The following is a 46,307-nucleotide window of genomic DNA, read 5'->3' on the forward strand; positions in this document are numbered from 1 at the left end:
GCCAGGTCTGCATCTCGCCGACGCGCTTTCTGGTGCACAACAGCATCCGCGAAGAATTCGCGGCGGCGCTCGTCAAGCACGCTGAAGGCCTCAAGCTCGGCGACGGGCTGGCCGAAGGCACCACCCTGGGGCCGCTCGCCAATGCGCGCCGTCTGACCGCAATGAGCAAGGTGCTCGACGACGCGCGCAAGACCGGCGCCAAGGTCGAGACGGGCGGCGAACGCGTGGGCTCGGAAGGCAACTTCTTCGCGCCGACTGTTCTGACCAACGTGTCGCTCGAAGCGGACGTGTTCAACAACGAGCCGTTCGGCCCGATCGCCGCGATCCGCGGTTTCGACACGCTCGAAGAAGCAATCGCTGAGGCGAATCGCCTGCCGTATGGTCTCGCGGGTTATGCGTTCACGAAGTCGTTCCGCAACGTGCACCTGCTGTCGCAACAGATGGAAGTCGGCATGTTGTGGATCAACCAGCCGGCTACGCCTTCGCCGGAAATGCCGTTTGGCGGCGTGAAGGATTCGGGCTATGGGTCGGAAGGCGGTCCGGAAGCGATGGAAGGCTATCTGGTCACCAAGGCCGTATCGATCATGGCTGTGTAGCCGGAGCCAGCCGACACCGCGACGGACCGCAACGGCCGAAGAGGATGCGCGCGCGTGACTTCCTCGCCACCTTTTCGGTCGGTGCGGGCCAGCAAAGACCAATTCGTGGCACCGAAAGCGTTCGATCAGAAACCGTTCTGCAATGCGAAGCAAACGCTACGGTTGGTCTCATCGTCCTCCGGGACGCATCCATGTCTTTTGGCTTGAGATTGATATCCGGGCTTCGCATCTGGTTTCGTGGGTGACCAGACGGCTCTTGTGGTTTGAACGAATTCGGCAACTGCACGGATGTCGGCGTCGGTATAGGGTGCCGTCCCTTTCCAGTATCGCTGCATCCCGACCAGCGGCTTATCCGCATTCGGGTCGTCCTCGCAGAGCGATGAAACGAGATAAAGCAGCGACTTGTTGTAGACCAGTGGCACCTCCCAATACGAACTCTCGGTCTTGTTATCGAGCCCGAAGACCCGGAGCCCACTGACGCGCTCGCGCAGTATCGATAGCCCCGCATTCATCCGGTCGAATGTGATGGCCGCCGCCAGCATGATCACCTCGACCCTCGCCGTTGAGGACGCCGGGAGTCGTGCATCGAGTGCTTCAATGAAGCGCTGCACGTAGATAGCACCCGCACTGTGACCAATCAGGGTGACCCGGAGCCGCGGATTCTTGTCCCACGCGTCGCACACGTGGTTCAGAAACGCGGTGCCGCCAGCGTCGGCGTCATTCGAGAACGAGTCGTCGATGAACTGCTTCATCTCCGCCCAGAGTTTCGTGCCAAGGCGCTCGGCCAGCCCCGCCGCGATGAAGAGCTCTTCGACAACCGTCGTATATAAGCCGTGATCGTGGCCCGAATTAAGGCGTTGAATGATTCTTCCAAGAGGATTTTGCGGCCCACGGAGACGTTTTGGGGAAAACAGCCGGCGCTTTCCAGGAACTGACTTCTCGGCATCTACCAACCATTGCGCGAACTGATCCAGATCGCTGCTCGAACAGGCGAGCTGCGCACCAGCGCGCTTCGCCCACGCTTTGTCGTAGAGTTTGGTGAAAGACGCCAATTTCTTGAGGGTCATTGGCGCCACCTTACGGATTTTGGCTGGTGGTCGCTGACCCTTGAGCGATTGATCAGTGTCGAGCGCAGCGAAGATCTTGAGGGCCACCGTATTCACTGCGTAATTAGCGGCGTTCACGAAGCCTGGATTGTCGCGATAGGGCGCGAGAATCCCTTCCACTGTAGTAATGAGGTCGGACTTCCAGATGAAGACGAACGGGTAGGCGCCGCTGTCGGTGTAGCCCTGGATCAACTTGTTGGCAATGCTGAGGCCGTCCGCTTCCGATATCAGCCCGCCGTGGAAAAACACGCACAGGTGTCCCGACAGGGCGCTTTTGTTGAAATTATCGAACGCGTTGCTGAGGTCGAGGGCGGTGGTCCCGTTGAACTTGCCGTCTTTCAGATCGATGTCGTGAAGCGGATCGATCGGAAGTGACGTGGATGCTATCTGCATGACGTTTCCTCCCTTCACGGCCAGTACGGACTTGCCTGCTGCCCCGGCACTCGCGACAGGTTTCCTGCCTCACGTCCGACCGACTCGGCAAACAGCGCGACCCGCTGATCGGTAGCGCGCACGCCGGTGTCGTCAGTCAGGGATCTTGGGCTCGACCAACTTCGCCAACTGGACCAGCGACTCCTGCCAGCCGAGGTAGCACATCTCCACAGGAATGACCTCGGGCACGCCCTCCTGCACAATGGTGAGTTCGGTTCCGCAGGACACCGGCCGCAATGAAATGGTGGCGTGCATCTGGCCGGGCAGGTTCGGGTTGTCGAATCGGTCCGAGTAACGGATCTTCTCGAACGGCACCAGTTCGACGTACTCGCCGCCGAACGAGTGGCTATTACCGGTGCCGAAGTTACGGAAAGACATCTTGTAAGTGCCGCCAACGTGGGCATCCATGTGGTGGACCTGACAGGTGAACCCGTAGGGAGGAAGCCACTTCGCTATCGCATCGGGCTCGAGGAAGGCTCGATAGATGCGTTCGGGAGTCGCGTGCAAGACGCGGTGGAGATGGATTGTTCCGGTAGTCATGATGTGCTCGCCTTTCACTGGAGAAGTTGAACATACCTCTACGACGATTCGGTGACGCGGGTATCGACATAGGTTGAGATCAGGAAAAACCCGTAGACGCCGATAAGTTTCACATGCTGCTGACACTATCTTGGCTCACGGCGGTGACTGATTCGCTACGGTCTTCGCCTTCGTTTCACTATCTCGCGGCCCTGGCTTCTATGGGCCTGCCTGTTCTGGATATGCGGGACTCGCTGCATCGGCACGGATTTCGCCCACGCGCGATCCGCGCCGACTGTGATCGACATCGCAACCCGCCCAGGCGTCACGCAGCGCTTTCTCTACATTGCGCCTGATAGTCCGAAGGCCGCTGTCATTCTCTACGCGGGCGGGCATGGCGGGTTGCAGCTTGACCTTTATGGAACGTTTGACTGGGGACAAGGCAACTTTCTGGTGCGCACCCGTCAGATTTTTGGCAGCAACGGCCTGGCGGTGGCGGTGATCGATGCGCCGAGTGATCGTCAGTCGGCTCCGTTTCTGATCGGATTCCGGCTGAGCGCCGAGCATGCGGCAGACGGCAAGGCGGTGATTGCCTGGATGCGCGAACATGCCGAGGTACCGGTCTGGCTGGTCGGGACAAGCCGAGGCACGCAATCCGTCGCTGCCATTGCCATTGCGCTTGCCAACGGAGGAGGCCTGACCTCCACCATTCTCCGGGACGACAGGCGAGGGAGTCCGGTAACCAGCATGAATCTTTCCACATTGAAAATCCCCGTGCTGGTCGTGCATCACAGGGACGATGCCTGCCGTTATTGTCCGGTCTCCGAAACTTCTGGGCTGATGGAAAAATTAACGGGTTCCTCCTACGACGGTCTGATGATCGTATCCGGAGGAAACGCGAAGGGTGACCCATGTGAGGCTTTTAGTTACCACGGATTCAACGGCGTCGAAGGTGAAGTGGTCCACGCGATCGCGGAGTGGATCGCAGCGCATTGACACATCGATACTGATGTATGCGGTGGGCAATGGGTGCTACCCACCCCTGATTTGCGCGACTATTTCATCCAACGTGCCGCCGCCGTGCAGCAACGCATCCTTTGCGAGTGCCATTCCTCAGAGGCTGCCTGCGTCACCTATCCGGCAGGCAGCGAATCACCCAGCCAGCACCGCCATCATCTGTGCATTGAAGCCATTGACCAGGTCGTGTTCACCGGGACCCGGGTTGCCGCGGAACAGCTTGGCGCCTTCAACCAGAACCTCATCCACATCTGTTCCGAGGACGGCGATCGTTTCGTCGATGAAGGCGTCAAGCGGCATCGCCTGTTCGGCCTCGCGGCTGTTCATGAGGTCCGTTCGCACCCAGGGCGGGGCGATCTCGAGTACGCGAACCTTTGTGTCCCGTAGCATGAAGCGTTGCGACAGGATGTACGAATGCAGCGCCGCTTTGGTCGACGAATACACTGCCGTCGCGGCCAACGGAACGAAAGCCAGGACTGAGCTGGTATAGGCGACGACAGCGTCGTTCCTGGTCTTGAGGTGATCGATCAGCGCCGACGTCATACGGATCGGTCCCATGAGGTTGGTCGTGATCGTGGACACCATCAGCGCGTCGTCGATGTGCCCGCCCGCCTGGTCAGGCTGCATGATCCCTGCGTTGTTGATCAGCACGTTGAGATCGGGATAGTCCGCGATCAGTTGCGCCGCTACCTTCTCGATGCTGGCCGGGTCGGCAATGTCGAGCTCGATTGCCGCCATACCGGGATTCGCCGCCACCACCTCGTCGAGATGGCTGCGCCGGCGGCCGCTGATGATGACCTTGTTGCCGCGCTTATGAAGCGCCTCGGCTAGCCCGCGGCCAATGCCCGAACCGCCGCCCGTGATGAAGATCGTGTTTCCGGTGAGTTTCATGATCGTTTTCCTGTTGATTTGCTGTAGATGGGGTTGGCTTGGTCAGACAGGGAACCGGTCGCCGAACATCGGCAGGCCGCTCGCGGATTCGGCTTTGGTCGCTTCGTCCTGAAGGACGTCCCAGTGCTCGACCAGCTTGCCGTCTTCAAAGCGGACGATGTCGGCCGCAATCCACGGAGCGGGCCTGCCGATCCCGGAGAAGCGGCCATGTGCGATGACATAGTCACCGTCGGCCACAATCAGCTGGTTCTCATAGCGCGCGGTGTCAGGCAGCGTGCGAACCAGGTCGAACAGGCCGTTACGTCCCGGTGCGATATGGGCGCTATGCTGGATGTAGCGGTCGGACCAGAAGCGCTCGGCTGCAACGTAGTCGCGCTTGTTGAACAGCGTCTCGAATGCTTCCAGCACGAGCGCCTTGTTCTGTTCTGGGGTTGTCTTCGTCATGTTGGGACCCTCTTTAAAGATTCAGGTGACGACGCGGTCAGGCGTCGGATAACCGTTGTGCCTCCTGCTGCCTGACCGTTCAGGTAAAGAAGGCTATACTTATGACAATGGTGAATGACATTGTCATTGAGGCGAATTGTGGGCGCCCGCCTGGTTAATGTCAATGGTGATCGACATTGTATTTTTTGATGGGTTTGATTGGGTCGTTGTCGGCCGAAGGGAGGGGGAGTGGGTGTTTCCAGACAGCAGGCGGTTGAAAACCGGCGCGCGATCGTGGCAGCCGCGGAGACGCTGTTTCGCGAGCGCGGCGTCGATGCGGTCGGGCTCGCCGAGCTGATGAAGGCGGCGGGCTTTACGCAGGGCGGTTTCTACAACCACTTCAAATCGAAGGACGCGCTGGTCGCCGCGGTGATGGAAAAGGCGATGGAAGATGGAGGAGAAGGTTTTGCCGCCATAATCGAAAACGCCAAGTCAGCTGGCGCTGACCCGGTCAAGCAAAACATTCAGTGGTACCTGTCCCCCGAGCATCGCGCGAACATCGATACGGGTTGCCCCTGGTCGGGTTTTGTAGGCGACGCCCGCCGGTTCGACGACGTCGCACGCGGCTCTTACGCAGAGGGTCTCGCGGTGAACCTGGAACGATTCGCCAAGGTCATCGAAGAGACCGAGGGGATCAGCGAAGGCGGCCGCAGCAAGGCGATCACGTTGTTCAGCCAGATGGTCGGTACGCTGCTGCTTTCGCGTGCCGTTGCAGACGTTGACCCGGCGCTCGCAGATGAAATTCTTGACGAGGGCCGCCAGCATCTCCTCACCGCCGTGGACACGCAACCTGCAATTCAATCGCCCGGACGCGAGCGCCGACGGAAGCCGGCACGTGAATGAACGCAATGCCGTGAGCGCTGAGTACGTTGCCGATCACGCGCCGGAAAGCAACGCTCCCGCGCCAGGGACGATCGGCTCGAGCTTGAGCCGATCCAGCATACCCCGTACGGTGCATACCGCGGTCGAGACGGTGCGGATGCCCAGCATGTCTTCGATGCGCTGAATCGCCGGCAATGAAGGCATCTGAACGCATGCGGACGCCACCACGACGTCCGCGCCTTCCGTGTTCAGGCCGCGAACGTCGTCGATCAGTTGCATTGGGTCGCGCAGACCGACCTCAAGATTGTCGGGAATCTCAAAGCAGATCGAATCGATGACCTCAATGCCTTCGTTTTCGATGTAAGCGACAACGAGGTCAGTCAAGGGCCGCATGTACGGCGCCATCAACGAAATCCGGCGAGCGCCCATGATCTTCAGACCTTCTACCAACGCCCCCGCGGAGGTCATGACGGGCGCAAGACACTGATTGGCACGCGCAACCTCCAACAGTTCGCGTTCGGTTTCCCGATGATACCCGGGCCCCATCGCCATGATCGCGACGAGGCATGCCGTGCTCATGACATCAACACGAGCGTCGGCGAGTTCCGCCGCGCAGCGCAAGCCTTCCTTGTTCATCGCAACCAATTCCTCCTTCGTGACCTTGTGCATTCTCATGCGACTCGAATGGAAAGTGAACCGCTCGGGGCGGATCGCTTCACGGGCGCGCAACATGGCGGGAATTTCAGTTTCCATGGTCGTATTCGAGCTTGGAACGATCTGTCCAATACGAAAACTTTGAGACATTTTTCTCTCCAAAATAGAGTTAGGTATCCAAAATGCTGGGATGAATCAGTCCGGCATCCCAGCGCCACGCGTCTCGGGCAAGAACCACGGCAGCACGATACCAAGCAGATACACGGAGCCGAGTGCCAACGCAGCCTGCGACACACCGCCGAACGACTTGATCATGCTGCCCGCAATGATTGGAAACACCCACGCGATCAGGCGCGCCGCATTAAACACGAAGCTGATCGCAGTGGAACGCACGCTGCTAGAAAAGAGTTCACAGGGGTAGATGGCCATCCAGACATAGGCACAGCCGAGGGTGAAGAAGCCATTGATCGGCGCCACGACCATCATCGCTTCGACGCTTGTCGTCAGCTTGTACGTGACGAACGTTGTTACCAGCGCACCGACAAAAGTGAGTGACAGGAACGCGCGCCGACCGATAGCATCCACCACGAAGCCGGCGATCATGTAGGCCGCAATCGCGCCAATGGTGTACGCGATCGATATCTTCGAGCCCCACGACAAGGCGTCGGGGATACCTTCGGCTTTAGCGAGCGACACGGTGTAAGTCGGCAGCCAGCTGGAAATGGCCCACCAGCCGACGGTCGTGACGATCGACAGCACGAGCAGAAGCAACGTGCGGCGCAGCGCTTCGGGTTCACTGAACAGTTGCGTGAGCGTGAAGGGGCGCTTTTCGGATGCAGGCGCGTCGCCCGCAACCGGCTGCGTGTTCGTCGTGCTCGTCGCGCTCCAGCGTTTCTCGCGCACCGCGCGTTGCCATTTCTCCGACTCGCTGACCCCGCGGCGGATGTACAGCACAAAGAATGCCGGGACCGCGCCAAGCACGAACATCACCCGCCAGGTTTCGGCACCGAGTGGATGCGTCGACGAAAGCGCGTACCACACGACCGCAGCGATCAGCGTGCCCCAGCCGAAGCCCGATTGCAGGAAGCCCGCCCCTTTCGCACGGGCCCGCTCTGGCCAGGTTTCCGACAGCAGCGCGACACCCGTGCTCCATTCGCTGCCCATGGCGAGGCCAGTCAGGAAACGCAGCCCGCACAACACCCAGAAGGTTTGCGAGAACGCGGTCAAACCGGAAAACACCGCATAGAGGAATACGGACCAGAGCATCATCCGCTTGCGTCCGACATAGTCCGCGAGAATCCCGCCGATCAGACCGCCCGCCCCCCAGCCAAGCAACGTGATGCTGATGACCAGACCCGCGTACGTCGTGGGGGACGCGGCTTGCGCTGGCGACAGCACCGAATGCAGCATCGGCCCAAGCACAACGACGAGTGCCAGTGCTTCGTAGCCATCGAAAATCCAGCCGAGAAAGCTAGCCTTCAGCACACGCCAGTGCATTGCTGTGAGACCCTCGTACCAGTGAGTTCGCGAGTTCAAAGCAAGTTGTTCGTGTTCCATCTTTCGTCTCCTTCACATTTTCAACAGCGTTTTCGTGCGTTCCGGCCGTGCATCGGCTTGTGCTTCTGAAAAGGCTAATGTTCCGGCGGCCAGGACAACGCCGCCTCCTCGACATAGAATCGCGATGCGTGATGCCCGCTACCCGGCCTCGCGTCTTGACCGATGGTCCTGCGAGGATCGAACGCTATGGCACACAGGATGCCGGTCGCCGGGCGTATTGAGAACTTCTCAATGTTCAATAGAGGCATCGCCAAACGCGATGGGTGCTAGCCGACCGGATACTCAACCCGAAGGAGCAAGGATGCGTGTTTCAGCAGATCGGCCGTTGCGACTCGACATGGAGTCCCTGCGCATTTTCGTGGCCGTCATCGAGGAGGGCAGCATTGCTGCGGCGGCCGCCCGCACGCACATCGTGGCGTCGGCCGTCAGTAAGCGCGTATCGGATCTCGAAGACGACGCCGGCACGCCGCTGTTATATCGGCACAGCCGGGGTGTTCAAGCGACGCCTGCGGGCGAGGCGCTCTATCATCATGCGAAGCGGCTGAGCGAGCACTTGCAGCAAATTTCGGACGAACTGTCTGAATATTCGGCAGGATTGAGGGGACATACCCGGATTTATGTGAACTTTACCGCCATGGTCCAGTATCTGCCGGGTGTGCTGCGCTCCTTCCTGCGCACCAACCCGAAAGTGCGGATCGATATGGTCGAGAAATCGAGCGATGAAGTGGTGCAGGCGATCGCAAGCGGCGTCGCCGATCTCGGCATCTGCTCGGCCACCGAGGATTCCCTCGGCGATCTGCAGTGGCGTCCGTACAGTATCGATAAGCTGGTCGTGATCGTGCCGTCGGACCATCGGCTCGCCGAGCGCGCAAGCGTGACCTTCGCGGAAGTTCTGGAGGACGACGTCGTCAGCATGCCGTATGGCACGTCCATTTCGAAATTGTGTCGCGCCGCCGCTGAGCGTGCCGGCAGGCGGCTTCGCGTGCGCATCGAGGTGACAAGCTTCGAGGGCGTGCGCAACATGGTCAGCGCGGGTCTCGGCATTGGTGTGCTTCCCAAGGGAAGCGTGACACCTTATATGCATTCGGTGCCGTTTCGCGTTGTTGAGCTTGACGAACCGTGGTCGCTGCGGCCGCTGTTAATCATCGCGCGCCATTTTGACACGCTGCCGCTTCCTGCACGCATGCTGGTCGACCACCTCGATAAGCAGCGAGGCAACGTGTCATGAGGGGTTTTGCAAGTCGATGGCGAGGCATCGCGGTTCGCGATGGGTGGCGTCGCTACTTATTGATTTACGTCGCGGGCAGGGTTTCTTAGCATTCAGTGGGCAGCAACATCATCAACTCATGGAGCGCGCAACATGAACCCCAAACTCCCGATCAAGGTGGCAGTCCTCGACGACTATCAGAACGTCGCGCTGAGCATGGCCGACTGGTCGCCCCTTGAGAGCCGGGCAGAGGTTGCCGTGTTCAACGACCACGTCGCCGATATCGGGAGCCTGATTCGACGCCTGCAGCCATTCGACGTCGTATGCGTGATGCGAGAACGCACACCGCTGTCCCGCGCGGTCATCGAAAGCCTGCCGAAACTGAAGCTGATTGCCTCGACCGGTGCAGGGAATGCGTCGATCGATCAGGATGCGGCTGCGGAACGCGGCATCGAAATTCGTCATACGGGCTATTCGTCCACTCCGACGATCGAGTTCACGTGGGCGCTGATTCTCGCGATGGCCCGCAATATTCCCCTCGAGAATCAGTCACTGCGTCAGGGCGGCTGGCAGCTTTCGCTTGGTGATGAGCTCGCTGGCAAGACGCTCGGATTGCTTGGTCTTGGCCATATTGGCTCGGCTGTCGGCATCATCGGGCGGGCATTCAGAATGAACGTCATTGCGTGGAGTCAGAACCTCACCGAGGAGCGCGCCGCGGAAAAGGGCGTGCAGCGAGTCAGCAAGGATGTGCTGTTCTCCACGGCAGATTTCTTGTCGATCCACGTGCGGTTTAGCGAGCGAACCCAAGGTCTGGTGGGCGCGACGGAACTCGCGCAAATGAAACCCACAAGCCGGCTGATCAATACGTCGAGAGGAGCGATCGTCGACTCTGTCGCGCTGCTTCGGGCACTCACGACCGGTCAGATTGCCGGCGCTGCGCTGGACGTTTACGACGTCGAACCGTTGGACAATCCGCACCCTCTGCGCGAATTGCCCAACGTGCTTGCGACGCCTCATATCGGCTATGTGTCGAAGGAGTTGTATCGCACCTTCTACGACGATACTGTGCGTAACATCGTTCGGTGGCTTGATGAAACCGGACGTTCCACACAAGGCTAGCGGAGGAGATGGATCAACGGCGTTTCATCTTGATCACGCGCGAAATCTGACCAAGCGTAAATCCAGAGTTCTTCACGTACTTCGCGTAGTCGGCCGGAGCAGTAAACGATTCGTCGGTAACGTACTCGCCCATGTAACGGAATCGGTCAGTTGCTGTTCGTACAAAAACAGGAAGTGGGTCGGTCTGTCGCGCGAGCGTTCGGCCGGCCGCACGTGCGGCGGCGCTGCCGTCGCAGACGATCACATCCGGGGCATACGGATTGAGATCCTGACGCAACCTCGCGGCGACGACCCTTCCGCCCTTCACAGGCAAGAACGCCTGTTTGCATCCCCCCGTCACCCTATGAATGTCTTCCCGAGAATACTCTTTTCCAGTTTCAAACATGATTTTTCTCCCAAGAATGACGCCTGGCTGTAAAGCAGTGGCGTCAAGCGGAGCGATGATATCGACCTGTATCTAAATCCCTTGTATAAAGCGCGAGCTTTTTGATAAAGGAGGCATGCGAATTGGGCGAAAGTCTTCGCCGTGCGCTCAGATATGCTGCATTTACGGTAAACGCCCTTCGGTTTTATAAATTCGTTATACGGTTGATGACAGAATCTCAAAGGATTAGCTTGGGCTTTGCTACGGCCGGGGTCGCTATCTCTGTCGCCGCAATCTTACCGTTCGCGTTCTTTTCGTAGACGGTTGCCGCAAGCGCTTGCAGGAACACGCCGAGGTGTTTTGGGCGCAAAAACCGCACGATGTGTATGGATCGGCCATACGCCGAAGATGCGTTTCTGCGAGCGCTTGCGTCAGCGCTGCGCTACTTGCGGCGAAGGAATCTGGGGCGGCGTCTTTTTTTGTTCTACGCTATATGTGCGACCCGCAGCGCGTCCCGATGCCTGTCCCGCATCATGCTATTGTGGAGAGGCTCTGAATCTGCTGCGCCCGCAGATAGTCATCCAGCGCGATATTGTGCAACCAGCTGGACGATGATCTCAAGTCAGACCAATCGCCTGACTAAACACCCAGGCAGCCCGCGGGAGGTCGTTCCGACCGCGGCACTGGTACCTTGGTGCACCCACCCTATGGAGACTGATGATGTCGATTCGACTAGGAGAAGACGCTCCCGATTTCACTGCTGAAACCACCGAAGGAACGATCCATTTTCACGAATGGATCGGCGACAATTGGGTGGTCCTGTTTTCGCATCCGAAGGATTTCACCCCCGTGTGCACCACGGAACTCGGATACCTGGCGGGCCTCAAACCAGAGTTCGATAAGCGCAACACGAAAATTATCGGGCTCAGCGTCGATCCCGTCAGTGACCACAAGGAGTGGGTCAAGGATATCGCCGAGACGCAGGGCCACGAGGTCAGCTACCCGCTGATCGGCGATGCGGACCTGACTGTCGCGAAGCTCTATGACATGATTCATCCCGAGGCGAGCGGCGGCGGCCCGCGCACCGCGGTAGACAACGCGACTGTACGCTCGGTGTTTCTCATCGGGCCGGACAAGAAGGTCAAAGCCATGCTCGTCTATCCGATGAGTGCAGGCCGCAATTTCGACGAAGTGCTGCGGCTGCTCGATGCGCTGCAGCTCAACGCGAAACACACGGTGGCAACGCCGGTGAACTGGAAACCGGGTGAAGACGTGATCATTCCAACATCCGTTTCCAACGACGCCGCGATGCAAAAATATCCGCAGGGTTTCAAAACCGTGAAGCCGTACCTGCGGTACGTTGCGCAACCAAAGTAAAGCGCTCGCAAAAGCGGGCCGCGGAGGGAAATCGTGTTGACCTTCAGGCAGCTATTCGATCAGCAATCGTCAACGTACACCTATCTTCTTGCCGATAGCACAACGCAAGAGGCTGTACTGATCGATCCGGTATTTGAACAGGTGCGCCGGGATGCTGCCTTGATCGAAGAGCTTGGATTGCAACTGCGTTACACGATCGACACTCACGTCCACGCCGATCACGTGACCGGTGCATGGATGCTGAATCGCCGCATAGGCAGCCGGATTGCGATATCGGCTGCGAGCGGTGCCGAAGGCGCGGACCGCTATCTGAGCCATGGGGACAGGGTCGAGTTCGGCGCGAGGTACCTGGTAGTACGTGCGACACCGGGTCATACCGATGGATGCATCACCCTCGTACTCGACAACGAAACCATGGCGTTTACCGGCGATTGCCTGTTGATCAGGGGCACTGGCCGCACGGATTTCCAGCGCGGCGACGCGCACGCAATGTTTCGTGCGGTCCACAACCACATTTTTACGCTGCCCGCCGCGTGCCTGCTTTATCCGGCCCACGACTATCGCGGGTTGACGGTCACCAGTGTGGGCGAGGAGCGGCGCTTCAATCCACGTCTTGGCGGTGAACTGTGTGAAGACGATTTCACCGGATACATGACGAACCTGCACCTGCCGCATCCGAAGCAGATCGACGTAGCGGTGCCTGCGAACCTGAAATGCGGTCTGGCGACGAGCTACCCCGCGCAGATGGCGGAGCCCGATTGGGCGCCACTGACGTGCAGCTTTGCGGGCATCTGGGAAATCAATGCCCAGTGGCTCGAGGAAAATCTGCATGCCGTCGAGATCGTCGACGTGCGCGAGCCCGACGAGTTCGACGGACCGCTGGGGCGCATCCCCGCAGCCACGCTCATTTCATTGGGCGATCTGGCGAGGCGCGCCGCTGAGCTCACGAAGGACCGTCCGATCGTCACTGTCTGCCGGGCCGGCGGGCGCTCGGCACAAGCCACGACCATGCTGCGACAGGCCGGATTCGAGCGGGTTGCCAACCTTGCCGGCGGTATGCTCCGCTGGCGTGCAGAAGGCCGCGTCGTCGAAAACGCCAGCATGTAGCCGCATAAATTACTCCTTTAGGGTAAAGCCGTCGTGCGCGTGCAGCAAGTCCAGCAGCTTGCGCCGGGTGGGATCGGCGAGGGCAGTGCTCTTTTTACGTGCCTGTCGCGAGGCAGCCGCCTACCGAACAGCTATGGATAGTTGAACGCTTCTATCCGGCCACCACGCGGTTGCGGCCATCGTGCTTGGCCTGGTAAAGCCGCTCATCGGCAACTCGTAAGAGAGTGTCGATCGTGTCGCCGTCGCGGCCGAACTCGGAGACGCCAACACTGACGGTAACGGCGACGGTCCGCCCGGTTCCGGTATAGAACTCCTCGGTAGCCACGGCGCCCCGGACGCGCTCCGCGATCGAACGTGCCACGTCTAGCGCGGCTTTAGGCAGCAGCACCATAAACTCTTCGCCACCAACCCGCGCCACGCCGTCATAAGGTCGAATGGCGTCAATGCATTTCTGCACGAATCGCTGCAACACCTCGTCACCCACCTGATGGCCGTAGTTGTCGTTGATCAATTTGAAGTTGTCGAGATCCAGTGCCAGCAGCGAGAACGGCGCACCTTCTCGCCTCGCCCGTGCGATTTCCGCCGTCACTTGCTGGATGAACTCGCGCCGGTTCGAGGCACCCGTCAGCGGATCGGTCGCGGCGAGATGCTCAAGCTGGTGATTGGTGCGTTGGAGTTCCTGCAGCGCGCTTTCCGTGCGCGCCATCGCCTCGGCGAGGCGAGCCATCAGTTCTTCCTGGCTGTAGATCGTCGAAAAAGATCGTGTTGTGCGAAACGCTTGAACGACGCCATAACTCAGCAGGAAAAAGCCGGCGGCGAAGATCGCGTGCGCCAGCCACCACATATGATTCCAAGGCTTACCGAGAATGAACGCGAGCGACGCAAGCGCGAAGGAGGTGATCGAGATGCCGTAGATGACCATCAGCGGCGAGCGAATGCGACGCAGCATCAGCGCCATGACGTTCAGCGTCGAGAAGACGAGCGCGCCGCCCTCCATCGAAAGTCGCACTGCGAGGTTGCCCGCGATGGGCGAGTTCGCAATGATTCCGACGACCACGTCGATCAGGACGAACACGGCGACCCACATCAGCCACGGGCGCGGCTTCGGGCGCCGCTCGACCGCGTCCGGCGCGCGGTGGTAGGAGAGAAGCCCGACGAATAGCAGCACCGACATCACCAGACGCGATGCCGGTCCATAGAGCAGGAATAGCCAGATATTGTGGTGAGCCATGCCGGTGAACGCGCCGTGCAGCGCATAGACCAGCACGAAGCCCAGAAAGCCTAAAGTCAGCCACCGCAATAGCGGCTCACCCGACGACAGATAACAACGCCAGCTCACATAAGTGACAAACAGCCCCTCGAGCGTCGCCGCGGCGATCGCGATTTCGTGGAACCCGTGGTTTTCGAACTTCAGGCTCGGGTCTTGAAAGAAAGCCAGATAAGCAATCAGGTAGGCGGGAATGAGCGCAAAACCAATGATCAACAAACGCGAGTAGATCTTGGTCACGATCCCGATGATGCGGGGCGGCTCTTCGATTGAGATGGTCGTGTTCATGTGCCCGTCTCCGACAAGATTACTGCGGTTTTTCGCATCGCCAAGCGATTGACGCGTGAATTGGCCGACTCGGACACGACACCATGCCGTCGTGCAGAGCCAAGCATACCGCGCAGCAGGCACTTGGGCGACAGTGTGCGACAAATAACGGACTGTGTCGCGCGAGCGACACATGGGTCGTGCAATCGACTCCTGATATTCCGTGCAGTTGCCTTCTGAAATGATAGATGCCGTAGTCGACGGTCGCCAGCCGCGTTGGCTTGCGCAACCTGCTGTCGATGTATCGCTTCTTCAGTACCTTTTATGCGCTGTGCATAGTTGTTTCCGCTGTAGCGATGCGGTAGGGCGTGACGACTCAGTGGGTAAGATGGGTGTATCGGCGGGAAGCGTGCGCGTGCGATCAAGTTACGAACGGTGCGGATGAAGTCCCGAGCGGCAGCGCAGCACCGTCGCGCGGAACTTCAACACGTTAGTCAATCCTGCGACCGCCTGCCGGAGAGCGCAGATACGGCTCTCCCGGTAGCCCGGGCGCTACGGGTCGCCAGCTGCCAGAAACGGCCCACAGCCGCAAGAATGCCGAGAAGGGGTGGCCCTGTCGTTGCCGGTGAGTCATCGTCTGAAACCATCGAAATGATCGCCCGGCCGAAGTGGCCTTCCTGCGTCGGAAGACTCCAGTACTCGTATGGGTACAGCATCCGGGCGTGGTGAAAATGCGCATCGCACCCACCATCGTGCCATTCGACGGCGGTTTCCCAACGCATTGCCGACACAGGGCCCCGGGTTGGGTAGAGCGCAGTACTTGCCAAGCTGTCTTTGCTGCAATCGTCGGTTGCAGGTAAACCTGATTGGGCCAACTTTGGGCTTCTTTCGTCCATGGTCATCTCCGCTGGTGATGCCGGTCACGGAGATGCCACAAACAAAAAAGGCCTCATCCGTGTTTCCGGCGAGGCCTTCGAGCTGCGTTCCTACTTATCTAACGCGCATTGGCCTCCGATGGCATGTCCGAACGGACTGCCATGTGGCGTTGAATCGCGAAAGAGAAGATGTTTAGCGTCAGCATGGCATCAAGTTTCTTTGCAATTGGAACGCATGTCAACCCATGTGTGTTGCGTCAAGACGGCAGTTCGTTTTCGGCTGCGCGGCGTGGACACTGGCCTAGTGCAAATGCCGCAGCTTGTCCGGATTGCGCACGACATAAATGGCTGTGACCTTGCCGTCCTCGATCTCGAGGGCCGTGGTTTGTAGTTCGCCGTCGGCTTCGAGCGTGACGAAGCCGGGCGGCCCGTTGATGAAGCCCGCGCGCACGAGCGTCGAGCCGTTCTGCCGGAACAGTTCGGACAGGTACGTGTGCACCTTCATCACCTTGTCGAAGCCGAGCACCGGCCGGCCAGCCGCCGACCGTTTGCCGCCTCCGTCCGCATGCAGGCTCACGTCGGCGTCCGTCATCAGGCAAGCGCTTCGGCGGCGGCCTTCGCCGCCGCGGGATCGACCCACAGGCCGAAGCCGACCGCGAGGCGGTTTAGGCCCACCGGCCGCCACCGGTCATTCGCTCGCCGCGCGTGTGCGTCGCATCATCGGCAAAGCGGTCATTGTGATTGGGTCGGTTCCTGTTTGTTTGAATGTCGGCTTTAGGCTCATCCGCGACCCGCTACGGACCGCGGATATCCAACGGAGCCGCTTATCCCAAACATTCCGGGGCAGACCAGCAGAAGGGTCAGGAAGCAGGCCGCTGGGTTTTGAAAGTTACATCAGGATGCTCCGGGGGCGCAGACGATGGTTGCGACAGGCGCTTGCCCAATGCCATACCTGGCTCCTCAATGTATCGACGAAGCAGCATGGCTGCTCCAGCAACGAGCACAACCGTGACAGGGGCCACGCCGGCAAGCGTACGCAGAGGTGATAAATGCATTTGAGTCACCGCCACCCACGTTCCGATCTGCACTAGCGGAACATGAATGAGGTAGGTGGGGTATGAGTGGTCACCGAACCAGCGGGCGATACGCGATTCGAATAGCGCAGCAAATATCCGGCGCGCCGGACCGCCTGATGCCAGCATCAAGGCAACGAAGATTGCCCATATAAACATCGGCAATGCCGCGCCTACGCCGCGCCATGCGACGAACACAACCAGCATGCAGCCGGCCGCGACCCAACCACGACGCCTCGGCTGCATCGCGATCCGGCTGACGATGCCCGTCGCAAAATACCAGACTGCACCGGGCAGGAAACTCGGTAGAACGAACGATCCGAGCCGCCCATGAATGTAGAGTTCGAAAAAAGCAAGGGCCATTGCGCCCAATGCCCAGCGCCATCGCCTGTCGAGTGCGGCAGCGATAACGAACGGGGCCACCAGATAGAACTGCCATTCGAGTGACAAGCTCCATGCTGGCGCCAAAAACATGTATTGCGATTCGAATAAAACGTTATTAGGAATCGCACCGTGCAATAGAGTGAGGTGAGCGATCAAATGCGCGATGAGATGTCCGCCGACCAGCTCTGCTCGTTGACTTGCCATCCGCGCGATGGGCGGCGACAGCGGACCCCAAGGTTGAGCAAGGAATGTGTTGAACGCCAGGTACGTGCCGATAATCCCGACCGCCAATGCCACTATGTAGACCGGATAGAGACGCAGTGCGCGACGCTTGATATAGAGAGCGTATCGCTCCCGGCGGGAGATCAGTAGATGGGTAATCACAAACCCGCTGATGATGACAAAAAGTAAGACCGCGTTGTCAGCGAGAAACTGGGTGATTCTGTATGCGCGCGGCACCACTGCCGCGGTTCCAGTGAACAATATGACGTGACTTGCGACGACGGCCCACGCGAGCCAGCCGCGAAGGCCGTCAATTCCCCCGAACTTTTTCATTTTTCTCTCCTGATACATCCGACGCTATTACCTCAGCATGCTTACCGGCTTTCTTTTGCAATGGTGGATGCTCACTGTGGCGAGCCACCGATCCGCTTCAGGCGGTAACCGGCCGATCCGTAAGTGGGGCGTTTGCTGGAACCCGGCGGCGGTCACCGCCCAACAGCAGCACCCGGGTGATATCAAAGCGATCAAATGCCTGAGATAAAGCGTAGCTCAACATCAGGGCTATCAAGCAGCGTGGCCAAGGACTGGAGATGCCGAAAAGGTCTTCCAGCGCAATCTGAACTATCTGATGTGTGAACATGATCCCCAAAGACACGCGTCCGATCGAACCCAGTATCCGACTGATATAGGGCATGCGGCTGAGTGTCTTTGCGAGGCGGGACAGCAACAGAAACCACGCTAGCGCAACAAGTACCGAGAGAATTGGGATTCCGTAGTTCGTATTCTTCATGTCCCAGCTTAACGGCAGACGAGTCGCCGCCCACATCGAACACAACGATACCGCCGCACAGAGGTAGAGACAGCCGTTGCGAGGTTCGAAGCGACGCAGGGCAAAGCCGATGCAGAAGAGGGGTGCTGCCGCCAACGTTACATTGAGTGCAAGTGGCACATGGCGGTGCGGCGCAAATGACTGGTTCGCGTACGCGGCTATTGCTAGCGCAGCCAGACAGGCCAGCAGTTTCCACTGAGGGCGGGAAATCAAGATGTTGCACGCTTGCTGGGTTGCAAACAGACAGGTCGCGAACCAGAAAGTCCCTTCGATTCCAAACAGCAACGGTCCACCAAAAACAAACCGGCCCGCCAGCCCTAGCGCGTTATAGGCTGTGATCGGACTGACATAGGCGACGAGAGTGGGTATGTAAAACAGCAAAAGGAAACAGGCATACGGGACGAGTAGACGCCGAATTCCCTTCTGGAAGTATGCCCCGGCATGAGCGCCCGGCCTGAACAGTTGGCCGCTTAGAAAGAAAAAGAGCGGCATATGGAAAAGGTAAACGAAGGCTTTTGGGTAACCAGGAATCGTGTGCCCAATCACAACACATATGATCCCGATTCCCTTGAGGATATCTACCCACTGCTTGCGGTCTGTCAGATGCCTGATCACCACACCCCCGATAATTTTATAGCAGGGGTAACAGCAAAAAATGTGCCCGAATGAAATCCACCCGTCCTGACCAAGGATTTTTTCGGTCAGCTAGGCGGCACCTGCTAGTTGGACAATGGCAGCAAAATGAGTGCGCGCCCAAGTGACCTGGTGCGCGCGACTTCTGCACAGTTGGCAACTCGATGAATGCGAAATTTGTTGATGTTCCCGTAACATCCCGTCGCTTTATCCACCTTGTTACCCCACATCAGGAGATGCTCATCCTTGCGGGAGCGCGCAGGCCGCCGATGCGCTATCGTTAAAAACGCAACGCTCGATGCCGCATTGGGCCGCAGGCAACGGCTTCGGCAGACGGCGGGCGGCCGGCTGCGGACGAGGTGTGAAACAGGCGCGAGAATCGGCGTTCAAGGGTGGATTTCCACGCCCGCATCAAGGGAGTACGAAATGGACGACCTATATGACCTTCAGCGCTTTGTCGACGCCCAAGACCCGGTGTACGCACAGGTATGCGATGAATTGAAGGATGGACGTAAGCGAAGCCACTGGATGTGGTTCGTGTTTCCGCAAATCCAGGGCCTTGGGTCAAGCGCGATGGCGCGGCGGTTCGCGATCTCGTCGTTGGCCGAGGCCGAAGCCTATCTGCGCCACCCGTTACTCGGCCCACGGCTGCGCGAATCGACGCAGCTGGTCAACCTCGTCGAAGAGCGCTCCATCGAGGAAATTTTCGGATATCCGGATTTCCTGAAGTTTCGATCGTCGATCAGCCTGTTCGCGCGCGCCACGAGCGACAACGACGTATTTGTGGAAGCGCTGCGCAAGTATTTTGGCGGTGAAGGCGATCCGCAAACTCTGCAACTGCTCTAGGCCGTTTTTGCGCTGCACCGGCGCGCGTGGTGGTGCGGACTTCGGAATTTCAGTGTCAGCACGGTGTGTCGTCAATTCCCGCTCGCATCGGCTGCGCGGGACCGGTAGAGCAGCAGATGATCGGTGCCGGATTCGGACAGCCAGACTTCGCCCGGGCGGCCCATCATCTCACGTACGTTTGCGTGCGGGCGCGGCAGCGGAAACACGTCGAACCGCTCGGCACGCGGGTCAAAGCGCACTAGCGCGTTGGCGCTCCATTCACTGAGCCAGACGATATCCTGGTCATCTACAAAAATTGCGTACGCGTGCGGATCGTTGCCGGGCAATCGCCATTCGCGCCATTGATGCGTCACGGGATCGAATACGCCGACTTTTCCTGCGTTCCACTCGCTGACCCAGACGCGCCCCGTCGAATCGGACCATACGCGGCGCGCGCCCTGATTCGGCGTTGGCGGCTCGATGACCTGCGCCGCGCCACTCGCGGGATCGATGCGACCGAGATAACTCCCAGCCAGTGACGCGAAATACAAGCCACCGCTCGGAGTCACGCAGATGCCGTAGGGCCCGGGTCCGCGCGGCGCATCGAAGACGCGCATGTGGGCGCGCTGCGGATCCAGTTCGCCATAGATGCCGTTTTGCCCGGTAAACCAGAGATGCCCTTGTTTGTCGAACACGGCGGTGTTCAGATTGGCGTCTGGCCGGTCCTTCGGCAGCGGAAAACGCGTGACGGCGAGTGTCTTCGGATCGATGCGCACAATCGCGTTCTGGCCGCCGTCAGTCACCCACGCCGCGCGATCGGGACCCACGATCACGCCGTGCGGCGCCGATCCGGCGCCGAGCGCAATCTTGTCGATCCTGCCGCTTCGCGGGTCCAGCCGTCCGACCGCGCCCTGCGCCTGCGCGGTGTACCACACGGCGCCGTCCGGCGACGGTGCTACGTCATGTGGCGCACTGCCGGTCGGGACGGCGAAGCTCTCGAACGACGGCGGCTCCGCCTGCACTTGCGCCGGGCCGATGGTGAGTGCAGCGCTCGCCACGGCCGACGCAAACCACGGCGCCAGCCGTGCTTCGAGAATCTTGTTCACCGTTGCCACAAGCCGTTTTCTCGCGATCGCCAACATGTTCGCCTCCGTGTCACAGGATGAGTTTCAAAGGGCGCTGAAGGCTTTTTATTGTTGCACTTATCTGTAGCCGTCGCCGCGCCGACTCATTCGGCCTCGCCGGCTCCGGCTGCAATTTAAGTTCACGGTGGTGCGTCTTCATCGAATGGGCGACGGAGCGGTTTGCGGCCAGGTACACACAGCAGTTCGCCGGTGAGATCCCAACCTTGAGACGAAAGCACGATGAATCCTGCGAAGAAAGATCCTGCAAAGAAAGACACGCAGAAGTCCTCCACAAGCACCAACGCGACCGGTAAGAAGTCCAAAGGATTCACGGACAAGGAACGAGCCGCGATGAGGGAACACCTCGAGGAGTTGAAGGAGGAAGCGCGCCCCGGCCGGCGCGCGGACAAGGCAGACGGGGAAAGCGCTGTGCTAGCGAAGATCGCCGCACTACCTCAACCAGATCGTGCGATGGCCGAGCGGCTTCATGCCATCATCAAGGCCAATGCACCAGCCCTCTCGCCGAAAACCTGGTACGGAATGCCTGCGTATGCGAAGGACGGCAATGTTGTCTGCTTCTTCCAAAGTGCGCAGAAGTTCAAGACGAGGTATGCGACGCTCGGTTTCAGCGACAAGGCGAACCTCGACGAAGGCAATATGTGGCCGACAGCCTTCGCGCTGAAGGAACTGACCGCCGACGAAGAGGCGAAGATCGGCGCGCTCGTAAAGAAAGCAGTGAGCTGAGGACCTGGTCGCTAAGGGAAGTCTTTCGATCAATCACAATCGTTGGAAAGGAACGTTATGCGAATCTACATTCAGTTGGTGCAGATGACTGGCAAGCAAGGCTGACACAAATCTTGAGTCCGCCATGCAAGACGATTGGCCGGTCTTGCACCAGGCCTGAGGGTCTTCTTCAGGCACTTCAGGCGTGGGCCACAATGATGTTGGACACCATCTCGCCGATCACCTTTCCGTCCACTATGAGGGGAGTCAATTCGCTTCTCAACCGGCGGAAGAAGGCATCTTGCACGGCTTGTGAAAGGGCGATCACGCCGGGATAAACAGGGGTGGCACTTAAGGAGCGCACGGCCTGTTCCACCCCTTGTTCGAACACCATCGGAAGGCTGCGAGTCAGAATCCGAACGTCGTGGAAGCCCGCCTCCTCGGCGGCCATTTTCAGTTCGGTGGTGCTATTCCAACTGAACGGTGCCGTAATCAGCTCAGCCAATTCGGGCGTCGTCGTCGCGCGCAGCGCAGTGTGGATCGCTACAAACAACGGATTGCGCTCAATCGCTGCCCACACCGCAATGACTGCCCGTCCGCCAGGTTTTAGGACACGTCTCATTTCACGCAGTGCGCTGGGTCGGTCAGGGAAGAATTGCATCCCTTGCTGGCAAAGCACTACATCAAATGCGCCAGTCGGGGCCGAGAGCGGTGCAGCTGGCGACTCGACATACTCAATCGGAGCCGCCCCGGTCAACGAGGGCTTCGCTCTAGCGACGTCCAGCATAGGGCGGGCTATATCCGTGGCAACGATTCGCCCCTTGGGACCGAGCATTGGCGCGGCGAGTCGTGCGACAGTGCCAGGGCCCGTCGCTACATCGATGACGACCTGCGCCTGTACCAGCTTGGCCTCATCGAGCAATAGTCTGGCCCAAGGCTCGAATACGCGTGGGACGAGAAACTCCTCGTAAGCTTGCGGAACCGAGGGACCGGTAAACTGAAATTTCGATGCATCTGTCATGTGTGTTTACCCGGTAGTCTGGCTCGAAGTGCTCGCTTCGATTCGTATGCGCTATGTGCACGCTGCGGCGCTGACTGCAAAAAATGCTATGACAATCCTTCGCGATTGGCAACGCTATCGATTGCACCGCATGTGCACACGGTAGCGAGAGGGCGCTTTCGGACGGCGAGTTCTTGAGTTCCGCCGGCTGATCGTTCCATTCCGTGGACATTGTTCCCATTTGCCAGATTGATCTTCTATCGTCCCAATTGTAGATTTAGTTCCAAGCCGATACGCGATCCGTCAATGCGCCGCTGATAGGAGCGATAGATGAACCATCGCCCGTTTCCGAACCAGTCCAACGCCGCAGTCGCGATGGCCGCGCTCGGTGCCGGTGCCGCCGCCACCGCGGCAATAACCACGTCGTAGCCCACCAAGGAGACCTTTGCCATGAACTCGCCCCATCTCTACGAACGCCTCACTCGCGACAACGCCGTCCTGCTGCTGGTCGACCATCAGGTTGGCCTTTACACCGGCGTGCGCGACATCGAAACACTGGAGCTCAAGCACAACGTCGTCGGCCTGGCCAAGGCGGCGCTGGCGCTGAAGGTGCCGGTCATCGTCACCACGACGACCGAAAAGATGTGGGGTCCGTTGATCCCGGAACTCGCGGAAGCGCTCCACGGCGTTGAGCGCATCGAGCGCACCACCGTCAACAGTTGGGACGAACGCCGTGTCGTCGATGCGGTCAAGGCGACCGGGCGCAAGAAGCTGATTGTCACCGGCATCTCGACCGACGTTTGCCTCGCCTTCCCGGCGATCTCGGCAATTGCCGACGGCTACAACAGCTACGCAGTGATCGATGCCTCCGGGGGCTTCAGCAGGACTCAGGTTGAGATGGGCGTCTTGCGCATGCAGCAGGCCGGGGTGATCCCCGTCGGTTACTCGAACGTCGCTATCGAGATTCTGGCCGACAACGCCGCACCGGAAGCCGACGCCGTCTACGCCGCGCTCGGCATGCCCTTCGGCGGCCTCGTGTACGGCCTGAGGCAGTACTTCTCGCACGGCTGAGCCGGCGTCAACCGCACGCGGGAAAGGATAGCTCTGCTCGCCAGGAGCGCGACTCTGCCAAGGTAGTCAGTTACGGATACTGTCGCGTCAGCTCTGAAAATGTGTGACAACTACCTCTCAACGCAGCTTGTCGCCGTGACCGGCGATGCGGCGATAGGTAAAAAATGTATAACGAGTAGAACCATTGACGTCGACCTTTTCTGTGCAATGGAAGTCGGAGGGCAGATCCGGAAACGTCGTGTCGCCCGCCGGCTCCACATCGATTTCTGTGAGGTAGACCGTATCCGCGTACGGCAAAAACAGGCGGTAAATCTGTTCGCCGCCCGCGATAAAGATCTCTTCACGCGAATCGTTCGCGATGGTTTCGATCGCGTCATGGAGCGTACTGCACGTCGACACCCGTTCGGCGGCGACAGCATGCTTGCCAATTACAAGCACGTCCCGATTTGGCAACGGTCTACCTATCGACTCGTATGTGCGTCGTCCCATCACGACCAGGTGCCCCTCAGTCAATTGACGAAAGCGCTGCTGCTCTCCGGGCACTTGCCATGGGATGTCGTTAGCCGCACCGATCACCCGATTCTTGGCCATCGCAGCCACCATTGAAATTCGCTTTCCGCTCATCGGCCGACCGCGACCTATCCTGAAAGCGGTCGCTCGGCCTCTACGGGGGTATGACATTGCACTGAGCAGGAGTAATGGCACAAAAAGGGGCTTCGGATAACCAAGCTAACCGCCTTCAAGTGCTCGCCAAATGATTCATGCCTACTCTGACATTGAGTAGCATGCCGCGCGAAGCGCTGAGCACAAGCTTCCTATCCGCTGTCCTGCAGACCGTTCGGCGTAGAATTTCACGTCGGGGAATCCGGGCTTCGATATGCTTCGTCAAGCGTTGAATCGAAGCGAGCGCAAGAAGCAGCACCTTCTCGGGATTTCCGGAGGAGCACACATGCAGGACGATTCAAATGATGGGGAAGCGACCTTGGTCACGGTGCACCCCGATCGGGAAATCTCAACGAGCCAGCGCTTGCCCTACTTCGTGGGCATTTCTGCAATCTCCGCAGGCGCCAAAAGCTTGTCAATGTACCTCGTCGTCGTCCCGCCAGGTGGACACGCCGAACCTCACGTGCACTGCGGCTATGAGACAGGAATCTACGTGCTGGAGGGGCGTGTCGAGACTCGATACGGGCCCGGACTGCGCCAGTCGGTCGTAACCGAAGCAGGTGACTTTCTGTTTATTCCACCCGGCGTGCCGCACCAGCCATTTAACTTGAGTGCGACGACACCCGCGAGAGCAATCGTCGCACGCAACCAGCCCGACGAACACGAGCAGGTTTTACCGTACGATCCGTCCAATGAAGTGTAAGAGCGGCGGCTACGGCCTTGAAGCGCCGGCTAGGCGAAAGGCGTATTTGCACCCTCAACGTCCGCTTTCTGCCGGAGCGACTGTCTCTTTCGGGATCGACTCCGAGCATCGCGTTCCGCTCCGTGGACGAAACCGTTCGCGAAGTACATGAAGTAATCCGGCACGAGTGACAGCCACGCCGGCCGCCTACAGGCGTGCAAAACTTCATTGTATCTGCGGTCCTGATGTCCTAAGGTCTTGTGACGCCGTGATTCAAGGCTGCACAAGGACTTTCGCAGTGCGCGGCGCATCGAAATCCAACAGCACACAAGGAGACATCGATGAGAGACATGCGAATCGCAACCTGGAATAAAGTAGTGCTGCTCAGCGCCGCGATCGTGAGCGCAGTACTCGTCCCCGTTGCACGGGCCGACGATCACGACGGCGGCCGCCCAGGCCCGAATGGCCTGCCGTGGTTTGTCGTGGCAGACAGCCTCAGGACCACCATCTATGACGGCGTCAGCGACGACCTGCTAACCGCCGGTCTCGGCAAAACCGGACTCGCAGGCCCAGCGCCCGCTATCGCCAATGCGGTGAGCCCGACCGCAGCCGAATTGCGGCGGCTCGCAATCTGGGCAAATTACCGCGCGCTCGTCGACATGACGGCGAACGGCGGGTACGGTCGCTTCTGGGGGCCCAATGTCGACCTATCCGGCAACGACACCCTTGGCGAAGGCAAAATCCCCGGCACGGAATACCTTGCCTATGCCGACGACGGCAGCGATCGGCGCAACGTCAGCCTCCTCGTTCAGGTACCGGCGACCTTTGATGCGGCGAACCCGTGCATCGTCACGGCCACGTCATCGGGCTCGCGCGGGGTCTATGGCGCAATTTCGGCGGCGGGCGAGTGGGGGCTCAAGCGCGGTTGCGCGGTCGCCTATACGGACAAGGGCACCGGCAACGGGGCACACGAGCTGATGACCGGTCTCGTCACACTGATCGACGGCCGCCTCGCGGACGCCGCCACGGCCGGACACAGCAGTCTTTTCACCGCCAACGTGCCTGGGAGCACGCTGTCGGCCCACAACCAGAAGTTCCCGAACCGCTATGCGTTCAAGCACGCGCATTCCCAGCAGAACCCTGAAGAGGACTGGGGCAAGGACACGCTCGAGGCTGTGCAGTTTGCATATTGGGCCTTGAACCGGCAGTTCGCATTGCCTGCCGGCTCATCGAAACACGGAGTGCGCTACGGCCCAGGCGATATCACGACGATCGCGGCGTCCGTGAGCAACGGCGGCGGTGCGTCGCTCGCGGCCGCCGAGCAGGATACGAAGGGGTGGATTACGGCGGTGGTGGTTGGCGAACCACAGGTCAACGTCCGCATGCCAGATAGTGCGCGAGTGAACGAGGGTGGCCAGCGCATCACGGCGGCCGGCAAGCCGCTGGCGGATTACACGACGCTTGCCAACCTGCTCCAGCCGTGCGCTGCCCTCGCGGAGGCGGCCACCGGCGCGCCGTATCTCACGGCGCTGCCCGTCGCGACGACGACGGCGATCCGCCAGGCCCGCTGCACGTCGCTCGCCGCGGCCGGATACGTGCACGGTAGCGACACGCAAACGCAGGCGAATGACGCGCTTGCGCAACTGCACGAGGCTGGCTATGAAGCCGATTCCGACCTCCTGCACGCACCGATGTGGGACTCGCAGGCCGTGCCGGCCGTCGCAGTGACGTACGCCAACGCGTACACGAAGTCGAGCGTAATCGACAACCTGTGCGGTTTCAGTTTCGGCACGACGAACCCGGCATCGGGCGCTGCTGGTGTTACACCTGCTGTCTCGCCGATGTTGACTTTGTTCGGACTGGGCAACGGTGTGCCGCCGACCAACGGCATCAATCTCGTCTATAACGTCTCGCCACAAGGGGGAGCCGATCATCGGCTCGCCACACCCGATGCAAGCTTCGCGGGTGCGGCATGCGTGCGCGCGTTGTGGACAGGGAGAGACCCGCGCATGAGGGCTAGCGTCGAGGCAATCCGCGTGAATGCGAACCTTCATGGAAAGCCCGCGATCATCGTTCAGGGCCGCAGCGACGCACTTGTGCCGATCAATCATGCTTCACGTGCGTATCTTGCGGCGAATAGCGTGAGGGAAGGCTCGCGCAGCCATCTGTCGATCTACGAGGTGACGAACGGACAGCATTTCGACGCGTTCCTCGGCGTGCCGGGATTCGATACACGCTTCATGCCGGTCCATTACTACAACATCCAGGCGCTCAATCTGATGTGGAGCCACTTGAAGAACGGCACGCCGCTCCCGCCGTCGCAGGTGATCCGCACATTGCCGCGCGGCGGCAGCCCGGGCGCTGCACCGGCGTTAAGCGTGGCGAACCTCCCGGCCATTGTGGCGAACCCTGGTAGCAATGCGATCGGGGTGAGCCATGGGGTGGTGAACGTACCGCACTGAAGGCGCGCGGTCATTGAATCGGCTGATTGGCATTCAAATGCGGTCGGATCTTTTGTAATAAAGGAAAGGCGCGTCCCGGAGGATCGGGCGGCGACCTCCAGTCGCCGCCCGTTGTGCTTACGGCAACGAGATCTGGCGGGTGTATTCGGCCGTAACGTTGGGAGCCGTGGCTATGCCGAATAGCGGGTACACGGTCTTGAGTCCGCTAGCAGCCAGGCCCATGTAATCGCCGAGGAAATGGCCACGTGCCACCGGAGCGTTCAGTATGTTGAACGAGGCTGTGGTCAGTCGCTGCTCATTGCCCCAGTTGCCAGGGCTCGTGCACCCGGTAGTGCAGAAGACCGCGAAATAGTCGGTGCCCTCGCCGCCGGCGGGTGTGTTCGTGTCGTTACGAAAGTCGTAGTAGGTCACCACGACGGTCTTGCCGTCCCCCGACGCGACCACCGCCGGGATGAAAGCCTGCTGTCGGCACGCGTTCGTGGCATTGGCCGGGGTCTTGTTGATCATCACCGGCATTGACCAGGTTTTCCCGAAGTCATCCGACTCGCTGAAAGCGATCCCGTCGATCGGGATTGTTCCAGTGGGCGTAGTGCACATGGCCGTCACAAAGCGATCGTCCTGCCAGGCGAGATAGATCGCCCCCGTGACCGGGTTCACAGCGACACTGTAGAGAATGGCCGCGTCGCGTAACGGCTGGCCGGTGTCCGGAGAGACTACTCCGACCACCTGAATGTCGCTGGCGAATGCGGGCCCCAACCAGCTCCCGCCCTTATTCGCGGACTTGATATAGCCGATGTTGAGACTCCCCGGCTTCATGACATTGACCGCGGTGAAGAAATCGAGCAGGGTTCCATCGGGCAAGACCCGCACGATGTTGTCGATCGTCTGTTTGTTCGTGCCCGGCTGGTAGATCGGGGTGGCCGTGCTCCAGGTCACGCCGTTGTCGAGGGATCGCGAGAAAAAGCTTGGGCCGGTAAAGTTGAACTTGAAGAACGGCGCACCGCCCTTGCACGGCGGCTTCGTGAAGGGCTCACACACCGAAGATGCGCCCGCAGTCGAATTAAGCAATTTGCGCGCGATTTCGACACCATCGTTTTCCGCGAGCAACTGGGCGCCATCCTTGGTTGACGGGAAAACGCTCAGCTGGTCCCACACCGCATAGACGTTACCGTTCGCGGTCGGATCGGCAGTGAGCGAGTTCTTGTCATTGAGCACGTGCGGCGAAGTGTTACGGATCAGCGTAACCGGAGCTTGCCACGTTGTGCCGTGGTCGACGGAGCGGCTGACCAGCATCCCGCTATTGCGTGCGCCAAACGCAGTCGTCGGCTGCATGGGGTCCACCACCAGCGACATGAAGAAGGCCGTTCCGTCTTGCGCAAAGTCTACCCATGGATCGGAGGCGCGACGGAACTTGCCCCCCGTGCAGTCGGTAACGCCGGACGGGATCGAATTGGTCCAGCTGCCGCCCCCATCCGTGGAGACGACGCCGACGAGTCCGCGCGAGCCACCGTCGTCCCAGCGGTCCTGCTGGTGGCCGACGAGCAGGCGAGCCGTGCTGATGTTGGTCGTGGTCGGATCGGCCGCCAACCATGGCTCGATCGACGTGGATGGAAAAAGGATGCTCCCGAATGCGGACTCCTGCGCGTGCACCTGGTCGGCAGTGCATCCGATGAATGGATCGCCCGCGGCCACCTGGACGAGCGAACCAAGCGTTTGCGCCTGGGCGCCTGGGCCGATCGCGCAAGCGAGCGCGATGACGCCGCTGCCTGCGAGACTCTGGGAAACAAAACGGGATAGGCGTCTGGAAATGGATTTCATTCTTGTTCCTCGCGAAAAGAATAAAACGCCTTGGTACAACCGGCCGTACATCACCGGCACCATGACTCTCGCACTGTGATCGGTCGATCCATGTGCGAAAACGACTGGCCCCACCATAAAACCACCAATCGGTGGCGCCCGCCGAGAGATACGTCTACAGAAACACACTAGGTCGCGGCAGCCGCATTTGTGTGAACAATTCGTTACGGATGCCGGTTCATCACGCGGCATCCGCCCCTCCATTACCGTGGTATAGGGCTTGCAGGAGTGCGACCAGACCATGTATGCGCTTGCAGAAACACGGTGCCCACGCAAGGGCAATGCCGCTCAATATGAAGGATTCCTTTATATGTGGATCAACAGGCATGTCGGCCACGCTCTCAGACGCGTGGCCGTTCTTGCGTTAACGGGTAGTTTCCTGGGCGCACAGTGCTGGCGTTGCATAGCATGAAACCCGGCAGTGCCGGCTCGGGGATTCCGGGCATTCCCGTGTGTCGTTTACGCTGCCGGCCTTGCTCGCGTGTCGTTAATGAAGTAGATTTTTATTGGGAGATGCATCAGGCGGGAGGGACTGTCATGGAACTGAGCGTAGAACGCGTCGATGTTTGGGCCGCTACCATCGAGGACAAACCGGGTGGGCTTGCGCAAGTATTAAGCGCTTTGCGGGATGCTGGCATAGACTTGCAGTTCGTCATCGCACGTCGCACGCCGGAAGCATCGGGCAAGGGGGTCGTGTTTGTCGCACCGCTGCAAGGGGAGAGGGAGATCCATGCCGCGACACAAGTGGGGTTCACCGTCACCCCGAGCCTTCACTCCGTCCGTGTAATGGGTCTGGACCAGCTGGGGATCATCGCGCAATTGACCCAGATGTTGGCAGAAGGGGGGATCAACCTCCGCGGCGTTTCCGCCGCTGTACTTGGCACACAGTTCATTGCTTATCTCGCGGTCGATTCGTTGGACGATGCCGAAAAGGCGATGGACATTCTACAGAGGGCCTGAAGAGCCCATGCCGGCCATCGACGAGCCGCATCGACGTTGCGTCGAGCCGCTACACCATGATGAATCCGTGCCGCATGCCCAGCATCACCGCTTCGGTGCGGCTTGTTGCGCCCAGCTTGCCGAAAATGGAAGAGAGGTGGAATTTCACGGTGTTGTCGGAGATGGTGAGTTGGCGCGCGATCTCCTTGTTGCCGAGCCCTTCGGCGAGCATCGCCAGCACTTCGATCTCGCGTGGGGTCAAGGCTTCGACGTGCACTGCGGACGCCATCGGGCGAGGCGGCTTCCGCCCGGTCAGCAGCCTCGCGAGGATCTCCGGCGGCAGCACGCAAAGACCCGCGGCCGCAGCTTCGATCGCGGCGACGATTTCGCCTGGCGTCGCGTCTCGCGACAGGATCGCCATGACGTTGCCTGGCAACGCCTCTTGGATCCAGTCGCTGTCCGCCTCGTCGGTCAACAGGACGAGCACCGGCAGCGCTTGATCTGCGTCGAATCTGGACCTGAGCGCGTCGCTCGCCTCCGGGTCCAGGTCGATTACGATCACGTCCGGCAACGAACCGGCAAAGCAGTCGGCGAGCGTTTCACCATCGGTTGCGCTGCCCACGAACCCGAGTGCCGGAGTCGCGTCGACAAGCGCTTGCAGGCGCGCGCGCACCTGCGGCGCATCGGCGATAACGGCGACCCGGACCGGGCTCATCGGTGCCATCTGTCCACCCGACGCTTGACCGGTTGCCTTAACCTCACCGGCACGAATTCCGTTGTGGGCGTTCGCCGAGGATGACGGCACACTCTTGACGCTCCCCACCGCGAATCAGCGCGATTTTCAACGGCTGTCCGATGCGCTCGGCGCCGAGCGCGGCGTGCAGGTCGTCGATGTCCCGGCACGGCTCGCCATCCAGTTCGATCAGCACGTCGCCGATGAGCACGCCTGCCTTTTCTGCAGGACCGTTCGCCGCGAGCGAAACGATCAGCAAGCCGCGATCGGACGACAGGGTCATTTTCTTCATCCATGCCTCCGACAGATTCACTGGCTGCGTGCCAACGCCGAGGTAGCCGCGCGAGACATGTCCTTTGGTCAGCAGTTCGTCGGTGATGCGCGCCACGGTCGCCGCGGGAATCAGGATGCCGGCGCCACGTGCGAGTGCCGATGTGCAGATGCCCATGACCTGTCCGCGCATATCCGCGAGGGCCGCGCCCGAGAAACCCGGACGCAGGCCGCCGTCGAGCCGCACGAACGCATCCAGCTGTCCGCCCCGCCATGTGCGCCAAGGACCGCCGACGGCGCCGACCACGCCGAAATCCGCACTGGCGCCGAGCCCATCAGCCCGCGCAACCGCGAGCACCAGATGGCCTGCCTTGAGCGAGCCGGCATCGCCGGACTCGACCGGGTCGAGGTCCACGCCGTCCAGTTTGAGCACGGCGAGGTCGGTGCCCGTGTCCTGCCCCGCGAGAACCGCGGCAACGGTCCGGTTATCGGCCAGCGTGACGTTGATCCCGTCTTCGTGTCTGAGCGTATGCGCCGCCGTGACGACGACGCCATGCCGCCAGATTACGCCACTTGAAGGAATGCGATGCCGACCGTGCACCGCGACGACGCTCTGTCCCACGCGCTCGACGATGCCCGCCAGGCTGTCGGAAAGGTCCTGCAATGGATTTCCGCTGGATGTTGACGTTTCCATGTGATTTCTCCTGCCAGTTGGAACGCGATCTGCTCGTGTCTCGCGCTCCTATGCGCGCGATGCTTCGCCAGCAAGGTGCCGGCGAGTGCATTCAGAATGACAGGACGACAGCGGACGCACACCACCCGAACGGGTAGTCGGCTGGATGCCGTACGCATGAGCAAGACGCTTGCCCGAAGGAAACACAGCGCAACGACTTGAACGTCAGTTTGTGCCATGCCTCAACCGTACCCCGTACCCAACCACTTATCGTGGATTCGTTCGCACGTGCTGTTTTCGCGCAAAAAATTATCTCCGCGAAGGCTACTCCCCGAAAGAAGCAGCAGAGTCGAACGTAATCGGCATCTTTCAATATGCTTTCCGTTTCGGTGAATTTGATATACCCCTCCACCCTATCTGACATATACTCCCCCACGGTATATCGGAGGTCATCAATGAGCCACACCATTCGCGAGAAACAAAAACTGCTCAACCGCGTCCGGCGCATCAAGGGGCAGGTCGAAGCCATCGAGCGAGCGCTCGAGGATGAGCGTGGGTGCATCGACGTTCTGCAGCAGATAACCAGCTGCCGCGGCGCGATGAACGGCCTGCTGGCCGTGGTGCTGGAGGACCATATCCGCACCCATCTCGTCGATGCGGAAACTCACGAAGAGCAGGCTGGCAGTGCGACCGACCAGCTCATCGAAGTCGTTCACAGCTATTTCAAGTAGAGTCAAAAATGAGTGATTTCAAAGACGCCGCGTTCGGCGCAGGACATGACCACATCTTTCTGGGCGCCGGTCATGAAAAGAATGAGCGCAAGACGTGGGCCGTGATTGCGCTGTGCAGCGCGATGATGCTGGTTGAAATCGTCGGCGGCAGCATGTTCGGCTCGCTTGCACTTGTCGCCGACGGCTTGCATATGTCGACGCACGCAGGGGCAATGCTGATTGCGGCTCTCGCCTATACGTATGCGCGCAAACACGCCTCTGATTCGCGCTTCGTGTTTGGTACTGGCAAACTGGGTGACCTCGCGGGATTCACGAGTGCTATCGTGCTCGCAATGATTGCGGTGCTGATTGGCTACGAGGCGGTCTCGCGCTTTCTGTCGCCGGTGCCGATTCATTTCGGCGAAGCGATTCCCATTGCCGTGGTCGGCCTGCTGGTCAATCTGGCGAGCGTGTGGCTGCTGAGCGGCGGCGACCACGGACACAGCCATGGTCATAGTCACGGCCACGGTCATGGTCACGACGACCATGCTCACGAAGACGAAGTGCAAAAGATTTTCGCCCCGTCAGGCGTGTTTGCGGTGTCTATCTTCGAAGATGGGGTGCCACCCGTTTTCCGGATTACGCCGGCGACGGAGGGTTCACGACTTGACGCGTCTGCGGTGTCCGTTACGACGGTGCGACCCGATGGGACACAACAGGTATTCGCGCTGGCGGACCGTGGCGGCTATCTGGAATCGAAGGAAGACATTCCTGAGCCGCACGCCTTCAAGGCCATCGTGCGGATGCCGGACGGCGAGCATGAGGTGGAATTCGAAGAGCACGAGCACGGCCACGACGCTCATGATGCAGCGACCCGGGACCACAACATCCGGTCGGCCTACATCCACGTCATGGCTGATGCGGCGGTCTCAGTGCTGGCAATCATTGGCCTTGTACTTGCGCGCGCGTTCGGTTGGCTCTGGATGGACCCGCTCGCGGGCGTCGTCGGCGCACTGGTGATTGCAAACTGGTCGTACGGGTTGATGCGTGACACCGGTGCAATCCTGCTCGACATGAATCCGGACCGGCGCATGGCGGAGAACGTTCGCCACGCTATCGAGGATCGTGGCGACAAGGTGGTCGACCTGCATGTATGGCGGGTGGGTCCTGGCCACATGAGCGCGGTCGTATCTGTCGCGACCAGCGAGTCACAGCGGGATTCACGTTTCTATCACGCAGTGCTCGAGCGCTTCAAGGGACTCTCGCATGTCACGGTCGAGGTCCAGCCTGCTCAAGCGCTGGCGTGATCCATGGCAGTCAAGTCACCGTGCATCGATGTGTGCGCCTTCGATGGCAAGACCAAACTGTGCGTTGGATGTTTTCGTACCCTCGATGAAATTCGAGGGTGGAAGAAGATGACCGACCATCGGCGCCATCAGGTGATTAACGACCGGGCAAGGCGGCAGGCCAAGCTGCAGCGGGAATCCCCGGAGTTGCCTCTGGGCGCTGCAGCTTTGAATGATTCAATCTAGGGAGCATCCCCATTCGCCGCGAGCTTCCGGTCTTGCATGAACGGAAGCGTTACTAACCACGAGCTTTCGCCAGGTCGACCAGCGGGACCACTTGCGGCACCCAGCCAACGGCCACCCTTTATCAGCGTAGTTATATACGTGGTATTCGCGTTGAACGCCTTGCTGGTGGATTTCTTCCGCCCTAACCTGAATCTGACATTCAGCCGCCCTTCCAACAGTTTCCTGGATTGGCCATCTCATGCAATCCAAGCACCGACGAACTCCCGATTCAGGAAGACGAAGGTCCTATTGGAGTAGACATGCACGACAACCTTCTCTCAGTCGTCGTTACACGGAAATGGCAACTTGCCGAGAGTTACCATGCCGTTGAACTTCAAACCAGGTCCAGATCGGAGCTTCCGTCGTTTGACGATGGATCTTGCGTCACACTTGTTCTCGACAACGTCATCTGCAAGGAGAGAATATATCCCCTGTGCTGTTTTACGTCTCGGCCGGGTGCATATGTAATCGCTGTGAGACAAGATGATGGCGACACGGACACAAAAACAGCAGACATCTCGTTGAGTCAAGGAGACGAGGCGTTTATCGTGACGCCTCGGAGTCCTACAGTTATTTTAGACGGTCGCACGCAATCGATACTTTTTGCCGGAGGTGTTGGCGCTGCATCGATCGCGGGAATCGCGAAACGGCTTGCCTTGGCAGGTCAAAAATTCGAGCTGCACAACTTCGCTCGATCACCTGAACGTGCGGTCTTTCGGGAAGAACTTGACGCGCTTAAAAGCGAAGGTAGGGTCTATCACCATTTTGGCCTGGATGCTGACCGATTGGAGCAGGCAACTTCTCACGCGATGAGCCCAGCACATGCGAACACTCAGATCTACTGCAGTGGTCCCCCCGCATTTATGGATCTCATCGAGCGCCAGGCTCGCGACTGGGTGTATCCGGCTAATATCCACAAAATTCTCTTGGGCGCCAGAAAGAGGGGGCGATGAGCGCCGCCCCCTCCACACCTTGCCGACCAGCTACAACGCGTGGGACATCCCATGTATCAGGCCATGCGCCAACACGCGCAGCTCATCGAACTGCGTCGCCAACTCGAAACTAAGCAAGAACGCGGCGCCATAAAACACCCCGGGATAGCGCTGCGCGAACGCCAGTATCGGTGCGGCGATGCGCGTGCGTATCGCCCTGGCGTTCATCACGCATGTGATGCCGATGCCGAGCGCCGAACCGGCCAGCACGTCCGTCGGGTAGTGCAAGCCGAGATAGATGCGGGGCAGGCCGATCAGCACCACGGCGTGGAATAGCGCGTAGATCCCCACGGGCCGCGAGGCGAGGAAAATGCCCATAGCGATCGCGCACCAGAGCATGGAGTGATCGCTCGGAAACGCACTCCACGTTCGCAGCACCGGCTCCTCCACGTTGGCCTCCGGATAGAACGCACGCAACGCCGGTTCATACATCGGCCGCAGGCGAAACGGCAGGTTGTGCGCAAGCAGGCGGCCGGCCGCCAGCGCGATAAGGCCGCTCGCGATGGCGATCACGACGAGTTCGCGATTGTGTCGCCGGACGGCCTCGCCGTCAGGACCTTCCGCACCTTCGGGTCTGAACCAGACCCACCACAGCAGTGCAACCAACACCACGCCCTTGGACAAGTACGCGCTCACGATCGCTTCGACTATATGGGTGAAGCCTTGAGAGTGAATGGGCACGTTACTTATGGACGCGATGAGCCAGGTATCGATGACGTTCATTTGTCTCTGCTCCCTTATGTGCGGCAATCGACATAATTTCTTTGTTGGCCGCAGCCGTTGTCACGACGCCGTATCGCAAGCATCGTTGTTGCCCGGCTACGCGGTGAAGCGCTCGATGGCCGGTAACGACTATCATCGTATTGACATGAACACGCGGTATGTGCGCTGGCGCGTAGTGTCCCAGGAAATTGTCGGATGCGATGCTCAAGCTTCTTCCGGAAGCGTTTCATTCGTTTCACGCCAATCGCCCGTTCGGGGTTGCCAACAACCGCTGTTATGGCCGTCGCCACAGCCACCAGCACCGTTGTTTCCCGCCTTCGGGTTAACGTTGATTGGTATTCAAATACCGGGTTGTCTCACTGGTGCAGCCATCGTCCGCTCACGGCCAGCGCACCGGCTGCCGGCCGCAATGGTCGTTCAACCGCCTTCCATGTCGCGATTGGAATCGGCTGCTCGTCGGCTATCGCCTCCAGGAAAGCGTCTTGTGCACGCAATATCGGCGCCCGCCCCGCGTCCGGCGTGTGCCAACGCCAGCGCCAGCCTTGCCCCCACCTCGGCATTGTGTTTCACGAGCGCGATGTTTGTCGTCAGGCTGCGTCCACTCGTCAGTGCCTTGATGCGAGCCAGCAGGAAGGGTGTCACGGCCTTACCGGTGATTCCCTTAGCCGCGGCCTCGGCAAGCGCCTGTTGAGTCAGCGCGTCGATCTCTTCGAACCTCATCGCCGCCGCTTCCGGCACCGGCGTGCTTAACACCACGCCGCCCACGAGGCCCAAGTCCCACTTGGTGCGGATGAAGCGTGCCTGCTGCGCCGCGTCGTCCAGCCTGAAGTCCGCGCGAAAACCGCTGTCGCGCGTATAAAACGCAGCGAAATTGTCTTGCTCGCAACTGAGCACCGGCACGCCGTGCGTTTCCAGGTATTCCAACGTGAGCCCGATGTCCAGGATGGACTTCGCGCCGGCACAGACCACCGCCACCGAGGTCTTCGCCAGTTCCTGCAGGTCAGCCGAAATGTCAAAGGTTTCCGGCGCGCCCCGGTGCACGCCGCCAATGCCTCCGGTCACGAAGACTTCGATGCCGGCCAGGGCGGCACATATCATCGTGCCAGCCACTGTCGTCGCGCCAAGCCCGCCGCCGGCCAGCACTGCCGGCAAGTCGCGGCGGCTGACCTTGTGTACCTGGTCCGAGCGGCCGAGCAATTCCAGCTCGTCGTCCGAAAGGCCGATGCGGATTCGCCCGCCGATCAGTGCGATAGTCGCGGGCTCGGCTCCAAGGTCACGGATCAAGGCCTCCACTTCGCGCGCAGTGCGAACGTTCTCTGGATAGGGCATACCGTGAGCGATGATGGTCGATTCCAGCGCCACGAGCGGGCGGCCGGCGGCCCGTGCCGCGGCCACAGGTGCGCTGCAGGTCAACCACGAGTGTGCAAGGTCCGCAATCATGTCGATGTTTTCGGCGATGTGATTCGCTTAAGTATGCAACACAAGGCAAGTCCACGGCTCGCGCGCTGCAGCGCGATGGCGCTTATCATTAAGATGCCGTCGAGAGGATGTTGAGCGCCTGATGTGCATCGCGCACACGGCGCTCGTGATGGAAAAGGAACGACATTCACGCACTGAACGCGTTGGATGGTCGATGTCGGGTCGGGAGGTTCCATGCCACCGCTACGCGCAATCAATCTGCTCCAGTCGAACGAAGGTGCCCGTCTCCATGGTCCGGAACTCGACCGCTGGCGCCGCTGGGGGCCTTATCTGAGCGAGCGGCAATGGGGCACAGTACGCGAAGACTACAGCGAATACGGCACCGCATGGGACTACTTTCCGCACGATCATGCGCGCAGCCGCATGTACCGCTGGGGCGAGGACGGCATTGCCGGGTTCGGCAACGACCCGCTCGACTGGTGCGTCTCGCTCGCGCTCTGGAACGGGCACGATCCGATCATCAAGGAACGGCTCTTCGGGTTGACGAATGAAGAAGGCAATCACGGCGAGGACGTGAAGGAGCTCTACTTCTATCTCGACGGCACACCGACGCATTCGTACATGAAGATGCTGTACAAGTATCCTCACGACGCGTACCCATACCAGGATCTGATCGACGAAAACCTGCGGCGCGGCGCCGAACAGCCCGAATATGAAATCCTCGATACGGGCGTGTTCGACGATAACCGCTACTTCGACGTCTGCGTCGAGTATGCGAAGCACACACCCGACGATATCGTGATGCGCGTTAGCGTCGAAAACCGCGCGGATCAGCGCGCGGCGCTTCATGTGTTGCCGCAATTCTGGGCGCGCAACAGATGGGCGTGGTCGAGCAAGCCCGGAAAGCCGTCGCTCACGCTGGAGTCGAATACAGAGGAAGGCGTGTGCGTGGTTGCACACAATCCCTCGCTCGGAACGATGGTCGTGACGGCGTCGGCGCAACAGCAGATCGAGTGGCTCTTCTGCGAAAACGAAACGAATGTGCGCCGCATTTTCGGCAACGATGGAGTGGGGCCGTTCAAGGACGGCTTCAATGACTACCTCGTTGACGGCGACGAGCAGGCAATCCGGCGCGACAGGGGCACCAGGGCCGCTGCGCATGTGTACCTGCAGTTCGCGCCTCATGAGCGCTCGGTGCTGTATCTGCGCTGGCGTCCAGAATCGTCTCCGGCTGCGGCTCCGGATGCCGTGCCTCTCGACATGAAAGAACTCTTCGCGCGTCGGCAAGCCGAAGCCGACGAATTCTATGCGGCGCTTCAGCACGACATCCCCGACGCCGATGCGCGGCTCGTGCAGCGTCAGGCGCTCGCCGGCATGCTGTGGTCGAAGCAGTACTACCAGTTCGACGTGACGCGCTGGCACGACGGTGACCCCGGCCAACCGAAGCCGCCAAGAGCGCGGAGGCACGGCCGCAACGCGGACTGGCGGCATATGTGCAATGGCGACATCGTGTCGATGCCCGACAAGTGGGAGTACCCATGGTACGCGTCGTGGGACCTCGCATTTCATGCGGTCGCGTTCGCCATGATCGATCCCGACTTCGCGAAGAAGCAATTGCTGCTGCTCGTGAAGGAGCGCTACATGCATCCGAACGGGCAATTGCCCGCCTACGAGTGGGCGTTCGGCGATGCGAATCCGCCCGTTCATGCGTGGGCAACATGGCGTGTGTATGAACTCGACCGCGAAGTGACGGGCGTTGGCGATCACGAGTTTCTTGAAGTCATGTTCCACAAGCTGCTGCTCAACTTCTCGTGGTGGGTCAACCGCAAGGATGCCGATGACCGCAACATCTTTCAGGGCGGCTTTCTTGGACTCGACAACGTGGGCATCTTCGACCGGTCTTCGCCGCTGCCGACCGGCGGCCGCATCGATCAGGCCGATGGCACTGCATGGATGGCCTCGTACGCGCTCGACCTGATGCAGATCGGCCTCGAACTGGCGATGACGAACAGCGCGTACGTCGAAATCGCAGTGAAGTTCTTCGAGCACTTTCTGTATATCGCGGAAGCGGTCAGTTGCAGCGAAGGCTGCAGCACGGGGTTATGGGACGGACACGACGAATTCTTCTACGACGTGCTGCACCTTCCGGACGGTACCCGTGTGCCGATGTGCATTCGTTCGATCGTCGGGCTGATTCCACTCTTCGCCGTTCACGTGCTCGAGGAGCGGGTGTACGGCCATCTGCCGGGATTGCGCGAACGGCTGGCGTGGTTTCTCGATCATCGGCCGAATCTGGCAAAGCTGGTGTCGCGCTGGACCGAACCCGGCAAGGGCAACACCACGCTGCTGTCGTTGTTGCGCGGACACCGGATGACAGCGCTGCTGCGCCGCGCGCTCGATGAAAACGAGTTTCTCTCGGAGCACGGCGTGCGGGCGCTGTCCCGTGTGCATCGCGATGCACCGTACGTCTTCGACCGTGACGGCGTGAGCTTGCGCATTCAATACCAGCCAGCCGAATCGGACTCGCGCGTGTTCGGCGGCAATTCGAACTGGCGCGGGCCGGTCTGGATACCGGTCAACTACCTGCTGATTGAATCGCTGTATGAGTTCCATCGCTACTATGGCGATGAGTTTCGCGTCGAATATCCGACGGGATCGGGCAACAATTTTTCGCTGAGCGAGATTGCCGACGACCTTGCACGGCGCGTCACCACGCTTTTTCTCAAAGATGCGCAAGGCGTGCGGCCCGTGATGGCGGCTTATCCGATGCTGCAAGCCGACCCACGTTCGCAGGATCTCTTACTGTTCCATGAGTACTTTCACGGCGACAATGGACGCGGCGTCGGCGCTTCGCATCAGACCGGCTGGAGCGGGCTTGTCGCACTGCTGCTCCAGCCACGCATGATGAAGCTGTCCCATGTTGCGCCTGATGTTGCGCCGGTGGCTGCGGCAGTGGCCGAAGACATCGCGCCGGCCATGGCTCGGTAGCGTTTCGGCTGCTGGAAGGCTATTGGCGCGCAAAGCATGATGAATTGTTCGACCCCGTGATTCAAGGAGCAATCGATGGCTACCGAATCTCCCGCAGGCGAACTCGGCCTTGCCGCGCCCGCGTTTTCGCTGCCCGCAACTGACGGGCGAACCTATACGCTTGACGACGTGCGCGGCAAGAAGGGGCTCGTCGTGATCTTCATGTGCAACCATTGTCCGTACGTGCAGGCTGCATTACCGCGGATCGTGCGCGAAGCGCGCGAATTGGCGGCACTGGGTATCGGCACCGTGGGGATCAACTCGAACGACGCCAGCGCCTATCCGGAGGATTCGTTCAAACGCATGGTGGCGCTCGCGGCCGAGCGGCAGTTGCCTTTCCCGTATCTGCATGACGAGACGCAGCAGGTTGCGCGGGCGTACGGCGCGGTGTGCACGCCGGAGTTCTACGGCTTCGACGCCAACTTGCTGTTGCGCTACCGCGGCAGGCTGGATGCGTCACGCAAGGATCCGGTTCCCGACGCGCGCCGGGAACTGTTCGAGGCGATGCAGCAGATCGCGCAAACCGGCGCCGGCCCCGAAATGCAGTATCCGGCGCTCGGATGCTCGATCAAGTGGATGAGTACGTGAGGCGGCGAGCTATCGCGTGGGGCGCCTGTGCCTTGGCTGGGCAGCCGGACTTCCGGTGGCGCAATGTCCGGGGAGTCGACGACTGCGGTACCGCTGTCGCCGCGCGCGACTGCATCGCCTGCGCGCCAGTCGAATAGCATGGCTCCCCGTGGTAGAGCGACGCGAAGATCTCCTCGATAGGCAAAAGCGGTGCGCGTTGAGCGCCAGCCAGTCGACCCAGTGCAGACTCAGCGTACGCGGCTTTCAAGGTAGAACGGCCACCCGGTTTGCTGGTGCCGTTGACAACTCGTCGGCCGTCGCTGCCGTTGGCTCATCAACACGTCAGCGGCCGGTATAGGACGCTAAGCTGACGAAAGTCGAGCGATTGTGGTGAAGTTGTGGGCGGATCCACGCGGGGTAAAACATCCATTCTCCTAGCTGCAGGTCTCGGGCTAGCCCATCGACCGAGTACCGGAGTATGCCCTCCAGCACATACACGCACTCCTTATTTCGAGTGTGGCTATGTGGCGGTGGAACTTCCGGTTCACGCGCTTCAATAACCGTAGAATACAAGACCAGTGACGCCGGTATAGCCCGTGCATCACTGGTGCTGCGTCTCCATTGGGAATCGTCTCGTGAAAGATCCGCTCGTTTCTGGACTGGTATTAGTGGCGTTGGACGTTGCACTCTGGCGCCTGATGTTGCCACGCGACGATACCCTTCGCCTGCTGCTCAGATTAGTGATCTTTGGCCTGCTGACCGCGCTGCTGTTCGGCTCCGGCCTGAGCCCCCTCGCCACAGCGCCATGGCCAGAGTCTCCGCCGCGCCATCTCGCCGCCCAGTTCCTCGGCATTGTTTGGTGGCTCAACGGTGCGCGACTACTCACACTGACACTGGATTTACTCTTCCGGCGACGCGACTGGCACCGGGAGCGGCTGTTCCAGGACGTGCTGGGCGCGGTCGTATTTCTCGCCGCCATCGTCGCATCGCTTGCGTTCGTACTCGGCCTGCCAGTAACCGGACTTGTCGCGACATCGGGTGCCCTGGCGATCGTACTCGGTATGGCGATACAGAGCACGCTTAGTGATGTGTTCGCCGGCATCGTGCTGAACACGACCGAACCCTATCACATTGGAAACTGGATTTCGGTCGACGGCGTCGAAGGCAAGGTTCTCGAAATGAACTGGCGGGCAACGCATCTGCTCACTTCCCAAGGCAACATCGTCATTGTCCCCAATAGCGTCGCGGCAAAAGCGAAAATCACCAATAACAGCCGGCCGTCGTCCCTGCACGGCGTTTCCATTTCGCTCGAGATATCCCCTGAGGAGCGGCCAGCCAACGTCCTGGGTGCACTCGAGCGCGCGATAGCGGGAATCAGTACGGTGATGAAAGATCCTCCACCTTACGCACTCGTCAAGAAGGCTTCGAGCAATTCAATCGAATACCAGGTCACTGCGTATATCGATGACATGTCCAGGAAGACCTCCGTCAATAACGCGCTCTATGATCTGTGTCACCGCCATCTCGCCGCTGCCGGAATTGAACTCCATCCTTTAAGCGTGCCAGCGCCGCCAAAGCGGGACATTGTCAGCAGCCGGCAGCGGCTTCTGTCACAAGTCGAACTGTTCAGCACCTTGCAAGGGGAAGAACTCGATGCTCTCTCAATGCGGTTGTCCCGTCACGAATACGAGGCCGACCAGACCGTGATCGGGTCCGAGGCCGTTACGGACTACCTGATGATCGTCGAATCCGGCGTTCTTTCCGTTGCCATCGACGGGCCCGCCGGTCTGGTCGAATCCACCCGTTTAGGGCCGGGCGACGCAATCGGCGAGGCGGGCGTACTGGCAGGCCTGCCTGTCCAGGCGCAAATTACGACTGTGACGCGGACCGTCATTTATCGTCTGGACAAGATGGACCTGACGCCCTTCTTGAAGCGCCGGCCGGAAATCGGCCAGCAAATGTGCCGCCTTCTATCCGAACGACAGGACTCCCTGCACAAGCTCAACCCTGCGCCCGACGCGTTAAAGGATACAGAGCGAACTGTGTTCGACTGGTTGCGTGAAGGCATGCGCAAGTTGCACGAGCTGACGACGTAGCGTGACGTCATTCCGTTACGGTGCGAAACTTGCTGCCCGACCGGTTTATGTCATTGGAAGTTCTGGCCGACGTTATTGATGTTGTGCTCAAACATTCGCAGGCTGTCGCTTGCGTGCCAGCCGCCGCCCAGCGCCTTATAGAGTGCGACGAGCGAAAGCGCCGTATCACGCTCGCTCTGCGCCAATTTGTCGTCGGCGGCGTACAGCGAGCGTTCGGCATCGAGCACGGAGAGGAAGTCATTGAGGCCTTGCTTGTAGAGCCGCGTCGCGATGGTCACGGCTTCCCGGTCGGCAGTGACCTCGGCCGCAAGCCTCTCATGCCGTACCTTGGACTGCGCATAAGACACGAGCGCAGTCTCGACATCCCTCAGGGCACCGAGAACTATCCGCTGGTACGCTGCCGCGGCTTGATCGGTCCGCGCTTCTTCAGCGTGCATTTCGAAGCGAACCTTGCCGGCATCGAAGATCAGCCAGTTGATGCTCGGGCCGATCGAGAAATAGCGGCTCGGCGCGGTTAGAAAAGTCGACGCGTTCAGGCTCTCCAGACCCGCAACCCCGGTCAGCGAGAAGTGCGGATAGAGATCGGCTTGAGCGACGCCAATGCGGGCGTTCGCGGCGGCAATCCGGCGTTCGGCCGCGCGGATATCCGGCCGGCGGCGCAGCAGGTCGGACGGCAGTCCCACCGGCACGTCCGCGACCGGCGCTGGAATCGCTTGCGGGGTATCCAGTTGCGCGAGCAGTTGCTCCGGTGGATGACCGATCAGCGCACCGATTCGATAAATGGACGCGCGTTCATTCGCCTCGAATGTCGGAATGGCGGCTTCGGTATCCGAGACTTGCGCTTGCGCACGCAGCACATCGAGACGCGAGGCCAGCCCCGCATCGAATTGCGAGCGGGTCAGCGAAAGCGAGTCCTGCTGGATCGACAGATTGCTGCGTGCCACGGCGAGTTGCCGCTGCACGCCGCGCAATTCGATGTAGTTGCGCGCAATCTCCGCGAGCAACGTCAACTCGACATCCCCGCGGTCCGCCACGATCGCCTGATACGACGCGTCAGCGGCCTCGACGCCGCGCCGCTTGCCGCCGAACACGTCGATCTCCCACGATGCGTCGAACCCGGCCTGCCATAGATTGCCGTTGGCACCCGGGCCGAGACCGCCGGGCGGTACGCCGACCGGCACGTTGGCGCTGCCATGGGTCCGGTCGTATTGGGCACCTGCGTCGGCACTCGGGTATTGATCTGCTCCAGCGATACCGCGCAAGGCTCGCGCTTCGCGTATGCGGGCTTCGGCGACAGCCAGGTCGGGCGCGGAATGCAGCGCGTCTGCGATAAGTGAGTCGAGAGTCGCGTCACCAAAACCTTTCCACCAGGCGTCATCCGACGTCTGCGGTTGTTTCGCCGCGCTGGATGTCGAGCTGATAGGTTCCGTGTAGCTCGCCGGCATCACTGGCTTCGGCGGCACATAGTCGGGCCCCACGGTGCAACCCGCAAGGAGTCCAGACCATACCGCGACGCTAGCGGCGATGGCGGTGACACGCCGTCGGCGGCTATGACGAAGGCTTGGCGGCCAAGCTGCCGCTAGTTCCGAAAGCCGAGCCATGCCGGGCGCTCCCTCACGAAGATTTCCGTTTCGACGGACATGCCCGGCGAGATCAATTTAAGGGCTTCTCCAGGATTGTCGAGCTCGATTTTCACCGGCACCCGTTGCACCACCTTCACGAAATTGCCCGTTGCGTTCTCCGGCGGCAGGAGCGCAAAGTGCGAACCGGTCCCGCGCTGGATACTGTCGACGTGACCGCGCAGCCGCAGGTCCGGAAACGCGTCGACGAGGACCGTGACCTGCTGGCCCGGTCGGACGTGGGTCAACTGCGTTTCCTTGTAGTTGGCGATCACGTAGAGCTTGTCCGGAACGACCGACAACAACGTCTGCCCGGGCTGCACAAAGTTGCCCTGCTCGACGCTCTTGTTCGCGACACTGCCGGACTCGGTCGCGTAGATTTTGGTGTACGACAGGTTGAGCGTCGCCTGCTCGAGCATCGCGTGCGCCTGGGCGACTGCGGCCTCTGCCGTTTTGACCTGGGAGCGCGTGAGCTTCGCCTGCGCTTGTAATGCGTCGACCTTGACCTGGGCCGCGGTAACGGAGGCGCGTGTACCATCGGCGGCCGCCTTCGCCTCATCGACCCGCTCCGACGACACGGCCCGCACATCGGCGACGGATTGCAGCCGCGCAAGATTGACGACGGCAAGCTTCGCATTGGCTTTGGAAACGTCGAGTTCCGCCTGCTGCTGGCCGATATTGGCGTCGGCCACCGCAACCTGATTGCGCGCTTCTTCCAGCTTGCCGACGGCCGCCGCGACATTGGCACGCGCGACATCCACCTGAACGGCATAGTCGCGCGGGTCGAGTTCGACGAGGAGATCGCCGGCCGTCACCTTGCTATTGTCGTTCACATGAAGCGTCTGCACGTAAGCCGGCACCTTGGGGATGACCGAGACGAGATGCGCGTCGATGTAGGCGTCGTCCGTCTGCTTCTCGTACAGGTCCGGCACCAGGAAATACGCGGCGATCGTCAACAGGACAATCAGCGCGAGAATGCCCAGGATCAACCACCGCCGATCGCCTGGCTGCGGTGGCGGGGGCGCCGCAGGAGCCATGACGGGCGGCGGCGTGGTGGCCGGTTTTTGAACCGGTGGTACTTCGCTCATCGCTGCCTCCGGCCGCGCGGATGGATCGAGGTGGGAACAGTCATCGTTTTCACGGCCGCGCTCCTTATTTTTTGACCACCGGGGTCGGCGGGATGATGGGAACGAGGCACAGCGCGACCACGCCGACCACTGCCATGAAGGCGAACGCGTCCGCGTTGCTCAGCGTGGCAGCCTGGCGCGCGCCTGCTTCGGCGAGAATTTTCAACGCGGCGCGCTGGCCCTCGATAGGGGTATAACCGCCGCGCGCGACTAGTGTGGCACTCACCGACGCGAGCCAGTCTTGCGTGACCGGATTGTTGTGCCTAAGGTGCTCGAACAGACGCGATGAATGAAGCGTCTCGCGATGCCCGATGAGAATGGTCAGCAGCGCGACGCCAAGCGAAGCGCCGAACTGCCGGAAGGTCATGTACAGCGAGACGCCGTCGAGCAGCTTGTTCTGCTCGATCCTGGCCACCGTGCCGCTGCCCACCGCCGGCAACAACGGGGACAGGCAGCAGGCGTAAAGGATCAGCGGAGCGACATAGTAGTAGCCCGGCGTGTCCGTCGTCAGCAGGCGATTGAACAGGACCATCGACGCGATCAGCATGAGGAGCGCGATCACGATCGTCTTGCGCTGGCCGATCCGCGCGATGAGGCCGACCATGAACGGCCGGATGGCGGCTGCGGTCAACG

At 60.4% G+C, this 46,307-nt stretch carries 42 protein-coding genes and 3 pseudogenes; 20 read left to right on the plus strand and 25 right to left on the minus strand.

Going from position 1 to position 46,307, the window contains the following annotated elements; genetic code table 11:
- Positions 1 to 596: aldehyde dehydrogenase family protein (locus GNZ13_RS36445; protein ID WP_172173825.1), on the plus strand; the 596-nt coding region annotated here is incomplete at its 5' end.
- A 125-nt stretch (positions 597 to 721) separates the two neighbouring features.
- On the opposite strand, the gene GNZ13_RS36450 is transcribed toward GNZ13_RS36445, so the two are convergent.
- Together GNZ13_RS36450 and GNZ13_RS36455 are read right to left on the minus strand one after the other, a co-directional pair.
- Positions 722 to 2,095 (minus strand): hypothetical protein, encoded by a 1,374-nt coding sequence (locus GNZ13_RS36450; RefSeq protein WP_216675174.1) that lies wholly within the window; start codon positions 2,093 to 2,095, stop codon positions 722 to 724.
- 132 nt (positions 2,096 to 2,227) lie between these two features.
- Positions 2,228 to 2,674, minus strand: a complete 447-nt coding sequence (locus tag GNZ13_RS36455) for an SRPBCC family protein (RefSeq protein ID WP_172173828.1) — start codon at positions 2,672 to 2,674, stop codon at positions 2,228 to 2,230.
- A gap of 276 nt (positions 2,675 to 2,950) precedes the next feature.
- Between GNZ13_RS36455 and GNZ13_RS36460 the strand changes: the two genes are divergently transcribed.
- On the plus strand, positions 2,951 to 3,649 hold the full coding sequence (locus tag GNZ13_RS36460; RefSeq protein WP_328807351.1) for an alpha/beta hydrolase family protein: 699 nt from the start codon (positions 2,951 to 2,953) through the stop codon (positions 3,647 to 3,649).
- 156 nt (positions 3,650 to 3,805) lie between these two features.
- Here the strand turns inward: GNZ13_RS36460 and GNZ13_RS36465 are convergent, their stop codons facing one another.
- Both GNZ13_RS36465 and GNZ13_RS36470 read right to left on the minus strand, forming a co-directional pair.
- Entirely contained in the window at positions 3,806 to 4,561 is a 756-nt protein-coding gene (locus tag GNZ13_RS36465) for an SDR family oxidoreductase (RefSeq protein ID WP_172173831.1), read from the minus strand.
- Positions 4,562 to 4,603: 42 nt separating this feature from the next.
- On the minus strand, positions 4,604 to 5,005 hold the full coding sequence (locus GNZ13_RS36470; RefSeq protein ID WP_172173835.1) for a nuclear transport factor 2 family protein: 402 nt from the start codon (positions 5,003 to 5,005) through the stop codon (positions 4,604 to 4,606).
- Positions 5,006 to 5,233: 228 nt separating this feature from the next.
- Between GNZ13_RS36470 and GNZ13_RS36475 the strand changes: the two genes are divergently transcribed.
- Positions 5,234 to 5,887, plus strand: a complete 654-nt coding sequence (locus GNZ13_RS36475; RefSeq protein WP_172173838.1) for a TetR/AcrR family transcriptional regulator — start codon at positions 5,234 to 5,236, stop codon at positions 5,885 to 5,887.
- 33 nt (positions 5,888 to 5,920) lie between these two features.
- Here GNZ13_RS36475 and GNZ13_RS36480 read toward each other — a convergent pair whose 3' ends face one another.
- Together GNZ13_RS36480 and GNZ13_RS36485 are read right to left on the minus strand one after the other, a co-directional pair.
- On the minus strand, positions 5,921 to 6,670 hold the full coding sequence (locus GNZ13_RS36480; RefSeq protein WP_236002354.1) for a maleate cis-trans isomerase family protein: 750 nt from the start codon (positions 6,668 to 6,670) through the stop codon (positions 5,921 to 5,923).
- A gap of 45 nt (positions 6,671 to 6,715) precedes the next feature.
- Positions 6,716 to 8,077, minus strand: a complete 1,362-nt coding sequence (locus GNZ13_RS36485; protein WP_172173841.1) for an MFS transporter — start codon at positions 8,075 to 8,077, stop codon at positions 6,716 to 6,718.
- Between the two features lie 301 nt (positions 8,078 to 8,378).
- On the opposite strand from GNZ13_RS36485, the gene GNZ13_RS36490 reads away from it, so the two are divergent.
- A complete protein-coding gene (locus GNZ13_RS36490) occupies positions 8,379 to 9,305 on the plus strand; it encodes a LysR family transcriptional regulator (protein WP_236002355.1) in 927 nt (308 codons plus the stop codon).
- A 132-nt stretch (positions 9,306 to 9,437) separates the two neighbouring features.
- Positions 9,438 to 10,403 (plus strand): D-2-hydroxyacid dehydrogenase family protein, encoded by a 966-nt coding sequence (locus GNZ13_RS36495; protein ID WP_172173844.1) that lies wholly within the window; start codon positions 9,438 to 9,440, stop codon positions 10,401 to 10,403.
- A 13-nt stretch (positions 10,404 to 10,416) separates the two neighbouring features.
- On the opposite strand, the gene GNZ13_RS36500 is transcribed toward GNZ13_RS36495, so the two are convergent.
- Positions 10,417 to 10,788: a hypothetical protein gene (locus GNZ13_RS36500; protein ID WP_172173847.1), complete on the minus strand. Its 372-nt coding sequence runs from the start codon at positions 10,786 to 10,788 to the stop codon at positions 10,417 to 10,419.
- Positions 10,789 to 11,487: 699 nt separating this feature from the next.
- On the opposite strand from GNZ13_RS36500, the gene GNZ13_RS36505 reads away from it, so the two are divergent.
- Together GNZ13_RS36505 and GNZ13_RS36510 are read left to right on the plus strand one after the other, a co-directional pair.
- Positions 11,488 to 12,144 (plus strand): peroxiredoxin, encoded by a 657-nt coding sequence (locus GNZ13_RS36505; RefSeq protein ID WP_172173933.1) that lies wholly within the window; start codon positions 11,488 to 11,490, stop codon positions 12,142 to 12,144.
- A 36-nt stretch (positions 12,145 to 12,180) separates the two neighbouring features.
- Complete coding sequence (locus tag GNZ13_RS36510) at positions 12,181 to 13,251, plus strand: rhodanese-like domain-containing protein (RefSeq protein WP_172173935.1); 1,071 nt, start codon at positions 12,181 to 12,183, stop codon at positions 13,249 to 13,251.
- A 151-nt stretch (positions 13,252 to 13,402) separates the two neighbouring features.
- Here GNZ13_RS36510 and GNZ13_RS36515 read toward each other — a convergent pair whose 3' ends face one another.
- The 5 genes and pseudogenes from GNZ13_RS36515 to GNZ13_RS36535 all read right to left on the minus strand — a co-directional run bounded on the left by GNZ13_RS36515 (position 13,403) and on the right by GNZ13_RS36535 (position 18,783).
- Positions 13,403 to 14,806, minus strand: coding sequence for a GGDEF domain-containing protein (locus GNZ13_RS36515; RefSeq protein ID WP_172173850.1), 1,404 nt, complete (start codon positions 14,804 to 14,806; stop codon positions 13,403 to 13,405).
- Between the two features lie 1,155 nt (positions 14,807 to 15,961).
- Positions 15,962 to 16,291, minus strand: a pseudogene (locus GNZ13_RS36520) (RNA polymerase sigma factor SigJ); the annotation flags it as partial.
- Positions 16,267 to 16,332, minus strand: a pseudogene (locus tag GNZ13_RS36525) (carboxymuconolactone decarboxylase family protein); the annotation flags it as partial. The pseudogenes GNZ13_RS36520 and GNZ13_RS36525, both read right to left, overlap by 25 nt.
- Positions 16,333 to 16,520: 188 nt before the next feature.
- Complete coding sequence (locus tag GNZ13_RS36530; protein WP_172173853.1) at positions 16,521 to 17,672, minus strand: acyltransferase family protein; 1,152 nt, start codon at positions 17,670 to 17,672, stop codon at positions 16,521 to 16,523.
- A gap of 97 nt (positions 17,673 to 17,769) precedes the next feature.
- Positions 17,770 to 18,783 (minus strand): acyltransferase family protein, encoded by a 1,014-nt coding sequence (locus GNZ13_RS36535; protein ID WP_172173856.1) that lies wholly within the window; start codon positions 18,781 to 18,783, stop codon positions 17,770 to 17,772.
- 444 nt (positions 18,784 to 19,227) lie between these two features.
- Between GNZ13_RS36535 and GNZ13_RS36540 the strand changes: the two genes are divergently transcribed.
- Positions 19,228 to 19,647 (plus strand): DUF1810 domain-containing protein, encoded by a 420-nt coding sequence (locus tag GNZ13_RS36540; RefSeq protein WP_172173859.1) that lies wholly within the window; start codon positions 19,228 to 19,230, stop codon positions 19,645 to 19,647.
- Positions 19,648 to 19,718: 71 nt separating this feature from the next.
- On the opposite strand, the gene GNZ13_RS36545 is transcribed toward GNZ13_RS36540, so the two are convergent.
- Positions 19,719 to 20,768: a Vgb family protein gene (locus GNZ13_RS36545; RefSeq protein ID WP_172173862.1), complete on the minus strand. Its 1,050-nt coding sequence runs from the start codon at positions 20,766 to 20,768 to the stop codon at positions 19,719 to 19,721.
- A gap of 222 nt (positions 20,769 to 20,990) precedes the next feature.
- Between GNZ13_RS36545 and GNZ13_RS36550 the strand changes: the two genes are divergently transcribed.
- Positions 20,991 to 21,494, plus strand: a complete 504-nt coding sequence (locus GNZ13_RS36550) for an iron chaperone (RefSeq protein WP_172173865.1) — start codon at positions 20,991 to 20,993, stop codon at positions 21,492 to 21,494.
- A gap of 178 nt (positions 21,495 to 21,672) precedes the next feature.
- Here the strand turns inward: GNZ13_RS36550 and GNZ13_RS36555 are convergent, their stop codons facing one another.
- Positions 21,673 to 22,494: a class I SAM-dependent methyltransferase gene (locus GNZ13_RS36555; RefSeq protein WP_172173868.1), complete on the minus strand. Its 822-nt coding sequence runs from the start codon at positions 22,492 to 22,494 to the stop codon at positions 21,673 to 21,675.
- A 236-nt stretch (positions 22,495 to 22,730) separates the two neighbouring features.
- Positions 22,731 to 22,925, minus strand: coding sequence for a hypothetical protein (locus GNZ13_RS36560; RefSeq protein WP_172173871.1), 195 nt, complete (start codon positions 22,923 to 22,925; stop codon positions 22,731 to 22,733).
- Between GNZ13_RS36560 and GNZ13_RS36565 the strand changes: the two genes are divergently transcribed.
- Entirely contained in the window at positions 22,924 to 23,544 is a 621-nt protein-coding gene (locus GNZ13_RS36565) for an isochorismatase family protein (RefSeq protein ID WP_172173874.1), read from the plus strand. The genes GNZ13_RS36560 and GNZ13_RS36565 overlap by 2 nt on opposite strands.
- Positions 23,545 to 23,661: 117 nt before the next feature.
- Here GNZ13_RS36565 and GNZ13_RS36570 read toward each other — a convergent pair whose 3' ends face one another.
- Positions 23,662 to 24,225: a dihydrofolate reductase gene (locus tag GNZ13_RS36570; RefSeq protein ID WP_328807352.1), complete on the minus strand. Its 564-nt coding sequence runs from the start codon at positions 24,223 to 24,225 to the stop codon at positions 23,662 to 23,664.
- Positions 24,226 to 24,493: 268 nt separating this feature from the next.
- Between GNZ13_RS36570 and GNZ13_RS36575 the strand changes: the two genes are divergently transcribed.
- A complete protein-coding gene (locus tag GNZ13_RS36575) occupies positions 24,494 to 24,910 on the plus strand; it encodes a cupin domain-containing protein (RefSeq protein WP_172173880.1) in 417 nt (138 codons plus the stop codon).
- Between the two features lie 320 nt (positions 24,911 to 25,230).
- Positions 25,231 to 27,351: a D-(-)-3-hydroxybutyrate oligomer hydrolase gene (locus tag GNZ13_RS36580; RefSeq protein WP_172173883.1), complete on the plus strand. Its 2,121-nt coding sequence runs from the start codon at positions 25,231 to 25,233 to the stop codon at positions 27,349 to 27,351.
- Positions 27,352 to 27,468: 117 nt separating this feature from the next.
- Here the strand turns inward: GNZ13_RS36580 and GNZ13_RS36585 are convergent, their stop codons facing one another.
- The gene (locus tag GNZ13_RS36585; protein WP_172173886.1) at positions 27,469 to 29,169 is read right to left on the minus strand and encodes a sialidase family protein; all 1,701 of its coding nucleotides are present in this window, start codon (positions 29,167 to 29,169) and stop codon (positions 27,469 to 27,471) included.
- A 576-nt stretch (positions 29,170 to 29,745) separates the two neighbouring features.
- Here GNZ13_RS36585 and GNZ13_RS36590 point away from each other — a divergent pair.
- Complete coding sequence (locus GNZ13_RS36590; RefSeq protein ID WP_172173889.1) at positions 29,746 to 30,168, plus strand: ACT domain-containing protein; 423 nt, start codon at positions 29,746 to 29,748, stop codon at positions 30,166 to 30,168.
- Positions 30,169 to 30,217: 49 nt separating this feature from the next.
- Here GNZ13_RS36590 and GNZ13_RS36595 read toward each other — a convergent pair whose 3' ends face one another.
- Entirely contained in the window at positions 30,218 to 30,871 is a 654-nt protein-coding gene (locus tag GNZ13_RS36595; protein ID WP_236002357.1) for a response regulator transcription factor, read from the minus strand.
- Positions 30,872 to 30,905: 34 nt separating this feature from the next.
- On the minus strand, positions 30,906 to 31,844 hold the full coding sequence (locus GNZ13_RS36600; RefSeq protein WP_172173892.1) for a S1C family serine protease: 939 nt from the start codon (positions 31,842 to 31,844) through the stop codon (positions 30,906 to 30,908).
- A 434-nt stretch (positions 31,845 to 32,278) separates the two neighbouring features.
- Between GNZ13_RS36600 and GNZ13_RS36605 the strand changes: the two genes are divergently transcribed.
- The 4 genes from GNZ13_RS36605 (at position 32,279) to GNZ13_RS36620 (ending at position 35,057) form a co-directional block, all read left to right on the plus strand.
- Complete coding sequence (locus GNZ13_RS36605) at positions 32,279 to 32,554, plus strand: metal/formaldehyde-sensitive transcriptional repressor (RefSeq protein ID WP_172173895.1); 276 nt, start codon at positions 32,279 to 32,281, stop codon at positions 32,552 to 32,554.
- Between the two features lie 8 nt (positions 32,555 to 32,562).
- A complete protein-coding gene (gene dmeF, locus GNZ13_RS36610; RefSeq protein WP_172173898.1) occupies positions 32,563 to 33,840 on the plus strand; it encodes a CDF family Co(II)/Ni(II) efflux transporter DmeF in 1,278 nt (425 codons plus the stop codon).
- Positions 33,841 to 33,843: 3 nt separating this feature from the next.
- The gene (locus tag GNZ13_RS36615; RefSeq protein ID WP_172173901.1) at positions 33,844 to 34,065 is read left to right on the plus strand and encodes a DUF1289 domain-containing protein; all 222 of its coding nucleotides are present in this window, start codon (positions 33,844 to 33,846) and stop codon (positions 34,063 to 34,065) included.
- 299 nt (positions 34,066 to 34,364) lie between these two features.
- Entirely contained in the window at positions 34,365 to 35,057 is a 693-nt protein-coding gene (locus tag GNZ13_RS36620; protein WP_172173904.1) for a ferredoxin reductase domain-containing protein, read from the plus strand.
- Positions 35,058 to 35,087: 30 nt separating this feature from the next.
- Here GNZ13_RS36620 and GNZ13_RS36625 read toward each other — a convergent pair whose 3' ends face one another.
- Entirely contained in the window at positions 35,088 to 35,819 is a 732-nt protein-coding gene (locus GNZ13_RS36625; RefSeq protein WP_172173907.1) for a phosphatase PAP2 family protein, read from the minus strand.
- Between the two features lie 417 nt (positions 35,820 to 36,236).
- Positions 36,237 to 37,259: a pseudouridine-5'-phosphate glycosidase gene (locus GNZ13_RS36630; RefSeq protein ID WP_328807353.1), complete on the minus strand. Its 1,023-nt coding sequence runs from the start codon at positions 37,257 to 37,259 to the stop codon at positions 36,237 to 36,239.
- Positions 37,260 to 37,472: 213 nt separating this feature from the next.
- Between GNZ13_RS36630 and GNZ13_RS36635 the strand changes: the two genes are divergently transcribed.
- Positions 37,473 to 40,226 (plus strand): MGH1-like glycoside hydrolase domain-containing protein, encoded by a 2,754-nt coding sequence (locus GNZ13_RS36635; RefSeq protein WP_172173910.1) that lies wholly within the window; start codon positions 37,473 to 37,475, stop codon positions 40,224 to 40,226.
- A gap of 75 nt (positions 40,227 to 40,301) precedes the next feature.
- Entirely contained in the window at positions 40,302 to 40,853 is a 552-nt protein-coding gene (locus tag GNZ13_RS36640) for a thioredoxin family protein (RefSeq protein ID WP_172173913.1), read from the plus strand.
- Positions 40,854 to 41,174: 321 nt separating this feature from the next.
- On the opposite strand, the gene GNZ13_RS53990 is transcribed toward GNZ13_RS36640, so the two are convergent.
- On the minus strand, positions 41,175 to 41,540 hold the full coding sequence (locus GNZ13_RS53990; protein WP_328807354.1) for a cupin domain-containing protein: 366 nt from the start codon (positions 41,538 to 41,540) through the stop codon (positions 41,175 to 41,177).
- Between GNZ13_RS53990 and GNZ13_RS36650 the strand changes: the two genes are divergently transcribed.
- The gene (locus tag GNZ13_RS36650) at positions 41,468 to 42,928 is read left to right on the plus strand and encodes a mechanosensitive ion channel domain-containing protein (RefSeq protein ID WP_172173916.1); all 1,461 of its coding nucleotides are present in this window, start codon (positions 41,468 to 41,470) and stop codon (positions 42,926 to 42,928) included. The genes GNZ13_RS53990 and GNZ13_RS36650 overlap by 73 nt on opposite strands.
- 50 nt (positions 42,929 to 42,978) lie before the next feature.
- Here the strand turns inward: GNZ13_RS36650 and GNZ13_RS36655 are convergent, their stop codons facing one another.
- From GNZ13_RS36655 to GNZ13_RS36665, 3 genes and pseudogenes are all read right to left on the minus strand, one after another.
- The gene (locus GNZ13_RS36655) at positions 42,979 to 44,529 is read right to left on the minus strand and encodes an efflux transporter outer membrane subunit (RefSeq protein ID WP_268959222.1); all 1,551 of its coding nucleotides are present in this window, start codon (positions 44,527 to 44,529) and stop codon (positions 42,979 to 42,981) included.
- On the minus strand, positions 44,508 to 45,635 hold the full coding sequence (locus GNZ13_RS36660) for an HlyD family secretion protein (protein WP_172173922.1): 1,128 nt from the start codon (positions 45,633 to 45,635) through the stop codon (positions 44,508 to 44,510). Before GNZ13_RS36660 ends, GNZ13_RS36655 begins: the two co-directional genes overlap by 22 nt.
- A 64-nt stretch (positions 45,636 to 45,699) precedes the next feature.
- A pseudogene (locus GNZ13_RS36665) lies at positions 45,700 to 46,307 on the minus strand (MFS transporter); the annotation flags it as partial.

It is taken from the genome of Paraburkholderia elongata, from assembly GCF_013177735.1.
Classification (GTDB): domain Bacteria; phylum Pseudomonadota; class Gammaproteobacteria; order Burkholderiales; family Burkholderiaceae; genus Paraburkholderia; species Paraburkholderia elongata.

What these genes read in the sequence shown, in the direction of transcription:
- GNZ13_RS36620 (WP_172173904.1), top strand. Translation starts at nt 34,365, where the DNA reads ATGCACGACAACCTTCTCTCAGTCGTCGTTACACGGAAATGGCAACTT.
- GNZ13_RS36600 (WP_172173892.1), bottom strand. Translation starts at nt 31,844, where the DNA reads ATGGAAACGTCAACATCCAGCGGAAATCCATTGCAGGACCTTTCCGAC.
- GNZ13_RS36560 (WP_172173871.1), bottom strand. Translation starts at nt 22,925, where the DNA reads ATGGCAAAGGTCTCCTTGGTGGGCTACGACGTGGTTATTGCCGCGGTG.
- GNZ13_RS36595 (WP_236002357.1), bottom strand. Translation starts at nt 30,871, where the DNA reads ATGGCACCGATGAGCCCGGTCCGGGTCGCCGTTATCGCCGATGCGCCG.
- GNZ13_RS36580 (WP_172173883.1), top strand. Translation starts at nt 25,231, where the DNA reads ATGAGAGACATGCGAATCGCAACCTGGAATAAAGTAGTGCTGCTCAGC.
- GNZ13_RS36655 (WP_268959222.1), bottom strand. Translation starts at nt 44,529, where the DNA reads ATGGCTCGGCTTTCGGAACTAGCGGCAGCTTGGCCGCCAAGCCTTCGT.
- GNZ13_RS36515 (WP_172173850.1), bottom strand. Translation starts at nt 14,806, where the DNA reads ATGAACACGACCATCTCAATCGAAGAGCCGCCCCGCATCATCGGGATC.
- dmeF (WP_172173898.1), top strand. Translation starts at nt 32,563, where the DNA reads ATGAGTGATTTCAAAGACGCCGCGTTCGGCGCAGGACATGACCACATC.
- GNZ13_RS36490 (WP_236002355.1), top strand. Translation starts at nt 8,379, where the DNA reads ATGCGTGTTTCAGCAGATCGGCCGTTGCGACTCGACATGGAGTCCCTG.
- GNZ13_RS36640 (WP_172173913.1), top strand. Translation starts at nt 40,302, where the DNA reads ATGGCTACCGAATCTCCCGCAGGCGAACTCGGCCTTGCCGCGCCCGCG.
- GNZ13_RS36615 (WP_172173901.1), top strand. Translation starts at nt 33,844, where the DNA reads ATGGCAGTCAAGTCACCGTGCATCGATGTGTGCGCCTTCGATGGCAAG.
- GNZ13_RS36565 (WP_172173874.1), top strand. Translation starts at nt 22,924, where the DNA reads ATGAACTCGCCCCATCTCTACGAACGCCTCACTCGCGACAACGCCGTC.
- GNZ13_RS36540 (WP_172173859.1), top strand. Translation starts at nt 19,228, where the DNA reads ATGGACGACCTATATGACCTTCAGCGCTTTGTCGACGCCCAAGACCCG.
- GNZ13_RS36470 (WP_172173835.1), bottom strand. Translation starts at nt 5,005, where the DNA reads ATGACGAAGACAACCCCAGAACAGAACAAGGCGCTCGTGCTGGAAGCA.
- GNZ13_RS36545 (WP_172173862.1), bottom strand. Translation starts at nt 20,768, where the DNA reads ATGTTGGCGATCGCGAGAAAACGGCTTGTGGCAACGGTGAACAAGATT.
- GNZ13_RS36495 (WP_172173844.1), top strand. Translation starts at nt 9,438, where the DNA reads ATGAACCCCAAACTCCCGATCAAGGTGGCAGTCCTCGACGACTATCAG.
- GNZ13_RS36660 (WP_172173922.1), bottom strand. Translation starts at nt 45,635, where the DNA reads ATGAGCGAAGTACCACCGGTTCAAAAACCGGCCACCACGCCGCCGCCC.
- GNZ13_RS36530 (WP_172173853.1), bottom strand. Translation starts at nt 17,672, where the DNA reads ATGAAAAAGTTCGGGGGAATTGACGGCCTTCGCGGCTGGCTCGCGTGG.
- GNZ13_RS36575 (WP_172173880.1), top strand. Translation starts at nt 24,494, where the DNA reads ATGCAGGACGATTCAAATGATGGGGAAGCGACCTTGGTCACGGTGCAC.
- GNZ13_RS36605 (WP_172173895.1), top strand. Translation starts at nt 32,279, where the DNA reads ATGAGCCACACCATTCGCGAGAAACAAAAACTGCTCAACCGCGTCCGG.
- GNZ13_RS36635 (WP_172173910.1), top strand. Translation starts at nt 37,473, where the DNA reads ATGCCACCGCTACGCGCAATCAATCTGCTCCAGTCGAACGAAGGTGCC.
- GNZ13_RS36550 (WP_172173865.1), top strand. Translation starts at nt 20,991, where the DNA reads ATGAATCCTGCGAAGAAAGATCCTGCAAAGAAAGACACGCAGAAGTCC.
- GNZ13_RS36585 (WP_172173886.1), bottom strand. Translation starts at nt 29,169, where the DNA reads ATGAAATCCATTTCCAGACGCCTATCCCGTTTTGTTTCCCAGAGTCTC.
- GNZ13_RS36625 (WP_172173907.1), bottom strand. Translation starts at nt 35,819, where the DNA reads ATGAACGTCATCGATACCTGGCTCATCGCGTCCATAAGTAACGTGCCC.
- GNZ13_RS36450 (WP_216675174.1), bottom strand. Translation starts at nt 2,095, where the DNA reads ATGCAGATAGCATCCACGTCACTTCCGATCGATCCGCTTCACGACATC.
- GNZ13_RS36570 (WP_328807352.1), bottom strand. Translation starts at nt 24,225, where the DNA reads ATGTCATACCCCCGTAGAGGCCGAGCGACCGCTTTCAGGATAGGTCGC.
- GNZ13_RS36505 (WP_172173933.1), top strand. Translation starts at nt 11,488, where the DNA reads ATGTCGATTCGACTAGGAGAAGACGCTCCCGATTTCACTGCTGAAACC.
- GNZ13_RS36465 (WP_172173831.1), bottom strand. Translation starts at nt 4,561, where the DNA reads ATGAAACTCACCGGAAACACGATCTTCATCACGGGCGGCGGTTCGGGC.
- GNZ13_RS36480 (WP_236002354.1), bottom strand. Translation starts at nt 6,670, where the DNA reads ATGTCTCAAAGTTTTCGTATTGGACAGATCGTTCCAAGCTCGAATACG.
- GNZ13_RS36485 (WP_172173841.1), bottom strand. Translation starts at nt 8,077, where the DNA reads ATGGAACACGAACAACTTGCTTTGAACTCGCGAACTCACTGGTACGAG.
- GNZ13_RS36590 (WP_172173889.1), top strand. Translation starts at nt 29,746, where the DNA reads ATGGAACTGAGCGTAGAACGCGTCGATGTTTGGGCCGCTACCATCGAG.
- GNZ13_RS36555 (WP_172173868.1), bottom strand. Translation starts at nt 22,494, where the DNA reads ATGACAGATGCATCGAAATTTCAGTTTACCGGTCCCTCGGTTCCGCAA.
- GNZ13_RS36455 (WP_172173828.1), bottom strand. Translation starts at nt 2,674, where the DNA reads ATGACTACCGGAACAATCCATCTCCACCGCGTCTTGCACGCGACTCCC.
- GNZ13_RS36500 (WP_172173847.1), bottom strand. Translation starts at nt 10,788, where the DNA reads ATGTTTGAAACTGGAAAAGAGTATTCTCGGGAAGACATTCATAGGGTG.
- GNZ13_RS36630 (WP_328807353.1), bottom strand. Translation starts at nt 37,259, where the DNA reads ATGATTGCGGACCTTGCACACTCGTGGTTGACCTGCAGCGCACCTGTG.